Source organism: Stenotrophomonas sp. PE591, from assembly GCF_018320795.1.
In the GTDB taxonomy this organism is placed as follows: Bacteria; Pseudomonadota; Gammaproteobacteria; order Xanthomonadales; family Xanthomonadaceae; genus Stenotrophomonas; species Stenotrophomonas maltophilia.
Window position 1 is genome coordinate 1 of sequence record NZ_JAAOKO010000011.1, and the last position, 57,671, is coordinate 57,671.

Sequence of the window (57,671 nt, forward strand, 5' to 3'; positions counted from 1 at the left end):
GAGAGCGCTTTGGCCGGTCTTGATCGCACGGCCACCGGCTTTGATACCGACAGCGCACTGTCGGCCGTTGACCTGCGCAAGATGCAGGAGCGCGCCGAGGTGATGCAGCTGGGTGGGCAGCTGCTGTTCAAGGGTGTCGGCGACCTGGGCGGCTACCTGAGCCAGAAGGCGGAGACCGAAGAAGGCAAGGCGTTCTGGGCCGACGGCGGCAATGGCCGCGCGCTGCTGCACGGCATGGCCGGTGCAGCGATGGCCGCATTGGGTGGTGCGGATGCGCTGAACGGCGCGGTGAGTGCTGCCGGTGCGGAGAAGGCCAAGATCGCGATCTCGGAATTCCTCGAGAGCAACAAGGGCAACCTGAGCTGGGAGGACTACCAGTCGCTGATGGAAGTTGGCAGCGCGATGGTGGGCGGGGCTCTGGGTGGAAGCTCGGGTGCCAACATTGCCGTGACCGGGGATCGGTTCAATCGGCAGCTGCATCCGGATGAGGTGAAGTGGATCAACATGAATGCTGCCGCGTTCGCCGCCCAGGAAGGCATCAGCGAAGCAGAGGCGGTACGCAGGCTGACCACGGAAGGTGCTGCGCGTGTTGATGCAAAGGTCGCCCGATTGGTGGGCATCGAGAACGTTGATTTGGAAGCCACTGACTTCCTGAGCAAGATGGGCGGGGCATACGGGTTCGGCGCGACGGAGGCGGAATACAAAAACTTCAACCTCTATGGCAACGATCTGCTCAACGACGATGCACTGTACAGGCAGGTCATCGGATCCCTGCTGTCCTCCGGCGTATCCAAGGACGACATGCAGCTCAAATTCTATGATCTGAACAACCTGCGCGGAACGAAGATCCGGGGAGGTGACGGCTGGACGATGATGGGGACCTTCAGTGGCGACATTGGCGCCGCTGGTACCGTGATCGCCAGCGTAGCCAAGGGCGACGGCAACGGTGCTGCCATCGGCGCAGCGTCGTTCCTGATCCCGGTGCGGTTGCCTGGAGCGAAGATCGTTGGTGAAGTGGGTGCGGAGATCGCCGGGGCCGCGACCAAGCAGGGTGTGCTCAAAACTGAGGAGATCCTGAAGTCGGTGCAGAATGCAGCGGCTGAGACGACTGAGCGAGCAGTTAAGAGTAGTCCGAGCTGGAAGGGATCTGGCCCGGTAGATGGTGTTCTAGCCTTGGAGCCGGGCTCTGTATCGTCTACAGCAATCCAAAACTATTTCCCTGGCACAAGAAGTAAGGCGATCGAGTTTGTTTTCGATCCGAAAACAAACAAATTTGCAGTGGGTAAGCCTAAGGCGAATCTGGGCGGCTCCCCTCATGAGCAGCTGGGCGCTAGTATTGGTGGGAACCCCCAGGAACTAGTAGGGGGCATGTTCTCCAGGGGGAAGAATGGCGAGATAATAACCAACGAGCATAGCGGGCACTACTGGATGAACTGGAGTCCGGAGGCCGCGCTCAGTTTGAACAGGCAATGAAAAATTATGGGGTTGAGATTAAGCATGGTGCTGGAATGTAATTTATGAATATTCCGCCGGAGAGAAAATTCCTGGGTAACGGTCTCGTCATTTTTAGTGACGGGATGGGGGTGTGGCGACTTGAGGGGCCATCAGTATCATTTTCCCTTGAGGGAAAGGAGGCGCTCAGGCGTGCGATTACTCTTCTTGAGTTTCCATTTGAAAATGTAATTTCGGATTTGGGTCGGAATTTCCCATATCCTCTCTTGGTTCAAATTGGCTTGAATCATGACTCTGACTACTGGATAGGGTTGGCGCTTTCTTGGGTTCCATTCTTGGCTAAGCAAGACGTTGAACTAATTATCGATGACTTGAATTCTGTTGCCTTCGACAAAAAAGTTTCACAGAAAAATAGGGTCATGGCTAAGAGGGAAATAACAAGGGTGAGAAACATGTAGAAGCTAGGGATCCTCTGAACAATTCCGCCCCTGGTCTGGCGCGATCACTTTTGCGGCCCGCTGCGCATCTGACGGGACGGAAAATCAATGACGTACAGCGCAGCGACACCCGTCCATCAGCTTTCAATGGCCCGTCTCGGGATTTGTTCAGGGCATCCCTAGCGGCCGCGGCAGCGTCAACATCGACCAGCAGAAGGTCGAGAGCCACCTGCGCAGCGTGCAGGAACAGAGCGGCATCGTTGCCGGCAGTGGTGGCTTCAACATCACCGTAGGCGGCAATACGCACCTGGAAGGCGGTGTGATCGGCAGCACCGCCGATGCCTCGAAGAACCGCCTGGATACCGGCAGCCTGACCGTTGTCGACATCGAGAACGAATCCCGCGCCAAGACCAGTGGCGGTGGCATCGGCAAGATGGTCGGATGGTATATATTCAAGAGAGTACAGGTACCGTTGTCTTTAGAAATCCAAACGGTGGAGAAGGAATCGCGTTCCAGCCTGAGAACTGGAAAGGCTATATCTCCACTCTCCCGACTCAATCAGTTCCATACTGAGAGTTCAATGAAATTAGATAGAATTAACGATGCGGACCTTATTCTGTACCTAAACTCCCGAGAGCTTGAGCTGGTTCTATCATGCATTCGAGAGTCATTTGCAACATTGAATGGGAAGGAGTATGAACTGAGGGTTGGAGTTCCAATTGATGAGGCTGTAAAGATGGCCGTTGAGCTAAAGGATATTATGGAGCGTGAGGGGTTGGGTGGGTAATTGAGATAATTTGGTCCCTCGGGTCATGCGGTGAATGTAGCGGTGCAGGACACACCGGGGGCGACCCGCAGAGCAGACTTGCATCGCAGGACTGAGCTGGCCTGGACAGTGCGAAGAGGAATGACAGCAGCACCACCAGTACTCACATTGCCGCCGGCCGGGTGGTTGCGGAGTCCAAATGAAGGTCGAAGCAGGCCTTGATCTAACGACCGCGGTACTTGACGCTCATATCCCTGGGCACGTCGATCCAAGACTAAGCCGATCCAGAACCACCGTGATCCCCCTCTTCATCACAACGGGCTACGATGAACCCGATTCCGGATCGAAGGAGTGGCCATGAATTCCCCCTTGTCTCCCCTGTTGTCGGCAATCGGCCGTAGCTGGTGGATCCTCCTGCTGTATGGCCTGGTCGCTCTCGGCTTCGGCATCATCGCCATCGGCTGGCCCTTGTCGGCGGCCATGGCATTGGCCTGGACGCTGGGCGTGATGGCCATCATCGAGGGCGTCATCAGCCTGTTCGCATTGATCAATGGCGGCAGCGGCGCGTCCCGCGGCTGGCTGGCGCTGTACGCCCTCGCCTCGCTGGGCTTCGGTATCCTGGCGGTGATCAATCCGCTGGCCACCGCCAGCGTGCTGGTGCTGTTCCTGGCGGCGTGGCTGCTGGTGGCCGGCATCTATCGCATCGTATTCGCGATCCGCGTGCGCAAGCAGATCCAGGGCGAATGGTTGCTGATCCTCAGCGGCGTGCTGGCGGTGGTGCTGGGCCTGTTGTTTGCGGCCAACCCGTATGCCGGCGTGGCGGTCACCACGCTGTGGATCGGTATCGGCAGCCTGCTGTACGGCCTGCTGCAGGTGCTGGTGGCATTCAAGCTGCGGAAGCTGAAGTGAGAACGACGCTTCCGCTGTTGCTGGGCGTGGCCTTGACCCTGGCCGGCTGCATGCCGGGCGCCACGCCCGGTGGCTTGGCAGGGAAGGATCACGTGCCGCGCCCTGGCGTGGATGTGCGCCTGAGCGCGGTGGACGCCTCCGGCAAAGGCAAGCCGGCGCAATGGCAAGGCGAAACCCTGGCCCTGCGCGAGCCGTCGATTGCCGACAGTGCAGATATCGCCGATGTGCGCTATGTGCTGGACGCGGGCCAGGAGCCCGGCCTGCAGATCCGGTATCGGCCAGAAGCACGCCAACGCATCCACAATGGCACGGCGGCGCTGGTGGGGCAACGAGCGGCGATCAGCGTGGATGGTCGCGTGCTGATGGTGGCGACGGTGAAAGGCCCGTTCGGTGAATCCATGATGCTGAGCGGGCTGCCGAGCATTGCCGAGGCACAGGAGATTGCCAGGCACATCACCGGGAAATGATGGGAGGCGGTAGAGTCGACTGTTAGTCGACTCACGCGCGTAGCGCGGCGTTCCTGGTGTTGGAGCGAAGAGCAGTCGACCAACAGTCGACTCTACCCGATCTGCGTGCCACACCCATCGGCGTGCCGTAGCGTCATCGGCGTGCCATACCCCGTTGGCATGTCATGGGGTATGGCCGACGCCAGGTGCAGGCGCTGTCAGCCCCGCTTTCCCGCGAACCGTGCCTCGATCTCCTCCAGCGACTTGCCCTTGGTCTCCGGCAGCCAGAACGCGGCTACCAGGAAGAACACGAAGGTGCAGGCCGCCCAGAACACGAACATGCTGGCGTAGCCGTAGTGGCCCACCGTGGGCAGGAATATGGCGGCGATGGTGGTGGACACGAACTGGTTGATCAGCAGTGCGATGCTCATGCCGTTGGAGCGGATGCGGTTCGGCATCAGCTCCGACAGTGCCAGCCACACGCACACGCCGGGGCCGACCGCGAAGAACGCGACGAACACCAGGATGCAGGCGGCCACGGCCCAGCCGTGTGCCGGTGGCGGCACCGGGCCGATGCGCGCCTGTTCGATGCGCAGCGGCGCCTGCGCGGCACTGGCCGGGTCGGCGAACGGGTTCAGATGCAGCTTGCGGAAGAACGCACCAATCACACTGTCGGGCTGCACAGTGCCGGCGCGCTCGATGCGCAGCTCGCGATCGGTCAGGTTGTCGCTGCGCAGTGCGCGCACGTTGGTGAAATCACCGTAGGCATAGGAGACGGTCAGCTGCATCGGCCGCCCTTCGCGGTCGATCCCCGCGCCCAGGCGCTGCCACTGCGCGTCATCCAGAACCAGTTGCAGGCCATCGCCGCTGACCGCCGCCTGCAGCTGCGGTTGCACATCGGCGCGGCCACGCTCGGCCTGGAAGAACAGCGCGGCCGCGGCCAGCAGGGCCACGCAGATGCCACCACTGCCGAGCATCAGCAGGAACTTGCGGCCCTTGCGGTCGACCAGCAGCAACGCGACCACGGTCATCACCGCATTGAGCAGCTTGATCGCCACGTCGGCGCCGTTGGCCACTGAACCGGACAGGCCGGCCTGGTTGAGGATGTTCACCGCGTAGGCCAGCACCGAATTGATGCCGGTAGCCTGGGTGCAGGCCAGCACCACGCAGGCGAGCAGGAACGGCACCACGTAGCGGCGGCTGAGCAGTGGATCGCGCTTGCCGTCGCTGCTGCTCGATTCCGGCGCCTGGATCTGGGCCAGCGTGGGCTCGACATCTGCGGCGGGCAGGACGCGCTGGAGGCTGCGGCGGGCTTCATCGATGCGGCCGCGGCGTACCAGCCAGCGTGGCGATTCGGACAGCCAGAAGATGCCGGCGCAGAACAGCAGGCCTGGCGCCAGGCAGGTCCAGAAGATGGTGCGCCAGGCGTGGTCCTTCACTGTGAACAGTTCCTGCGCCTGCTGCGCGACCGGCAGCGAACGCACGGCTTCGGCGGCGGCATCCACGGCGTGAGCGTGGTACAGGCCGATCAGGGCTGCCAGCACCAGGCCAACGGTCAGCAGCAGCTGGAACATCGCCGCACCGCGCCCACGTCGCTCGGGGCTGAGCACTTCGGCCAGGTACAGTGGAATCACTACGCCGATCAAACCGCCACTGATGCCCTGCAGCAGGCGTCCCAGCAGCAGCGGCGTGTAGCCGGAGGCCAGTGCCATGATCGGAATCGAGGCAGTGAACAGCAGGCCGGCCAGCAGCATCGCGCCGCGGCGGCCGATCAGGTCGGCAACCATGCCGGCGAACAGCGAGGACAGCACGCTGCCCAGCAGTACCGCTGCCACCACGAAGCCGAGCTGCTGGCTGCTGAGCTGCCAGGCGTGGCTGGCCGTTGCTTCAAGATAGGGCAGGGCGCCGGCGATGATGCCGATGTCGATGCCGTACAGCAGGCCACCCAGGCCGCCGATGAAGAGCAGGTAGCGTACGGGCCAGCGCGGAGCGGTGCGTGCAGTCATCGGCATATCCCAGGAGGTGTTTCGGTGCGGATTGCTTTCTGTAGAGTCGAGCCGTGCTCGACTGACCGCGCATGGCGCGGCAGAGCAGTCGAGCATGGCTCGACTCTACAAAGGCGCGGTGCGTCAGGCTGGTGTTGCGTTCAAATCGACCACGCGCCCACCCACCACCACCTGCTGCAGGCGCAGTTCGGCGTCCAGCGCTACCAGGTCGGCGCGGGCGTCGGGCGCGATGCGGCCGCGATCGCCCAGGCCCAGGTAGTCGGCGGGGAAGGTGGAAACACGCTGCGAGGCATCGGCCAGCTCCAGGCCCACACGCACCAGGTTGCGCAGCGCCTGGTCCATGGTCAGCGCGCTGCCGGCCAGCGAACCCGTGGCCAGGCGCACGCAGCCGCCGCACTTGTGCACGCGCTGCTCGCCCAGTGCGTACTCACCATCGGGCATGCCGGTGGCGGCGGTGGCGTCGGTCACCGCGTACAGGCGTGGGATCGCGCGCGCGGCCAGGCGGATCACGCCGGGATGGATGTGCTGGAGGTCGGGAATGATCTCGGCGTACTGCGCATGCGCGAGTGCCGCCGCCGCGATGCCCGGGCGATAGTGATCGACGCCGGTCATGCCGTTGAACAGATGGGTGAAGCCGGAGGCACCGGCCTGCAGCGCAGCAACACCTTCTTCGTAGGTACCGGCGCTGTGGCCGAGCTGCACGCGGATGCCCATTGCCGAAAGCGCGGGAATCAGCGCGGTGTGCTCGCCGATTTCCGGCGCCAGCGTCATCACCCGGATCGGCGCCAGCGCGTGCAGCTGCTGTACCAGCGCCAGCGTCGCCTCGATGGTCCGGTTGGGCTGCGCACCCAGCCGCTGCGGGCTGATGAACGGCCCCTCCAGATGCACGCCGGCAATACAGGCGGCCTCGGCGTCGGGTGCCGCCATGGTGGCGGCCACGCCATGCAGCGCGTGCTCGATCTCATCCAGGCCAGCGGTCATGGTGGTCGCCAGCAGCGTGGTGGTACCGAAGCGCAGATGGGTGCGGGCGATGGTGCGCGCCACGTCGCCGCCCTGCATCAGGTCCACCCCTGCAGCGCCGTGCACATGCAGGTCGATGAAGCCGGGCAGGATCACCGGCAGCTGCAGATCGTCAGCGCCGCTGTGGTCGTCCACCTGCAGCTGGCGCACGTGGGAATCGAAGTGGACGTGGCCACGCCGCCAACCCAGCGGGGTGAGGATGCGGCCATGCAGGGAGCGGGTGTCGGTCATGTGGCGGGCTCGGCGATGATCACTTCGATGCCCAGCCGCTGCAGGCCCTCGCGGGAGACGTCGTCGATGCCGGCATCGGTGATGATGGTGTGGATCTGATCCAGCAGGGCGATGCGGTGCAGGCTGACGCGCCCGAACTTGGAGGCGTCGGTCAGCACCACGATACGGCGTGCACGCTCGACCATGCGATGGTTGAGGCGGGCTTCGGCTTCGTCATGGGTGGTCAACCCGAACTGCAGGTCCAGGCCATCCACGCCCAGGAACAGCGTGTCGAAGCTGTAGGAGTTGAGGCTGGCTTCGGCCTGGCTGCCCTGCAGCGACAGCGACTGCTGGCGCAACAGGCCGCCGGTCAGCAGCACGTTGATGCCGGCCGCGTTGGCCAGTTCCCAGGCGATGTTCAGCCCGTTGGTCATCACCGTCACGTCGCGCTGCGTGCGCAGGTGGCGGGCCAGGGTCATCGTGGTCGAGCCGGAGTCGATGATGATGTTGTCACCAGGCCGTACCAGGCGCGCGGCACACGCGCCGATCGATTCCTTCAGCGGCAGGTTCAGTGCGTCCTTTTCGTGGATGTCCTGTTCCTGCGGCGGCGTGCGCACCAGCGTGGCGCCACCGTGGGTACGGTTGGCCAGGCCCTGCGATTCGAAATGGGTCAGGTCGGCACGGATGGTCACCGCCGACACGCCGAAGCGCTCGACCAGATCGGCCACCTGCACCGAGCCGTGCTCGATCAGCAGCTGCAGGATCTGTTGCCGGCGGGAGCGGGTGTTGCGCATGGCCATTCTCGGTGTCGCGGGGAAAGGTAGAGATTAGCCGTTCGAAGCAACGGCGGCAGCCGAACCTGCGTGGTGAGTGCGGGTTCCGGCCTGGTTGGCGCTGCAGGCACGGGCGTACTCACCCAGGCACAGGCCGATACGGTGCTGCACCAGTGCGGTGGGGGTGTTGGCCAGGGTGCCTTCGCGCACGGCGCGGTACTGTTCCGGCAGGTACTGGCTGAGCAGCACCAGCGGCGGCGCGTGCTGTTCCAGGTTGGCGAACAGGGTCTGCACCGCCTGTACCAGCGCCGGCTCGCCCCAGTAGTAGCGGCAGCGGTCGCTGAAGGAGTAACTGCGCAGCAGGCGCAGCGCTGCCTCATCGCCCTGGTAGTAGGACTGCCAGTACTTCGGCTGCGCCACCATCACCTCGTCCAGCACCTGCGGCAGGCGCGAGCATTGTGCGGCCGGCAGCAGTTCTGCCTCGATCGCGGCCAGCGCGAACAGCGCTTCGCGGTAGGCGAAGGTCGCCGCCGGGCCGACCTTGAGGATGGCGAAGTGGTCGCGCACCAGCGCGTGCAGGCCGCTTTCGCGCTGGTAGTCGGTGGAGTGCGCCTCGAACACGATGCGTGGCTGCTGTTCCAGGAAGTCGGCCAGCGTGCTGGCGGCGGCCGGGTCGTATTCGTGCACGCTGCTGTGGTCGAAGTCGACGCCCGGCTGCACCACCATCGCGATCACGCGCTGCCACGCATCACGCAGCTGCGGCGTGTCGAACGCCTGCTGGTGGATGGCCAGGGTCTGCGCGGCGGCGGCCGGCGTGGTCACCTGCAGGCCCTCGGCAAGCGAGGCTTCTCCACCGGGAATCGGCACCTCGGTACCGATCACGTAGACCGGCGGCGGCAGGCCGTGTTCGGCGGCGGTGCGTTCGGCGATCTCGGCCAGCTCGGCCGAGCGTGCGGCAACGATGGCATCGGGCAGCGGCACCGGGTCATCGGCGCAGGACATGCTGCAGTCGAGATGGATCTTGTGGAAACCGGCGGCGACGTAGGCTTCGATCAGCACGCGCGCGTGGGTCATCGCTTCGGCAGCCGGGCGCTTCTGCCAGGCATTCGGGCCAAGGTGGTCACCGCCGAGGATCAGCCGCTCGCGCGGGAAGCCTTCCTCATCGGCCAGGGTACCGACGTAGTCGCGGTACTGCGGCGGGGTCATGCCGGTATAACCGCCGAACTGATCGACCTGGTTGGAGGTGGCCTCGACCAGCAGCACGGTGCCGTGTGCCAGCGCCACGTGCATGGCCGCGCGCAGCACCTGCTCGTTGCTGCAGCAGACGCTGTACAGGCCGACGTTGGCACCGGCGCGGTGGGAGGCAAGCAGGGTCTGCAACGGGGACATGGTCAGGCTCCGGACATCAAGAAAACGAGGGTTGGCAGGCGAGCAGGGCGGCACCACGTGCGCCACCGGCATCGCCGAAGCGCGGCGGCACGATCGGCGGTACCTGCACGCCGTTGAACAGATGGGCAGCGATGGCCGACGGCAGCTGCTGGTACAGCGGCGCGTACTGCGAGAGACCACCGCCGAGCACGATCACGTGCGGGTCCAGCGCCAGCACCAGCGCGGCCAGGCTGTGGCCAAGCAGATCGCGGTGGATGTCCAACGCCTTGCGCGCACGTGCATCGCCGGCTTCGGCCAGGGCGATCACGGCGCTGGCGTCGGCGGCGCTGCCACCGAGGTGGCGCTCGATCATCGCCACACCGCTGCCGGACACATAGCGCTCCACGCAGCCCTGCAGGCCGCAGCCGCAGTCCAGCAGCGGCAGGCCGTGGCGCTGCAGCAGGTGGCCGGGCACGCTCCAGTGGCCCCATTCGCCGGCCAGGCCGTTGAAGCCGGACAGCAGCCGGCCGTGCAGGCAGAAGCCGCCGCCGGCACCAGTGCCGAGGATGGCGCCGAACATGCTGGGGTAGCCGTCAGCCGCGCCGCCGTGCGCTTCAGACAGGGCAAAGCACTGCAGATCGTTGCCGAAGTGGAGCGGGCGCTGCAGGCGTGCCTGCAGATCCTGCGCCACGCATTGGCCGGTCAGTGCAGGCACGTTCGCGCTGAGCTGGCGGCCGCTGCGGCGGTCACGCACGCCGGGCAGGGCGATGCCGATGGCCGCATCGCTGCGGCCGAGGGCGGCGTCCGCCTCGGCCACCAGCGCCACCACCGCCTGCAGGAAGCCGTCGTAGTCACCCTGTGGGGTGGCCACGCGGCGGCGCCAGGTGACCTGCATCGCCGCATCGCACGCCACCAGCTCGATCTTGGTGCCGCCGATGTCGATGCCGTAGCAGGCGTGGGCGATCAGCTCAGCCATGGTGGATGGTGACGCCCTTGACGACGCGGTTGACGGTGCCATCCGGGAACGGGTTGTCCGGGGTCAGGCCAAGCGCGGCCGAGCGCTGCAGCGCGAACAGCTGCGCGAAGCCCAGCCACACCGGCGCCAGCCACGGGTCGTCCAGTGCCGGCACGGTGAGGGTGTATTCGTCATCGGCGCCGATGTCCGAATGCGGGCCGATCGCCAGCACCTGGCCGGCCACGCCGTCGCGGCGCAGTTCTTCCAGCAGGTCCTGTTCGTAGCGGCGCGCCAGCGGCTGCACGCTGCGCAGCACCACCACCAGGGTGTTGCCATCCAGCGTCGACTTCGGCCCATGACGGAAGCCCAGCGGGGTGTTGGCCAGCGCCAGCACGCGGCCAGCGGTCAGCTCCAGCACCTTCAGCGCGCACTCGCGTGCCAGTGCTTCCAGCGGGCCGCTGCCGAGGTAGATGATGCGGTTGAACGGGCGCTGCGCCAGCGCCGCCACCGGTGCGTCCCACTGCGCCTGGCCTTCGCGGGCCAGCGCGGCGATCTGCTTCAGGCGCGCCACGCGCGCATCCCACGGCGAACGATCGAACACGGTCAGCGCGGCCAGCAGCATGCAGGTCAGGCTGCTGGTCATGGCGAAGGCGCGGTCGCAGCTGGCCGACGGCATCAGCAGGGTGCAGGTATCGGCACGGCCGGCCCCACGGCGGGCCAGTTCGCCATCGGCGTTGCAGGTGATGTCGAGGAAGCGCGCGTCATCCACGTCGCTGCGCACGCGGTCAACCGCCGCCACGCTTTCCGGGCTGGAACCGCTGCGGCCGAACGAGACCAGCAGGGTCGGGCGGTCGCGCTGCAGGTACAGCGCCGGGTGGGTCAGCAGGCTGGTGGTGTGCACCACGCGCACATCGGCTGGCCACTGCGCGTTGATCGCGTCGGCCACCATTTCGGCGATGAAGCCGGAGCTGCCGGCGCCGGTGAACAGCACGCGCTGGTTGGGATCGTTGAGGCTGTCGCCGAGGAAGGCCTGCAGGCGGTCGCGGGCACGCGACAGGTCCTGTGCAAGGGCTTCCCACAGCGCAGGCTGCTGGGCGATTTCGGTAGCGGTATCGGCTCCGCCAAGGCGCTGCCAGGCGGACACATCGGAAAGCAGGGTGACGTCCATTCGGAGGTTCCAGTTGGGCCAGCGCACCATCTGTGTTTTCTTTCGAAATGTCAAATAGCGAAAGTAAAAAGAAAGAAAATGTGACGCCGACTTCGCTCTGCCCGGAGCACGTCGGAAAACGCAAGAATCCGCCGAATGCCGTATCGCACAATGCTTAACAGGCGCCTGCAAGCGATTACACAAAGTATTGCGTCGCAACAACTTTCGTTTTAATGGAATATATCTTCCTTTTTCCTTTCAATTTGTTGACATCTTTCGAATCGCTGCCCTAGAGTCGGCCCAATCGCTTTCGAAACGCCCGGTGAACGGGTTGGGAGTCCGCGTGGAAAACTGCGTTCGTCGCTCGCCGCTGATGCTGGCCCTGTTGCCGGCATTGATGCTGGCGTCCATGCCGGCCCAGGCCGAGCCGGTCGGCAACCTGCGTTCGGTTGCCGCCAGCGGCGACGGCGTGCAGGGCTGGGACCTGCAGACCGACAAGGGCGCGCGCATCCGCATCGAACTGCCGGCCACCGACATCATCCGCGTGCAGGCCGGCCGCAACGGCACGCTGACCGGTGCCGGCGACAAGGCCGCACCGATCGTGCTGCCGCAGCCCAAGGCGAACGTGAAGGCGCAGCTGGAAGAAGACGCACAGGAAATCCGCGTGCGCACCGATGCACTGGTCCTGCATGTACAGCGGCAGCCGCTGCGCATGCGCCTGGAACGCCTGGACAACGGCCAGCCCACCGCGCTGTGGCAGGAACTGCAGCCGCTGGACCTGGATGCCACGCAGAGCGTGCAGGTGCTGTCCTCGCAGGCTGATGAGGGCTACTTCGGTGGCGGCCAGCAGAACGGCCGTTACCAGTTCAAGGGCCGCGAGCTGGACGTGTCCTACTCCGGCGGCTGGGAAGAGGGCGACCGCCCCAGCCCTGCACCGATGCTGCTTAGCAGCCGTGGCTGGGGCATGCTGCGCAACACCTGGAGCGATGGCAGCTACGATCTGCGCGAGGCCGACCAGGCCACGCTGCTGCACCGCGAAGACCGCTTCGATGCCTATTACTTCGTCGGCGCCGACCTGCCTAAACTGATCGAGCGCTACACCCAGCTGACCGGCCGCCCGAACATGGTCGCGCGCTGGGCGCTGTCCTACGGCGATGCCGATTGCTACAACGACGGTGACAATGCCAAGAAGCCCGGCACCGTGCCCGAAGGCTGGAGTGACGGCCCGACCGGCACCACGCCGGATGTGATCGACTCGGTGGCCAAGCAGTACCGCGCCCACGACATGCCCGGTGGCTGGATCCTGCCCAACGATGGCTACGGCTGCGGTTACAAGAAGCTGCCGGAAACCGTGCAGGGCTTGGCCAAGTACGGCTTCCGCACCGGTCTGTGGACCGAGAACGGCGTCGACAAGATCGCCTGGGAAGTGGGCAAGGCCGGCAGCCGCGTGCAGAAGCTGGACGTGGCCTGGACCGGCAAGGGCTACCAGTTCGCGATGGACGCCAACCGCCAGGCGTTCAACGGCATCCTCGACAATTCCGATTCGCGCCCGTTCCTGTGGACGGTGATGGGCTGGGCCGGCATCCAGCGCTACGCCGTAGCGTGGACCGGCGACCAGAGCAGCAGCTGGGATTACATCCGCTGGCACGTGCCAACCCTGGTCGGTTCGGGCCTGTCCGGCATGGCCTACGCCAGTGGCGATGTGGATGCGATCTTCGGCGGCAGCGCCGAAACCTTCACCCGCGACCTGCAGTGGAAAGCCTTCACCCCGGTGCTGATGGGCATGAGCGGCTGGTCGTCGAACGCACGCAAGCACCCGTGGTGGTACGACGAGCCCTATCGCAGCATCAACCGCGATTACCTGAAGTTGAAGATGCGCCTGACCCCGTACATGTACGGGCTGGTGCACGAGGCCGCGCAGACCGGTGCACCGCCGGTGCGCGGCCTGATGTGGGACAACCCGCGCGACCCGCATGCGCAGGATGAAACCTACAAGTACCAGTTCCTGCTTGGCCGCGACCTGCTGGTGGCGCCGGTGTACCGCAGCCAGGCCGCCAGCCGTGGCTGGCGCCGCGACATCCACCTGCCGGCCGGCGGCTGGATCGACTACTGGGATGGCCGCCGCGTGCAGGCCGGCGCCGACGGCCGCCAGCTCGACCGCCAGGTGGACCTGGCCACGTTGCCGGTGTTCGTGCGTGCCGGTGCGATCCTGCCGATGTACCCGTCGATGCTGTTCGACGGCGAGAAGCCGCTGGATGAAGTGACGTTCGACCTGTACCCGCAGGGCGAGTCGCAGTACACGCTGTACGAAGACGATGGCAACACGCGCCGCTACCAGCAGGGTGAGTCGAGCACGCAGGTAATCCGCGTGCAGGCGCCGGCGCAGGGCAGTGGCCCGGTGCAGGTGCAGATCGATCCGGTGCAGGGCCAGTACAACGGCCAGCTGGCGCAGCGTCGTTATTGCCTGCGCGTGCTCAGCCGCCAGGCGCCGCGTGCGGTGCAGGCCGGTGGCCGCGCGTTGCCGGCGCTGGCCGATGCGGCGGCGTTCAACGGTGCGGCTGAAGGCTGGTACTTCGATGCCAAGGAGCGCCGTGGCACGCTGCACGTGCGTACCGCTACCCAGGACATCCGCCAGCCGCTGCAACTGCAGCTGGACTTCGCGGTGGCCGCTGCGGCCGCCGACGATGCCTATCCGGCCGCGCCGGTGCTGGGCCGCGAACTGCCGGCCGACAGCCTGCTGGTGGTCAACCGCCCGGCCGAAGAGCCTGGCCATGCGCTGGAAAATGCCTTCGACGACGATCCGGCCACCTGGTTCCGCAGTGTGCGCAACCAGGCCGTGCGCACCGGTGCGCATGAGTGGGTGATCGGCTTCGGTGAGCGCAGGATGATCGACGGCATCGACATCGCGCCGCGCAACGACAAGAACTGGAAGCACGGCCAGGTGCGCGACTACGAGGTGTACCTGGGCGACAGCAATGGCGAGTGGGGCGAGCCGATCGCACGTGGCCGCCTGCAGTTGAAGGAGGGCGTGCAGCGCATCGCGTTCCCGGCCCATGCCGGGCGCCTGCTGCGCTTCCGCGTGCTGAGCGTGCAGAACCCCGAAGGCGACGGCGCCAGCAGCACCGACCCGATGGTCACCGCCGCACAGGGCAGCGCCCGCGCATTCGATGCACTGCAGCCACGCGACGTCGGCCCGATCGCCTTGTCCACCTTCCACATCCTTGAACACCAGGAACCGGAGCGACCGGCCCGGCAGCGCTATCTCTCCGAGCTGCCGGTGCCGGCCGCGCTGGCCAGCCAGGTGCGCACCGACCAGTCCTTCCGTGGCGACGCCGGCATGCGCATGAACGGCCTGCAGTTCCGCCGTGGCCTGGGCGTCGGCGCCAACAGCCGCATCGACCTGCACCTGCAGGGCGGCTGGCACCTGCTGCGTGCCGACCTCGGCATCGACGACGCCTGCCGCACCGCCGGTGGCCTGCAGTTCCAGGTCTGGGGTGACAACCGCCTGTTGTATGACAGCGGCCTGGTGAAGGCACCCGGCGTGGTCAAGCCGGAGCTGGACATCCGAGGCCTTTCCACCCTGAGCCTGCGCACGCTGGGTGCGCAGGGCAGTCAACCCGCCCAGGTCTGCGCCAACTGGGCCAATGCCGTACTGATCGGCCAGGAGGGCGACTCCGCCAGCATCGTCGCCCCATGACCCCCTCGTAACACCGCTCCTCCCCCCGCCCATTCCGACTACGGCCCTCGTGGCCGTGGCCCGGGAGCGTTTTGCCCGCCGAACGCCCACGCGCTCACTTATTGCGCTGCACCCCTGCCAGGAGAGAACCCCGATGTTGCCCGCCCGCCACCACCGCCCCCCCTGTCGTTCGATCGCTCCGCTGTCGCTGGCCATCGCCGGCGTGCTGCTTTCGGTCGCCGTTCCTGCCTTCGCCCAGGAGAGCAAGGACAAGGCCACCGACCTGGCCCGCATCGAGGTCACCGGTTCCAACATCCGCCGCACCGACGTGGAAACCGCCTCGCCGGTGCAGGTGATCAGCAAGCAGGACATCCAGAACATGGGTGCGCGCACGCTGCTGCAGGTGCTCGACAATCTGCCGGCCGCCCGCCCGGCGCAGCAGGACGCGCGTTCGCTGTTCACCGGTTCCGATGGTGCCTCGCAGGCCAACCTGCGCGGCCTGGGTGCCCAGGGCACGCTGGTGCTGCTGAACGGTCGCCGCCTGTCGTACTACGGTGCACCGGCCGGCTTCCAGACCCAGTTCGTCAACATCGATGCGATTCCGGCCGCAGCCATCGAGCGCATGGAAGTGCTGACCGACGGCGCCTCGGCGGTGTACGGCACCGACGCGGTGGCCGGCGTGATCAACGTGATCACCAAGCGCAACTTCCAGGGGGCCGAGGTCAGCTTCACCAACGACACCTCTTCGCGCATCGACTCCTACGGCGAACGCCAGGCCAGCATCACCGCCGGCTTCGGTGACCTGGCCGAGAACCGCTTCAACATCTACGGCGCGGTGAACATGTACCGCCGCGACGCGATCCCGCTGAGCGATTTCTACGACAAGCGGCCCGACCAGTACTACGTCAACAATCCGAACTACCTCAACAACCTGCGCCTGGGCGTGGGCAGCAAGCCGGGTGAATTCAATCCGGGCACTTACTTCGCCTTCGATCCAGTCACCGGCCGCCGTGTGCAGGAAGCTGCGCCGGGTTGCAGGAACGTGCTGACCAGTGAAGCGGCCGGTCCGCGTTGCGTCTGGGAAACCTGGATGAACAACGAGATCGACGCCGGTGCCAAGTCCGAGCGCAACACCGCCTACCTCAACGGCACCTTCCTGGTCGGTGACAGCACCGAGATCTTCGCCGAGGCGACCTACACCGACATCGACCTGCGCGCCAACGGCGGCACGCCGCGCACCTACGGCACCACCACCGGCAACCCGACCAGCTGGTTCTCGCGCAATACCGGCAACACCGTCAACCAGTTCCTGTACCCGTTCCTGGGCCCGAACAACGAGTACAACCACGCCAGCCCGCAGATGAAGGCGATGATGGGCGGTGTGGTCGGCCTGAATTACCTGCTGCAGGATGCCGGCCCGAACTATTTCGGCCAGCGCAATACCGACAAGAGCTACCGCGTGCTGGCCGGTGCGCGTGGCAACCGGGGCGACTGGAACTGGGAAACCGCGTTCGCCAGCGCCGGCACCCACTCCACCACCTACCAGACGATCAACGTCAACACCAAGGGCTTCGAGAAGGCCTTCGGCCCGTACACGATCGATCCGGGCACCGGCCGCGTGATCATCTCCGACCATCCGGCGTACAAGTTCGGCGAGATCAGCGAAGCCAACGCCGCGCTGATCCGTGAAGCGTTCCCGACCTTCGACATCCAGTCGTGGACCCGCCTGCACACCCTCGACGGCAAGATCGAAGGCCCGCTGTTCCAGCTGCCGGCCGGCGAGATGCGTGCGGCATTCGGCTTCAACGCCAGCCGCGAAACCTTCTACACTCCGGGCAACGCCGACGCCGCCAACGGTCTGATCACCCAGCAGGGCGGTTCCTGGTTCGACGGCAAGCGCAACACCTACGCGCTGTTTGCCGAAACCGTGGCGCCGATCACCGACAAGCTGGAACTGGATGCGGCGGTGCGCGTGGACAAGTACCCGAACTTCAGTGCCAACGTGGCACCGAAGATCGGCTTCAAGTACCAGGCGTTCGACCAGCTGATGCTGCGCGGTACCTACTCCACCGGCTTCCGTGCACCGAGCCTGGCCGAGTCCGGCAATGGCGGCGTGTTCGCCCAGCTGGGCGGCTTCCGCGACGAGCTGCGCTGCAACGAGACCAACGCCATCGCGAACCTGTTGCTGAAGTCGCAGCGGCCGGGTGATGTCGACCTGGGCAAGAACATGCTGAACGTCGACTGCAGCCGCACCGTTGCGCGCATGACCCAGCCGAACAAGGACCTGAAGCCGGAGAAGGCGAAGATCGCCACCCTCGGCTTCGTCTACGAGCCGGCGAGCTGGCTGTCGGTGTCGGCCGACTACTGGTTCATCTACCGCAACAACGAAATCGTCGCGCCGGACTATCGCCGCATGGAAGACATCATCTCGATGTCGCGCTCGCCGATCACCGACAGCGACCGCGCCAACCTGGCGCAGCTGGCGGCCATGTGTGCCGACCCGGCCAGTGGCGTGAGCTGCCCGTCGGTGCTGCCGGGCTATTCGGCCGGCAACGTGGCCAGCGTGGTGGGCCAGTACAAGAACCGAGGCAAGACCCTGATCGACGGCTTCGACATCGATGCGCGCAGCCGCTTCTCGCTGGGCGACTGGGGCAACCTGAACATCGGCCTGGCCGCCACCATCGCCAACCGCAACCGCTTCTACATGGACGCGGAGAACGGCTGGTACTACGGCGACGTGGTCGGCTACTACAACAACCCGCGCCTGCGTGCCACGCTCAATGCCGACTGGACCTACAAGCAGGTCACCACCAGCATGTTCGTCAACTACGTGGGCGGCACCAAGTGGGCCACCGACCAGGTTGATGAGGTGAGCAACAACAAGGAAACCTGCACCGGCGGCTACCTGGCCCTGCAGAAGAGCAAGTGCGATGGTGCGCCGTCGTGGTGGACTGCCAACATGAGCGTCACCTGGCGCCCGGATGACGCGTGGAACCTGAGCTTCACCGTCAAGAACCTGTTCAACCGCCTGCCGTTCTACGATCCGAACAGCTTCCTGGGTGACTCCAGTGACTACGCCACCATCTTCGGTCGTGGTTACAGTGTGACCATCGGCTACCGTTTCAAGTAATTCCGTTTGCGTGACCCGGCGGGCCGGCTACGGCCGGCTCGCTGCCAAGAGGAGAGATGTTTGCCATGAAGCGTAGGGAATTCATCGCGGCCAGTGCCGCTGTCGCCGCCAGCAGCCTGCTGCCGCAGACCCCGGCGTGGGCACGCGGGCGCAAAGTGCGCCTGGCCATGATCGGTACCGGCATGCGTGGCCTTGTGCTGCTGAAGGAGCTGGTGCGCCGCGACGATGTCGAGGTGGTCGCGCTGTGCGACATCGAACCGATCATGCTCGGCCGTGCCATGGACATGGTGGCCAAGGCCGGCAAGCCGGCCCCGAAGACCTACGGCCAGGACCGCGATACCAACGCCTGGAAGCGCCTGCTGGAACAGAAGGGCATCGATGGCGTGATCATCGCCACGCCGTGGGAGTACCACGCACCGATGGCGATCGCCGCCATGCAGGCCGGCGTGGCCGTGGGCTGCGAAGTGGTGGCCGGCATCACCCTGCAGGACCACTGGGACGTGCTGAAGACCCAGCTGAGCACCGGTACCCCTTACATGCTGCTGGAGAACGTCTGCTACCGCCGCGACGTGATGGCCGCGCTGCAGATGGTGCGACAGGGCCTGTTCGGCGAGCTGGTGCATCTGCAGGCCGGCTACCAGCATGACCTGCGCGGGGTGAAGTTCAATTCCGGCGACCCGAACCAGCCCTACGACAGCGGCGTGGAATTCGGCCCCAAGGGCTGGAGCGAAGCACGCTGGCGCACCGAGCATTCGGTGGAGCGCAACGGCGAGTTGTATCCCAGCCACGGCATCGGCCCATGCGCGATGTACACCGGCATCAACCGTGGCAACCGCTTCACCCACATCAACGCTTTCGCGACCAAGGCGCGTGGCCTGCACGAATACACCGTTGCCAAGAGTGGCGGCACCACCCACCCCAGCACCAAGGTGAAGTTCAAGCTGGGCGACATCGTGACCACCACGCTGGCCTGCGAGAACGGTGAGACCATCCTGCTGCAGCACGACACTTCGCTGCCGCGCCCGTACTCGATGGGCTTCCGCGTGCAGGGCACCAAGGGCCTGTGGATGGACGTGAACCATTCGATCCACATCGAAGGCCGCAGCCCGCCGCACCAGTGGGAAGAGTTCAAGAAGTACCAGGACGAGTACGAGCACCCGCTGTGGAAGCAGAATGCCGACACCGCCGCGAGTGCAGGGCATGGTGGTATGGACTGGTTCGTCATCCATGCCTTTGTTGAAGCGCTGAAGGCCAAGGCGCCGATGCCGATCGACATCTACGACGCGGTGACCTGGAGTGCCATTACACCGTTGAGCGAGCAGTCGATCGCCAACAGCTTCCAGACCCTGGAGTTCCCGGACTTTACTGCCGGCGCGTGGAAGCAGCGCAAGCCGATCTTTGCGTTTGATGGGAAGTACTGAGATTTACCCCTTCCATGCGGTGACGGAAACGCCGGGCGATGCCCGGCGTTTCTGTTTCTGGGGCATTCGCCTTGTAGAGCCGAGCCCACGCTTGGCTGCATTTGCGACACGCCCCCCCCCCCGCATCAGAAAGTTCTGAAATTCGACTCATTCCACAGTTTTTTGACTTGAATGTGTAAACCACATCGGAGATAACGTCCCCATGCGGCCACGCCGCATTCCGGACCAGGGACGATCCGAAGCATGACGTCAGGAGGCTGCTGCCCCCACGTTCTCGTTCCCGCCGGCGCTGTGTCCGTCCAGGAAGGAGAACAGGGATGTTGAAGGCAAACTCTGGCACTTCGCTCATCAGTCTGGCGCTGTTCGTGTTGGCGTGCTCGACGTCCAGCGTGCAGGCGCAGGAGATCGAGAAGAAATGGGAAAGCTACTTCTCGATGGGAGAGCCCCGTTCCACGGAGGCGGCTGTCCAGAAAGACATACGGGCCTTCTTCGCCGAGTATGAGGTCGACAAGCCTTTCGTTTGGGAGGTCAAGCGCCAGAGGGCCCTTCCTAACAAGACGATCTATGACTATCGCGTCAAGCCCGAGAAGATCGTCACCACGTAAGGGCGACCTGCGCAGCGTGACCAATGCGCTGGGCCAGACGGTCGAGACTCTGGCCTACGACGCGTTCGGGCGGCCGTTGTCGGTCAAGGACGCCAACGGCGTGGTGACTGATTACACCTACCATCCCCGCGGCTGGCCGACCTCGATCACCGTGCGCGGCGCGACCACGACCGAGGATCGGGTGACCCAGATCAGCTACTGGCCGACCGGCCAGGTGCAACAGGTCACCGAGCCTGACGGCAGCAGCGTTACCTATGTCTACGACGCCGCCCAGCGGCTGACGGATATCGCCGACAACGCCGGCAACACCATTCACTACACGCTGGACAACGCCGGCAACCGCCTCAAGGAAGACACGCTGGATACTGGCGGCACGCTGCGTCGCACCCTGGCGCGGACGTTCAACACGCTTGGCCAGCTGACCGCGCTGAAGGATGCGGGCAACCACGCCACCGGCTTTGCCTACGATGCCAACGGCAACCCGCAGACGATCACCGACGCACTGCAGCGCGTGACCAGCCAGCAGTACGACCCGCTCAACCGCCTGGCGCAGACCCTGCAGGACGTCGGCGGCGTCGCGGCGGAGATCCGCAGTCAGTACAACGCGCTGGACCAGGTCACCCGGGTCACCGACCCGAAGGGCCTGCATACCACCTACGCCTACAACGGTTTCGGTGATCTGACCGGCCAGGTCAGCCCGGACAGTGGCGCCAGCAGCTTCACCGTGGACGCCGCCGGCAACCGCAAGACGGCCGCCGATGCGCGTGGCGTCACTGCCACCTATCACTACGATGTACTCAACCGCCTGATCGGCGTTGCCTATCCGGATCCCAATCTGGACGTGGGCTACAACTACGACGTGGCGCCAGCGGTCTGTGCCGCCGACGAGCGCTTTGCCAAGGGACGCCTGGGGCAGGTGTTGCATGCCAACGGCAGCACCCAGTACTGCCACGACCGCTTCGGCCAGGTCACCCGTAAAGTGCAGACGATCAATGGTGTCGCCAGCACGCTGCGCTACGCCTACAGCAAGTCGGGCCGTCTGACTGCGTTGACCTACCCCGACGGCAGCGTGGCCGACTACGTGCGTGATATCCAGGGCCCCATCAGCCAGATCGGCCTGACCCGGCCCGGCCAGGCGCGCCAGATCGTGGTGAACAACGTGACCTACGCGGCCTTCGGTCCGGCGACAGGCTGGACCTACGGCAATGGCCGCCAACTGCAGCGTCCGTTGGACCTGGACTATCGACCGCAAGCGGTGCACGACCCGGCCGCGGGCGGCCTGTCGCTGGGCTACGGCTATGACCCGGTCGGTTCGATCACCGAGCTGAAGAACGGCACAGGCTCAACGGTACTCGCCAAGTACGCCTACGACGCGCTGGGTCGCCTGACCCAGACCCAGGACGGCGCGACTGGCACGCCGATTGAAACCTATGCGTATGACGCCACCGGCAATCGCACCGCGCTGACCACTTCGGCGGGCACTGCCAGCTACACCTATCCCGCAACCAGCCACCGGCTGACCGCCGTGGACGGCGAAGCGCGCAACCATGACGCGGCGGGCAACACCACCAGCATCGGCAGCAAGACGTTCACCTACAGCGATGCCAATCGCATGAACGCGGTGAAGCAGGGTAATGCCGCACTGGAGAGCTACGGTTACAACCATCGCGGCGAGCGCGTGCTGCGCAGCCCGGCCGGTGGCGCTGCTCAGATCACCCTGTATGACGAAGCAGGGCAATGGCTGGGCAACTACTCGGCCACGGGCCAGGCGCAGCAGCAGGCCATCTGGCTGGACAACTATCCGGTAGCGCTGATCAATGTGCCGGCCACCGGCGTGCCTGAACTGGCCTACGTGCAGCCGGATCATTTGGGCACACCGCGCGTGGTGATCGATCCGGTACGGAATGTCTCGATCTGGGAGTGGAGCAACAAGAGTGAGGTGTTCGGCAACCAGATTCCGAGTGCCGATCCCGATGGCGATGGTGTGGCGTTCGAGCTGGCGTTGCGCTTCCCCGGCCAGCAGGCGACGGATTCGAGTGGGTTGTTCTACAACTACCAGCGCGAGTACGACCCGGCGGTGGGGCGGTATTCGCAGAGTGATCCAATTGGGTTGGATGGGGGAATCTCAACCTTCAGTTACGCGGATCTCACTCCACAGGCTAAAGCGGACCCGCTCGGATTGGCGACATGGACTGGAACCATGACGTTTGCGGGCACTGGCGTAGGGATTGTAGGTGGTGTGGGTGGTGCAAGACTGACCCTTACGTCCGAATGTCTCAATGGCCGTCAGGCGTCCGTCGAACTCGGCTTTGCTGGGGTTGGCGTCGGCACTGGATCTCCCATCTCCGTCACCGTCTCTAATGTCACTCTCACTGGAGGCAACCTGATGTATGTCGATCCAAGCGAATTGCTCGGAGCTTCTTCCATTCTTTCGTTGGGAGCAGCGGCCGGTGGTGGGGGGCTCTCTGTCAACCCTGAGGATTGGCGATGTATCTTCATTTGGAATTGGGGGCAGGGGGGTTGGGATGCCTCGGCGAGCTACCTGATTGGGCGAAGCAGATTCATGGGGAATGGAGTTACCTGGAGCGACTGCGAATGTCATTAGAATCAGTTTTTGAAGCCCTTTGCATGCTCGCTATCGCAACGTTGTTGATAGCTTTCGTTTCGCGAATTTTTCTGGTTTGGGAGTTAAGGAGAAATTCCCCTGAACTGTGGGACACCCTTGGCAGACCTGCGATCCTGGAGCGAGATCATTTCTTAACCAAGTATCCGATCTGCGGATGGAAGCGGGTTCATAACGGCGCATCAGGAGTGCGCAAGTTGTTCCTCTTGGTGTTCTGGTTCTCGTTCCTTGTGTATCTCATATCGCTGATTCCCCTGATCGTGATCTGGATTATGCGCTGATCCTCTTCCGTTGGTCTGAAGCCATTGCGCTATGCTCTGTCCCGCGGGCCAATTACGATTGCGACACGCTGGGCCGCCTGACCCAGACCCAGGACGGCGCGACTGGCACGCCGATCGAAACCTACGCGTATGACGCCACCGGTAATCGCGCTTCGCTGACCACTTCGGCGGGCACTGCCAGCTACACCTATCCCGCAACCAGCCATCGCCTTGCCGCCGTGGATGGCGAAGCGCGCAACCATGATGCAGCGGGCAACACCAACAGCATCGGTAGCAAGGCGTTCACCTACAACGATGCCAACCGCATGAACGCGGTGAAGCAGGGCGATGCCGTGCTGGAAAGCTACGGTTACAACCATCGCGGCGAGCGCGTGCTGCGTACTCCAGCCGGTGGCGCAGCTCAGATCACCCTGTATAACGAAGCAGGGCAGTGGCTGGGCAACTACTCGGCCACGGGGCAGGCGCAGCAGCAGGCCATCTGGCTGGATAACTACCCGGTGGCGCTGATCAACGAGCCGGGCACCGGCGTGCCGGAACTTGCCTACGTCCAACCAGATCATCTGAGTACGCCGCGTGTGGTGATTGATCCGGTGAGTGATGTCGCGATCTGGGAGTGGAACAACAAGAGCGAGGTGTTCGGCAACCAGATTCCGAGTGTCGACCCGGATGGCGACGGTGTGGCGTTCGAACTGGCGCTTCGCTTCCCGGGCCAGCAGGCGACGGATGCGAGTGGGTTGTTCTACAACTACCAGCGGGAATACGACCCGGCGGTGGGGCGGTATTCGCAGAGTGATCCGATCGGTTTGAGAGGCGGAGCTTCAATCTAAGCGTACACAGGAAATGATCCGTTAGACTTTGTCGATCCATTAGGACTTCTCCGCTATCACTCGTGGGTCAGCAAGAAGTACCCCGCGACGACGGAATTCTTGAATGGAACGAAAGATCGAATGACCAGTCGCAAATATGATGGATTCCAGCGATACGGAAACATCGGACAGGGGCATCTTGATCAGCTTCTATCGAAATGCGATGGGCCAGTCATTACGCCAAAATACATGAGGCATGACGATGGTAGTTACGCGCCTGGCTCGGGTGAGATATTTATTCATGAGACCTATTTTGACCGCTTCGAATCGGGTGACCGAAGCCCAGAACTCCTGCAGAAGCTGGAAAGAACACTGGAGCACGAGTTGGTTAACTTCTCGGGGTACTTCTGGAACAAAAATCAGTACAAGGGCGAGGAGGGTTGGAGCTATGAAGAGTATGTCTATGGGATCAGAAGGCCTACTTCACACTAACCTCTTTCGCGTTGGCTTGTGCTTGATAATTGCATTTACCCTATTTGGATGCGCAAAGTCATCCAGTGAAAGAGGTGCTCCGTGTAGTCATGATCCGGTGGCAATCATCCAGGCGGCATCCTCGGATTCAGCGCTTTCTGCATACGGAGGAGATGGATGGGGATCTTCACGGATGAACGTTCTATGGGATGGCGATGAATCGTCATCTTCATTGCCATTGTGCGAAGCCAACGGCGGGAGATTTCAGTTCGTAAAGTCGTCGTCATATGATCGCACTTCGCCATTCATTGCCATTGAGAAGTTGTACTTTGATGACGATGCTGCTTTCATGGAAATCGGATTCCCTCCGACAGGAAAGAACGCAGATGTGTTCTTGAGAAAAGAAGAAGGAGTATGGCGGGTCAAGAAGACACATCTATGGGAGAACTAGCCCCATCCACATCGGGGTCTCTACGTTTGCTCCGTCTGCCCTAGCATCCCGTGCGTCGGACCCGAGCTGATTCTTCTCGAACGCCACCTTCATGATCGCCATTGTTCGGTAGCACACGCCGCATGTGCGGCGTGTGTTCCATAACATCCGCATCGGGCCTACTTTAATCAGCAGGCCACAGCGCAGCCACCCGGTCCGCCCACCAGCTCGGTATCCGACTGGATCACGGGGGGCGTGTGGCGTGCGGCAGCTCTCACTGGACGAGAACACTGGTGGGGCCAAGGGACTCAACAGGAAGCAATCAGTACCCATACTCAACTGAACGCCGTGCTCTCCCAGGTATCCTCGCCCCCTGGTCAGACTGCGACGGCAGTCAGTGCAGTAGCATCCAAGTATCTTGTGCACGACTGAGCCGCGCTGCCTCGGGTTTCGGTGTAAGTATCGTCTTCGGCATGCAGCCACAGCCCGCTGCGATCGAAGGCATCGGCCCGCGTACTTTCAGCGTTTGGCACCAGATAAGGACGTTTGGCGTCATACTCGATGCCCGTGGAGAAGTACCGCAGCGCACTCCCGCCCAGGATCGCACCGTAGTCGGCTAGGGCCAGCGTTCCGTTGTCAGTGCCGGGTAGATCACGTGTTAGGCCGGTTACCTCGATGCTGCCCATGCGCTGCATCGCCGAGCCGGGTCGGTCGCGCGCCCCACGCGGCAACCACGCCCCATCCAAGCACCGCTTCCTCACTGGCGTGGTACTTCTCCGACAGACCATAGATGCACACGAACGGGCTGCTCAGGCTTAGGGAATTGCGTGGGCCGGTGTCGAGCCATAGGCAAAGAAGGATGCCATCAAGCTCGCCATTCAGTACCGGCGCACGGTCATCTTGTTCGAACAGCGGCACCACCGCCGATGGCGGGTGGCGGGTGGCGGGTGGCGGGTGGCGGGCAGTGGCTTGGCGGGGTGACGCTGAGCGCGCGTGCGCCATGGTCGAGGGTGGTGACTAAGCGCAGCAAGTGGCGTAATGGTGCATGGGTTGATGAAGCACGCGGCAACGTCCAGCGCGGGCTGGCGGCGTGCAGGCAACACAGGGGAAGATGGCGCGCCCGGAGGGATTCGAACCCCCGACCAATGGCTTCGGAAGCCACTACTCTATCCGGCTGAGCTACGGGCGCGTTGTAGAACCGCCGCGCCGTCGGCCAGTGCCGGGGCGGGCGTCGCAGCGCCATGAGGCGGTGCGGGACGGGCATTCTATCCAGTTTCGCCGAACAAATCTCCCCCCACCGGCAAAGCCCTGCCGGAGGGGCAGGAGTATCCTATCGCCATGGCTGATACCCCCCTCACTTCGCCGCAGTCGCCGGCGACGCCGCGTTGGCGGCATTACTGGAGTCTGATGCGCGCTGATCGCCCGATCGGCACGTTGCTGCTGCTGTGGCCCACCTGGTGGGCGTTGTGGCTGGCTGCCGGCGGCCTGCCGCCGCTGTGGACGCTGTTCGTGTTCACCGCCGGCGTGTGGCTGACCCGCTCGGCCGGTTGCGTCATCAACGACTACGCCGACCGCTGGCTCGACCCGCACGTGGAGCGGACCAAGGCGCGTCCGCTGGCCACCGGCGCAATCAGCGGCCGCGCCGCGCTCGCCCTGTTCGCGGTGCTGATGCTGGTGGCGTTCGGCCTGGTGCTGACCCTGAACGGGCTGACCATCGGCCTCAGCTTCATCGGCGTGTTCCTGGCGGCCAGCTACCCGTACCTGAAGCGCTACACCCACCTGCCGCAGGTCTACCTGGGCATGTCGTTTGGCTGGGGCATCCCGATGGCCTTCGCCGCTGTGCAGGGCGAGGTGCCGATGCTGGGTTGGCTGCTGTACGCCGGCAACATCCTGTGGTCCACCGCCTACGACACCTGGTACGCCATGGTCGACCGCGAGGACGACCTGAAGATGGGCTCGCACTCCACCGCGATCCTGTTCGGCGACCTCGACCTGGTCATCCAGGGCGTGCTGTACGCGCTGTTCCTGGCCACCATGGCGCTGGTCGGCGTGCGTGGCGGGTTGGGTGGGTACTATCTGGCCGGCGTGGCCGTGGCCACCGCGCTGGTGGTGTACGAGTTCTGGATCTGCCGCAACCGCGAGCGCGGCCCGTGCTTCAAGGCGTTCCTGCACAACAACTGGGTGGGTGCCGCGCTGTTTGCCGGCATCGCCGTGGATCTGGCACTGCGTTGAGCCCAAGGTGAGGTAGTGCCGGCCGCTGGCCGGCTGCACCCGTGCGCGATCCCGAGGTTGCCGGCCAGCGGCCGGCACTACCGCCACCCACCACCTGCGACCGTCCCCGGGTCTGGTAGAGCCGGCCGCTGGCCGGCTGCACGACCATCCCAATTGGGAAATTGCCGGCCAGCGGCCGGCGTTACCGCCTTCCACCACCTGCGATGATGCTTGGATCTGGTAGAGCCGGCCGCTGGCCGGCTGCACCCGTGTGCGATCTCGAGGTTGCCGGCCAGCGGCCGGCACTACCGCCACCCACTACCTGCGACCGTCCCCAGATCTGGTAGAGCCGGCCGCTGGCCGGCTGCACCCGTGCACGATCCCGAGGTTGCCGGCCAGCGGCCGGCACTACCCTCCTCCGCGACCTACGACCAATAGGTGGCTGACAGACCGCACCCCACCGCCCAGAATCGATCCATCGAACCTGGGAGGGTAGGCGATGGCCTCGACGGCAGCAGTACAGGACGGCTGGATGGCGCGCGCAGCGCTGCGCTCGGCCGCCTGGGCGGAAAAGTGGTTCCCCGATGCGTACGTGTTCGCGGTGCTGGGCGTGGTCATCGTCGCGCTGGCCGCGATGGGCTTCGGCTCGACCCCGCAGGCCACCGCCAGCGCCTTCGGTGACGGTTTCTGGAGCCTGATTCCCTTCACCATGCAGATGGCCTTCGTGGTCATCGGTGGCTACGCCGTGGCCACCGCGCCGGTGGTCGCACGCTTCATCGATTTCCTCGCCCGGGTGCCGCGTACCGGCCGCGGTGCGGTGGTGTACGTAGGCCTGGTCAGCATGCTCGCCTCGCTGCTCAGCTGGGGTTTCTCGCTGGTGTTCGGTGGCCTGCTGGTGCGTGCGCTGGCCCGTCGTACCGAACTGCGCATGGACTACCGCGCCGCGGGTGCTTCGGCGTACCTCGGCCTGGGTGCGGTGTGGGCCATGGGATTGAGCTCGTCGGCCGCACAGCTGCAGGCCAACCCGGCCAGCATGCCGCCGGGCCTGGTCGAGATCACCGGCGTCCTGCCGTTCACCGAAACCATCTTCCTGTGGCAGTCGATCGCACTGACCGCGGTGCTGATCCTAGTCTCGCTGCTGATCGCCTGGTTGACCGCACCGGCCGCCGGCAGTGCCCGTACCGCTGAAGACTTCCCCGGCGCCGCGCAGGCCGAGCCGGAGCCGTTGCAGCGCCGCACGCGCCCGGGCGAATGGCTGGAGTACAGCCCGCTGCTGACCGTGCTGCTCTCGCTGCTGGCGTTCGGCTGGCTGTTCAACGAGTTCGCCAACAAGCCGGTGGTCACCGCCATCGCCAACCTCAACACCTACAACTTCCTGTTCATTTCGCTGGGCCTGCTGCTGCACTGGCGGCCGCGCAGCTTCCTCAACGCGGTGGCCAAGGCGGTGCCCAGCACCACCGGCGTGCTGATCCAGTTCCCGCTGTACGGTGGCATCGCGATGATCCTCACCCACGCTGCCGGTGGCGACGGGCAGACACTGGCGCACCGGCTGTCGAGCCTGTTCGTGCACGTGGCCAGCACCGATACCTTCGCGCTGGTGATGGGCGTTTATTCGGCGGTGCTCGGCTTCTTCGTGCCCTCCGGTGGTGGCAAGTGGATCATCGAGGCGCCGTACGTGATGCAGGCCGCCAACGAACTGAAGGCACACCTGGGCTGGGCGGTGCAGGTCTACAATGCGGCCGAAGCGCTGCCGAACCTGATCAATCCGTTCTGGATGCTGCCGCTGCTGGGCGTGCTGGGCCTGAAGGCACGCGACATCGTGGGCTTCACCTTCATCCAGCTGCTGGTGCACATCCCGCTGGTGCTGGGCCTGCTGTGGCTGCTGGGCATGACCCTGGCGTATGTGCCGCCGGTGATGCCCTGAATGCTGGGCTTGCTTGCCTGCGTGAGTTGGGAAGCCAGCCTCCTTCCGCGCGTGTTTCCGGCTGAGAACGCCATGAATGCGCGCCATGCTGACCACTGCATGAGCACATGCCGAACCCGCATGAATTCTTCAGCCGCTTGTGCCACAAGGGCTTCTGCGCGTTCATTCACAGGCGTACACGCAGATGTAGCCGCGCACCCACGCGTGATTAACCATTCGCTGCAGACGATGGCCACGTCCACCGCATTCCGCGAGTGGCTTTGGAGATCGGACATGGCACAGCAGAACCAGAACCCGAACCAGAAGCAGCAGCAGGGCCAGCAGAACCAGCAGGATCAGCAGCAGGGTCGTGGCCGCGACCAGCAGCAGCAACAGCAGCAGGAACAGCAGCAGCGCAACCAGCGCAACCAGCAGCAGGGTGGGCAGGACGAGGAAGAGTGACCTCGCCACCAGCTCCGGTGATGCGAAGCCCCGCCCCGTGCGGGGCTTTGCTTATTCCAGCACGCCGACACGCTGCAGCACCGGCGCTGCCGACATGTCGTTCGGATTGGTGCCGGGCTGATCCTGCGGTACGTCCATGCCCATGCCGCGGTACAGATCCACCCAGTGCTGGGCGATCTCCCCGGTCTGCGGGTTGCGGAAGTTCATCGGCTGCAATGCGAACACGTGGTGCGCACGGAAGGCGCGTTCGATGAAGTCCGAGCAGTAGTAGCTGTCCTCGCTCAACACATACGACGTGTTGTACGGCTTGCCCAACATCGTGCGCGCGGTGGCGACCGCATCCTTGATGGCCGCCTGCTGCGGCGCATGCAGGCGATAGACCACGATCTGCCGCTGCTTGGCGCGCGCCTCCTGGCGGAACTCGACCAGCGATTGCCGGCGCGATCCTTTCTCGTCCGCATGCAATACCTCCCGGCCCTTCGGCGTGGAAGCGACCAGGGCGACGTGATCGAAGCTGGGCGCGCCCTGCTTGCCGGTGGCATCGTCGATGGCCGCACTGAGGCCGCTGCGGCCGGCGGTGACAAACAGCAGATCGCCTTCGTGGACATCGACGGCCATCGCCACCGCTGGCCACAGGACGGGCAGCAGCAGGCCGATCAGGAGCAGGAGGCGATGCATGAGGACTCCCGGACAGGCGGAATGCCGGAATTGTAGGGCGCGCGGTAGCATGGAGCGACCGGACCGGATTCAGGATGAGCCCATGTGTCGATACCGTTCTGCCGCACTGCTGATGCTCGCCTGTGGCGTGGTGCTGGTTGCCTGCACGCCTGCGCCGCAGCCGCCGCAGACAGCGGGCGAAGCCGGGCCTGCCGCAGCGGCGCCGGCGATCACTGCCGCCGAGCCCACACCTGTGGCTGCACGCAGTGAATGCCCTCACCCGGAATTCGATACATCCCTGAAGCATTTCGGCAATGAGATCGCGCTGCAGGAAAAGGCTACTGCCGATCCACTGCTGGACAGTTACATCGATGCGGAGGCCGAGCCGGAACCGCGCAAGGTGGAAAGCCGGTTGGCGCTGGCCGATGTGGAGTGGCCGGTGATGCCCGATCCTGCCGCGTTGGCCGGGCAGGGCCGCGAAATGCAGATCAGCCCCCTGGCCGATGGGCAGCGGCAGGTGCAGATCCGTATGCCGGACAGCAGCGACCAGCAGACCTACACCTTTGCGCAGACGCCGTGTTGGACACTGGTCAAGCGTGAGGACGAGTCGATCTGAAACCTGATCCGGCACAGGCGCGGCGGGCCAGTGACTGCTAGGCTCGATCCCTGGTCCAGGCAGGGAGACGCCGATGCAGGCTTTCAGGAAGCACGCCACCACCACCGCCATCGCAGCTGTGCTGGCGATAGCCTCCCTCTGCGGCGCCCAGGCACAGTCGGTGCATGCCGATGACCGCGCCTACTTCGCCAATGCCACCGCCGAACAGGCCGCGCGTGACGCACTGGGCAAGCGCGTCGAGGCTCTGCAGCAGGCGTCCACCGTTGCACCCGCGGAACGCTTCCGGCAGGCCGAGGTACTGGAGGCGCAGTGCCTGGGCCATCACAGCTACCTGCACCTGCAGGCCGCCCGCAATGCGCGTGATCAGCGTCCGGCCCAGGCGCTGGACCAGGTGATGGGGCTGTGCAGCCGCATTGCCCGCAGCGGCCGCGCCGCTCTGCGCGAGGCGCCCGCGGATGCGCCATGGGCAGCACCCTATGGCTTCCTGCGCGCACGCGCGTTGAAGGAGGCCGCCGCCCCGGCCAACGCCGCGCTGGATGAGGCCGTGGAGGCACTGGCCGATCCGGCGCTGGACAGCTTCGCGCGCCTGCGTGGGCAGATCCTGCGCAGCGCCGAGTACCCGCAGATCGAGCACGGCGGCCGGCACTGGGACACGGGGCGCGACAGGCAGGCACTGGCCCGGCAGCCCGACCGCGCCCTGCGCGAGGCGGGCTGGAAGGGCTACTGGCAAGGCCTGCAATCGCGCCGTGAGCCGATGGCGTCGGTGCTGCTGGGGCTGGTGCAGGTGAATGACGCTGCCGCACGCCTGCAGGGTGACGGCTCGGCGCCGGCACATGGCTATCAGCGCATGGGCCTGGATACTGCCGCAGTGGATGCAACGCTGGCGGCGATCGAACAGCACGCGGGAGACCGCCGCGCCTACCAGGAGATGCTGCTGCACCACGCTGCGCGATCGGGCATCGACGCGCCGCAGATCTGGGATACCACGGTGCCGGATGCCGGCTACACGCCACCGGTGCTGACGCTGGCGCAGCTGCGCGACAACGCCGCCGATGCCATGCAGCACCTGGGCCCGGCGTACGTCGCTGAACTGCGCGCGCTGCTCGATCCGGCCAGCCACCGCATGGATCTGGCCACCGAACGCGGTGACCGCAGCCAGGACGCGTTCTCCGTGAGCGCTCCCGGTGTGCCGGCAATGCTGTTCGTTGGTGTCCGCAGCGGGGACCTGGAAAGCGATGTCGAGATCGCCCATGAAGCTGGCCATGCCGTGCATGGCGAGTGGATGCAGCGGGGTCATGCGTCGCCGCTGCAGCGCAATGGCAGCCAGTGGCTGACCGAGGCGTTCGCGATCTACAACGAGCTGCGCTTCCGCGACCAGCTGTACCAGCAGGCACAGGACCCGCGTGCCAAGGCCTACTACCTGAAATCGCTGCTGGACGACATGGTGCTGCAGCTGTTCACCTCATCCGAGGAAGCGCAGCTGGAGCAGTCGATCTACCAGGGCGTTGCCGCCGGCACGCTGGGCACCGCCGACGACCTGGACGCGCTGACCGGGCGGGTGCTCGCACGCTTCGGCCAGCAACCGGAGCGCTACCCGCAGCTGCGCAACGCCTGGATCGGCAAGCGCCTGATGTATGAAGACCCGAACTATCTGGTGAACTACCTGTATGCGGGTCTGCTGGCCGTGCAGCTGTATGTGCAGGACCAGCACGATCCCGAAGGGTTCCGTGCGCGCTATCTTGCCGTGCTTGGCGAGGGCTTCGATCGCGCGCCGAACGAGCAGGTGGCGCAACTGCTGGGGCACGCGCCTGACTGGGCGGCCCTGGTGGATGCCGATCTGCAGGTGTTCAACCAGACGGCGGCACAGCTGCAGGCGCTGCATGCGCAGATCGAGGTGGAGCAGGGAACGTGAAGATGCTGCGCAGGATGACGTGCACCTGGGCCACGGTATGGCTGTTGATGCTGTTGTGCCTGTTGCCGAGGGTGGTGATGGCCGGTGCCGCAGTCCCTGCGCTGGATGATCCGGTGGTGGACGCCGCCAACGCACTTTCGGCGGATACCCGCGACAAACTGCGCACGCAGGCATTCCAGTTGCAGGCGCGCACCGGCGCGCAGCTGCAGGTGATGGTAGTCAACCATGTTGGCGACGAAGGCATCGAAGCTTACGCACAGCGGGTGTTCGACCAGTGGCAGCTGGGCCGCGAAGGCGTTGACGATGGCGTGCTGCTGCTTGTGGCCGTGCAGGACCGCCGTGTACGCATCCAGACCGGTTACGGCGTGGAGGGCGCGATACCCGATGCCTATGCCGCCCGCATCATCGACAAGGCGATCGTGCCGCGCTTCCGCGATGGCGACCTTGACCAGGGCGTGCTGGATGGAACGAAGATCGTGGTCGCGCTGATCGAGGGCGAGGACCTGCCGGCATCGGAAGCGCCATCGATGCGCAACGTGCTGCCGCCCGATTGGCGCAGCGCGGACTCGGTGGTTGCACTGACGCTGCTGGCCGGCTTCCTTGCGGGTCTGTGGCGCTCGCCGCCCTCGGCGCAGGCGCACCCGAAGCGATTGCCGGCCTGGGCCCGCCCGCTGCTGGTGACGGCCGTGGTGGCCGCGGGCCTGCTGGCGGCGGCCATGTGGGCGCCACGCCAGGCACTGGCAGCGCTCTGCATCGTATTGGCGTTGTGCGTACCGGTGGCGAGCCTGCTTGGCTGGTGCTGGCACCGCAGTCACGGTGTGCGCGTGGTGCTGCTCGGCATGCTCGGGGTCAGTTCGGGGTTCTTCGTGGTGATGGTGGTGCGTGGCCAGTTGCCACCCAGTCTGGCCCTGCACACGTTGCTGGACCTGGCGGTAGGCATCGTGGCCATGCTGGTGTTCTTTCTCGTACAGGCGTGCCGCGCGCGCTGGCACAAGGACCGCAGCAGCTTCAGGGTGAGGTGCGCAGTGCTGTTGCTGCTGACCGCTGGCTACGTGCTCTTCGCACTGCTGGCCATCGATCGCGCCGGCCCGGTTGCGCGCTTCGCCACGACGATCGGGTGGAGTGCCGGCACGCTCGTGCTGTACTTCACCTGGATCTTCACCATGCTGCCAGGTGAGAAGGCACGCGGCAGCCGCAGATCATCCGGCGGCCACCGCAGCGCGTCCAGTTCGTCATCCAGCAGTTCGTCGTCGAGCAGCTCCAGCAGTTGGTCCGGAGGCGGCGGCCGCAGCGGCGGAGGCGGCGCGTCGGGCAGCTGGTAGATCAGGTTGCCTGCACACGCCAGCCGAGTGCAGCGTCCTCCACAACGCCCGGGCCGGCCACGTCGCCGACCTGCAGCAACAGCCCCTGCGCATTGGGCAGGTCCTTCTGCTCGGGGAACCAGCGCCGGTCCGCAGCAACCACGATCAGCAGGCCTTCGTCGTCGCCCATCGGCGCGAACTGCGCCGAAGGCGGGCTGATCGGTTGCAGGCCGAATCGCATGCTGGACTGTTCGCGCACGGCATCCACATCGTGGCTGGGCAGGCCGACCTCGCTCAGGCAGGTCAGTTCGCTGCCGTGGAAGGCGCCCTGATGCGTACTGTCGGGCAAGCGGCGGCGGCCGATCAGTTCCAGGATCAAGCCATCGGGGCCAGTGAAGTACACCGACTGCGATCGCCAGCTGCTTTCCAGCGCGAAGTAATCCAGCCCTGCTGCATTGCGCTGCAGTGGCGTGCGTTCGCGCAGCCAGGTCATTGCCTCGCCGAAGCGGTTGTCCGGTACGTTGAAGGCCAGGTGCACGCCTCCGAGCGGACGTCCTTCAGCGGGCTGCAGTTCGATCGTGCTCCAGCCGATGTGCACGTGGTTGCCGATCACGCGTTGCTGCAGGACATCGTGAAAATACGCAGCGACGGCGCCGACATCGGAGACCGGCAGGGTGAGGTGCAGCAGGCGCATGATCGTTCCTCCGTGGACGCGACCACTGTAGCGCCGGGCGCAGCGCGAAGGCCACTAGCGCAGTGAATGGTCGAAGAACCGTATCGCTGCATCCACTGCCTGCGCGTGGGTCTGTGCCTTTGGCACCGACGTAGTGCACAGGTCCTGCAGCCGCTGCTGCCCGGTCTCTGTGCACGCGGCCAGGAAATCATAGTGGCCCACATCGGCCAAGCGCTGCATTTCCGCGCCCGGAATCAGGGCCCCGGCGGCCGCGCCATTGCTCTGTGGAGGTGCAACCGCGTCCGCTTCGCCCAGCACGATCGAAACCGGCTGCCGCAACGAGGACAGCTGCTCGGGCGCAAATGCCTGCACGATTGCTGGCGCCAGCAGGAATACCGCGCGCACGCCGGGGATCGCGCGCGATTCGTTGGCGCGGGAGATCCATGGCAACAGTTCCGGCGAGCTTGCAGCGGTAATACGGGCTTCCATCGTGTGCGTGGCGGCTTCCTGTTGGGGCCGGCAGACACCGTCATCCGGATGCGTGGTGCAGAAGGCCAGCAGTCGCTGCAGGCTGGGCCGTGCACCGGCTGCCAGCAGCGCGGTGTAGCCACCGGCGGAGAATCCGACGACACCCAGACGCTCGGTGTCGACGTGGGGACCGAGCACGGGATCAGCCTGCACGGCAGCCAGCGCAGCGCGCAGATCATCCGCGCGCAGCCAGCTCAGCAAGCTGCCGGCCAGCGTCATCTCGTCGGCACCGTTGTTGCCGGGATGATCGACCGCGATCACCAGATAACCGTTCCGCGCCAGCGCCGTGCCCAACCAGCCCATCATGCGTGCGCTGCCGCCGTTACCGTGCGACAGCAGCAGCGTCGGCAGGCGAGCCCCCGCGACGGGAGCCTCCATCGCGGCATGTCCGACCTCGAACAGCGGCGCGTCGGGCGGGCCGATGGTCAGGGCGGTTTCCCGGCTGCCGGCCAGCGCTGGGTACCAGACCGTGTAGCGCAGCGCGTCGTGGTGCTGCCCATCGCGTACAGCCGCGTTGGCCACCGTGGTGGCGCCGTGGCGCTCGCCGGCCGCCTGCGTCTCGCTGCCCTCGGCGATGGCAGTGGAGACCATGAGGATCATTCCCAGCACAGCGGCCATCATGCGCATCTTCAGTTCCTTGTCAGTTGGGACGTTCGTCGACCGGCAGCCAGATCTCCACGCCGCCGTTGCCGGTGTGCTCGTCGAAGCGGGTGTCGTAGCGCTCCAGATCGGGTGCATTGGCCAGGCTGAGGCCGGAGCCGGGCAGGTAATGATCCAGCAGCCAGAACCAGGTCGAGCGGATGGCCGAGATGTGCCCGCCGTGCCAGGCCACAAGATAGCGGCGCGCCGGCACGTCCACCCGTTGCCAGTGCGCCGGCACGGTCGGCAGCGCGCTGGCGGGCAGTGCGGCAATGTAATCGAAGCCGCCATCGTCGTCGCTGTTGCAGCACACACCGAAGCTGATTGGAGCGGGCGTCGGCCATTCGCGGTTGAGCTGCGCCCATTGGCCGGGAATTGCACCGCCACTGTCGCGGGTATGCCGCATGCCGATGCCCGCCACCTGAAAAGCGGGTGTGTCGAGCAGTCGCGGCGCCTCACCGCAGGGCGCCGGCGCATCGTCCACGCGGATCGCCTGTACCAGCGCCAGGCCATCGGTGCCCTGTTCGCGTACCCGTTCCGGCGTCTGCCCGAACTGTTCGTTGAAGGCGCGGGTGAACGCGGCATGGGTGGTATAGCCGGCTCCGAGCGCGACCTGCAGGATATCCCCCGCCCCGTCGGCCAACCGCTGCGCCGCAGCGGTCAGGCGCCGTCCCCGCAGGTAGCGCACCACCGAGGTGCCAGTGCGGGCCTGGAACAGGCGTGACAGATGGAACGGCGACAGCCCCGCTGCGGCGGCGATATCGGCCAGCGCCAAGGGCTGGTCCGCATGGGTTTCGATGTACCACAACGCCTTGCCTGCCGCGCTCATCCTGCCGTTCCCCGCATCCAATGCCGGCACAGTAGCGGATCGGCAGGCGCGGCGTTTAGCAGTTCTTGCGCTGCCGGGGCTTTGCGTCTGCCTGCGTACCGGCAACAATGCGTGCTTCATGGACGTGATGAGGGGCAGGGAGATGCGATCGACGACGTGGGATGCCAGGCCAGCGGAGCCCGGCCGATGTTCGAGATGATCGAAATGCTGCTTGCCCTCTGGGTACTTCCCAGTCTGTTGACCCTGGCGCTGATGCTGCTGATGTTGTTCGGCGCGCCACGGTGGCGCGGCAATCCCTGGGTGTACCGTGTCGGCTTCGCGTTGCTGGGCGGGTTTCTGACACCGACGTTGTTGGGGGCCGGTCACGGTGGGTTGCCGTGCGCGACTATCGGCGGGCTGGTGATGATACTGACGCAGCTGCAATGGATCGGCGATCTGCAGGTCGACTTCATGGGGATCGGGATTCGCAACAGGGGCATCTGGATCATGTCCACCCCCGCCTTGGTGGTGTTCGCCGCCATGATGTTCGTTCCGCTGCGAACGGCACGGCCGGCCCGTTTCGGCTTTGGCGACGACGCCAACGGCTAGCCGCAGTGTGCGGGGATGGGGCGTGGGTCTTCATTGCCACCCATGCATGGCGTGGATCTACGGATGAGCCCTGGCAGGGGCCAACCTTGGTTGGCGCATCAAGCTGTCGTACTGACGTCATGCCTCCTTCACACATCGCGCCGAGACTGCGCGCCTTGTCCAGGCCTGTTGTGTGCGCACAGGTGCTGGCCCTGTCGCGTCCTCCCGGAGCCCTGCCGTGCATCGTTCGAAGCTTTCGCGTTCCATCCTCCTCGCCCTTTCCATGGCCAGCGCAGGAGGCGCGATCGCAGCAGAAGCCGATGCGGTCGATGCCGCCGGCGGCAGCCACGCCGCACCCACCCAGCTCGACGCGATGCTGGTCACCGGTACCCGCGCCTCCAACCGCACCCAGTTCGAAACACTGGCGCCGGTGGACGTGTTCACCAAGGAAGACATCACGTCCGTCGAATCCACCGACCTGAAGGACGTGCTGGCGCAGCTGGTGCCGTCTTTCGTGGTGCAGCGCCTGCCGATGGCCGACGGCCAGGTGTTCGTGCGTCCGGCCACCCTGCGTGGCCTGTCGCCGGACCAGACCCTGGTGCTGGTCAACGGCCGCCGCTTTCACCGCAGCGCGCTGCTCGGCAACCGTGGTGCACAGGCGGCCGACCTAGCACAGATTCCGACCAGCGCGATCAAGCGCATCGAAGTGCTGCGCGACGGCGCATCGGCGCAGTACGGCTCGGACGCCATCGCCGGTGTCATCAACATCATCCTCGAGGATGGTCCGGGCACCGAGATCACCGCCGGCTATTCGCAGTACGCGCAGGGCGACGGTGCCTCCCGCGACTTCAGTGCGCGCACCGGCTGGTCGCTGGGCGACTATGGCAGCCTGGTGCTGTTCGCTGAATCCTCCAATTCCGATGCCACCTCGCGCACCCGCCAGCGCCCCGATGCCATCGCCTTCCAGTCCGCACATCCCGAGCTGGACGTTCCCAACCCGGTGCAGCGCTGGGGCCAGCCGGAGCTGGAAAGCCGCCGCGTCGGCTTCAACGTGAAGGCCGACGCCAGCGAGACACTGGAACTGTATGCGCTCGGTCTGTACAGCCACAGCGACGGTGTCAGCGATTTCAACTGGCGCAACCCGGACACCACCACCGGCGCGTATCGCACCACCGCCATCTTCCCGGGCTGGAACCTGCGTTCGTTGTACCCGGTGGGCTTCAGCCCGCAGTACGGCAACGTCCAGAACGACCTGCAGCTGGTCGGTGGCCTGCGCGGTGAGATCACGCCGAAGCTGCGCTGGGATGTAAGCGCCTCGTATGGCCGCAATGCCATCGACTACAGCCTGAAGAATTCGATCAACGCCTCGCTGGGTCCCGCCAGCCCGACCGCGTTCGATCTCGGCCGCCTGACCCAGACCGAGAAGAACGCCAACGCCGACTTCAACTACGAATGGGACGTGGCCGCGCTGTCCAAGCCGATCAACGTTGCCTTTGGTGGCGAGTTCCGCCAGGAGACCTACCAGGTGCGTGCCGGTGATCCGGCTTCGTACGCGGTGGGCCCGGGCGCCGCCGCTGGGCTGGAAGCCAACTCCAACGGTGCACCGGGCTTCTCGGCCAGCCAGGCCGGGCAGTGGAGCCAGCGCAGCAAGGCCGCCTACGTGGACATGGAGGTGCCGCTGGGTGAGCGCTGGAGCATCGGTGCGGCCAGCCGTTACGAGGACTTCTCCAGCTTCGGCAGCACACTGGATGGCAAGCTGTCGGCGCGCTTTGCGATCACCCCGGACGTGGCCCTGCGCGGCACCGTGTCCAGCGGCTTCCGCGCGCCGACGCCGGCGCAGCTCAACACCACCAGCACCACTCAGGGGTTGGATACGCGCACGCTGCAGATCTTCACCAGTGGCCGCCTGTCGCCGAACGATCCGCTGGCGCAGCTGCTCGGTGCCCGGCCGCTGAAGCCGGAAGAATCGCGTACCGCGTCGCTGGGCCTGACCTGGCGCACCGACCTGGGCCTGTCCGGCTCGGTGGATGTCTACCAGATCAAGCTCACCGACCGCTTCAGCCAGTCGGCCAGTTTCGCCATTCCGGCCGGTACGCCCAATCCGCTGGGCTATACCTCGGTGAACTACTTCACCAACGACTTCGACACCACCACCACCGGCGTGGACGTGGTTGGCAACTACCTGCGCGACCTCGGCGCCGGCCGCATGACGTTGACCCTGGCCTACAACTACAACCGCACCCGCGTGGACAACGGCAGCACCTCGGTGGCCACCAACGAAACCCAGCGCGTGCTGTTCGAAGACCGGCTGCCCGAGCACAAGGGCAGTCTGACCAGCAGCTGGGACATCGGTGCCTGGTCGCTGATGGCGCGCATGCGCTACTACGGCGCCTGGACCGATTCCAGCGGCAACGCGGTGGGCGACATCTACCAACGCTTCGGTGCGATGAGCTTCCTCGACCTGGCCGTGGGCTATCGCATCAACGAGCACCACAGCCTGCGCGTGGGCGCCGACAACGTGTTCGATCGCTACCCGGATGAGGCCACGTTCCAGGCCAGCCGTGGCCTGGTCTACTCGCGCAACGCGCCGTACGACACCGACGGTGCCAACCTGTACGCGCAGTACCGGCTGACCTTCTGATGGACGCTCGTCGTCGTTCCCTGCTGCGTGCCGGCACCCTGCTGCCGGCTGCAGCTGCGCTGTCTTCACTGCCTGCCAGCGCCGCTGCGCGCTACGCTTCGCCGATGGAGATTCCCTCGACGACCGTGGCGCCGGACGTGCTGGCCCACGATGAAGGCTATTGGGCCGCCGTGGCCAGCCACTTCGACATCACCGATGAAGTGAACCACCTGGAGAACGGCTACTGGGGCGCGATGGGTCGTGAGACGCTGGCCAGCTACCAGCGCCACACCGCTGAAGTGAATCGTGGCAACGCTTGGTATGGGCGCCGCGCGTTTCCGGCGCAATACATGGCGGTGCAGCGAGAGGTAGCCGAACTGCTGGGTGTGGGTGCTGATGAGATCGCACTGACGCGGGGGGCCACCGAGGCGATGCTGGCGCTGATCGGTGGCTACAACCGCCTGCAGCCCGGCGACCAGGTGCTGTATGCCGACATCGACTACGACAGCATGATCGGCGCGATGCGCTGGCTGGAGCAGCGTCGCGGCGTGCAGGTCGAGCGTATCGCGCTACCGGCCGTGCCCGACCACGCGCAGATCCTGCAGGCCTACGAGGCCGCGTTCGCGCGGTTGCCGCGCCTGAAACTGGTGCTGCTGACCCAGGTCAGCCATCGCCATGGGCTGGTGCTGCCGGTGGCCGAGATCGCCGAGCGTGCGCGCGCACGCGGTATCGATGTGATCGTTGATGCTGCCCATGGTTTCGGTCAGATCGACTACGCCGTGCCGGATCTGAAGGCTGACTTCGTGGGCATCAATCTGCACAAATGGATCGGCGCGCCGGTCGGCGTCGGCGCGATGTACGTGCGCAAGGGGCGCGTGGCGGACCTGGACCCGTACATGGGCGAGACCGATGATGGCCGTGTCGGCAGCCGCGTGCACACCGGTACGGTCAACTTCGCCGCCTACCTGGCACTGCCGGAGGCGATTGCCCTGCATCAGCGCATCGGCGTGGCCAACAAGCAGGCGCGGCTGCGCTACCTGCGCGAGCGCTGGACGCTGCCAGCGCGGCAGATGGCGCACATCGAGGTGCTGTCCTCGCCGAACCCGGCGCTGGCCAGTGCGCTGGCCAGCTTCCGCCTGCGCGGGCGCACCGGCGTGTCTGACAACATGGCTCTGCAGAAGCGACTGCTGGATGAGCATCGGATTTTCGCCACGTATCGCGATGGCCTGGAATCGGGTGCCTGTGTACGCGTGACGCCATCGGTGTTCACCCGGCCGGAGCAGATGGATGCGCTGGTGAAGGCCCTCTCCGCCTTGGCCTGACCCTGCTTTGCTGGGTGCCAACCTTGGTTGGCACATTCCAACCGTGCCGGGGAATCTTCCGCCGGCCAGCGGCCGGCGCTACCGATCTAGTGGGTGCCAACCTTGGTTGGCACATTCCAACCGTGCTGAGGAGTCTTCCGCCGGCCAGCGGCCGGCACTACCGGTCGGGTGGGTGCCAACTGTTGGTTGGCACATTCCAACCGTGCCGGGGAATCTTCCGCCGGCCAGCGGCCGGCGCTACCGGTCGGGTGGGTGCCAACCTTGGTTGGCACATTCCAACCGTGCCGGGGAATCTTCTGCCGGCCAGCGGCCGGCACTACCGGTCGGGTGGGTGCCAACCTTGGTTGGCACATTCCAACCGTGCCGGGGAATCTTCCGCCGGCCAGCGGCCGGCGCTACCGGTCGGGTGGGTGCCAACCTTGGTTGGCACATTCCAACCGTGCCGGGGAATCTTCTGCTGGCCAGCGGCCGGCACTACCGGTCGGGTGGGTGCCAACTGTTGGTCGGCACATCCCATTCCACGATCTACCTCCGATCTGGTGGGTGCCAACCTTGGTTGGCACATTCCAACCGTGCTGAGGAGTCTTCCGCCGGCCAGCGGCCGGCACTACCGGTCGGGTGGGTGCCAACCTTGGTTGGCACATTCCAACCGTGCCGGGGAATCTTCCGCCGGCCAGCGGCCGGCACTACCGGTCGGGTAGGTGCCAACCTTGGTTGGCACATTCCAACCGTGCCGGGGAATCTTCCGCCGGCCAGCGGCCGGCACTACCGGTCGGGTGGGTGCCAACCTTGGTTGGCACATTCCAACCGTGCCGGGGAATCTTCCGCCGGCCAGCGGCCGGCACTACCGGTCGGGTAGGTGCCAACCTTGGTTGGCACATTCCAACCGTGCCGGGGAATCTTCCGCCGGCCAGCGGCCGGCACTACCGGTCGGGTGGGTGCCGACCGTTGGTCGGCACATCCCATTCCAGGGCTACCGCTCGATCGCCGGCAACGCATCGGACAACAACAACCGATCAATCCGTCGCAGCGCACTCTCCAGCTGTCGGCGGTCCGCCGCCAGCCCCAGCGACAGCCGCACGCCATTTGGGTAAGACACGCCTTGCGGGCAGAACGCCGAAGATGGCGCAATCGCCAGCCCCTGCAGCTGTGCGGTACGCACCAGCGTGGCGTCGGTCCACGGCGCTGGTACCCGGCACCAGGCATGCAGGCCTTCCGCGCGCTGCAGCAGCGATGGCGCCAGCAGGTAGCGCGCCATGCGCATGCGCTCGCGTGCCTCGGTGCGCACCTGGGCCAGCAGTGACTGCGCCGAACCATCCAGCAGCAGCTGGCTGGCCAACGCCGAGACCAGCGGATGGCCCATCAGCCGCGTCGCCCGCAATGCAGCCGTCATCGCCTCGGCGTGCGCAGCGCTTGGGCACTGCACGAACGCAGTGCGCAGGCCGGGGCTGATCACCTTCGACAGCGTCGCCACGTAGAACACATGGCGCGGTGCCAGCGCCGCCAGCGGTGTCGGTGCATCCTCGGCGAGGTGCCAGTAAGGATCATCTTCGATCGCCAGCAGGCCTTCCCTCTCCAGAACACGCGCCAGCGCTTCGCGCCGCTGCAGCGGCAGGGTCAGCGCGGTCGGGTTCTGGCAGGTGGGATTGAGATAGACCAACCGCGCGCCGCTTTCGCGTGCCAGCCGGGCCAGCGCATCGGGGCACATGCCGTGTTCGTCGCTGTCCACCGGCAGCAGCCGCCGGCCCAGTGCGGCGGCGGCCTGCAGCAGGCCCGGATAGACCAGCGCATCGCAGAGGATCGCATCATCGTCGCGGCCCTGGCTGACCAGGATCGCGGCAAGCGCCACCTGGGCGCCTTCGGTCAGCAGCAGGCAGGCGTCGTCCACCTTTCCCAGCATCGGTTGCAGCCAGCGCGCCGCTGCGTGGCGGTCGGTCGGGTTGCCGCCGCCCAGGTGATAGGTCATCAGGTTGGGCGCGTTGCTGCGTGCAAGCACGGCGGCGGCACCGCGGCGCAGGGTCTCGGCCAGCGCATCGGCGTCGGGCACCGGCGGCACGTTCATGCTCAGGTCCACCACCTGGTCGAAGCCGGCCTTGGGCGGTGCGATGAAACTGCCTTGTGGCCCGCGTGCTTCGATCAGGCCGCGCTTGCGTGCTTCATCGAAGGCGCGGGTGACCGTGGTCAGGTCGATGCCGAGCTGCTGCGCCAACGCACGCTGCGAGGGCAGGCGCTGTCCGGGTGCGAGGCCGCCACGGCGCACCGTGCGTTCCAGCGAATTGACGATGCGCAGGTAGATCGGCCCGTTGTGCGCGAGCACGTCCTGCACCCATTCGCGCGCTGCGACATCCGGTCGCGGCATGTACGGAGCATGTCGGGGCGTATCGTTGCTTCCAACGGCGGGAGCCTGTCCATAACCATCGGTCGGTTCGGACAGGTGACCGCCGTTGTTGTTTGCGGCGGCCGCACCGGCCAGCGTCAGTGATGTCATTGCGCGTCCTCAGCGCTTGGCCTGCCAGGGGCAGTAGCAGCCCACGGCAAGCAGTCCTTTCGGGCGCACGGTTTCGCCGCGCACCAGTCTGTCCAGCAGCGGTTCGACAAAGCTGTTGGCCGAGTTGCAGACCATGCCGATGCTGTACGGCCCCGCATAGGCGAGGTGGCCCTGGCGATCCCAGATGGCTACGGCGGGGCTGGCCGGGATGTGTTCGATGCCATCAATGGTCGGCAGGTTGATCACCTTGTTGCGCAGCGGCTCGGGCAGCTCTCCCTGCGTACCCGGGCGGCGGATCGCATAGAAGTCGATGCCGGCGCGGCGGTACATGCTGATCAGGTAGCTCAGGTGCGCACCGGTCTCGCGGTTGCACACGCTGCAGGCCGGGTCCCAGAAATGCACCACGCGGATGCGGCCGGTATCACCGGCCAGATCGGCCGGCAGGCGCAGCTGCGAATCGTCGAAGACGATGGCCTGTTCGGTGAAGGTGGACTGCGCGCTGTAGCCGAAGTACTGCCACAGCGCAGCCGCGACGCCAGCCATGAACAGGCAGGCGAGGGCGATCATCGTCGGCAGCAGCCAGCGGCGACGCGGCGCGGCTGCGCCCATCAGGACGCGTCCCCGCCGAACTTGTGCACGTACTGCTTGCGCATCTCGCGGCAGGAATCGGCCTGCGCGCGGCGCTGGATCTCGCTACGCGACGGATCCTCGCTGCGCTGCACGCACTGCTCGATGGCGTGGCGTTCGGCGGCCTGCACGTCCACGGTCTGCGGCTGCAGGCAGACCCAGGCCAGCGCGGCCAGCATCAACACCACAAAGCCACCGCACCCGGCCATCACCAGGTGGAACTTCAGTTTCTCGGCGCGCATCGATGCACGTCCCTTCATCCATACATTGCATACAAAATATCATCTTGTATGGATGAAGCGCCATGTGCCCGGTTCAGACGATGGCGTTGTGCCGGGCCTCGGGGGCTTCGGACAGAATCTCGTTCAGCTTGGCCAGCGCCCCGGCCAGCGCGCCCTGGTCGACCGCGCCGCCCAGCGACAGGCGGATCGCGTTGCCCGGCGGCGGCTCTTCCACGCTGAAGGCATCCGAGCTGGCGATGCCCAGGCCCTGTTCCTGTGCGGCCTGGATCAACCGGTACTGGTCCAGCCGTGGCGGCAGCGGCAGCCACACATGCAGGCCGGCCGGATGCGCCTGGGCGCGGGGCGGCAGGAACTGCGCGGCAATCGCCTGGCGCTCGCGCAGTTCCTGCTGGAAGCGCTGCACCATGTCCCGGGCCTGGCCGCTGCGGATCCACTGCGACGCCACCGCCACCATCGACTGGGTCGGCATCAGTGCGATCGCACGCAGGGCGTCCAGCACCGGTTCCATCGGCTCGCCGGCCGGCACCACCAGGTAGGCGGTGCGCAGGCCCGGCGCCAGGCACTTGGACAGGGTGGAGATGTAATACACCGGGCAACCGGCGTCGCGGTGGGCGGCCAGCGGTGGCGCGGCGTCACCGGCCAGCAACCAGTAGGGATCGTCTTCGATCACGGTCAGATCGTGGCGCTCCGCCACCGCCAGCAGGGCCTGCCGGCGCTGCGCCGACATCGTTGCCGTGGTCGGGTTCTGGATGGTCGGCACCAGGTACAGCAGGCGCGGGCGGCGTAGCTGGCAGGCTTCTTCCAGAGCCTCGGGCAGCATGCCTTCGGCGTCCATCGCCACCGGCACCACGCCCCGCTGCAGCACGCGCGCGGCGGCCAGCAGGCCCGGGTAGGTCAGCTGTTCGGCGGCGATCAGCTCGCCCGGCTGGGTGCGGGCCAGGATCAATGCGCACAGCGCGGTCTGCGCACCGGGACAGATCACTACCTGGTCCGCGCCGACCGTACCCAGCATCGGTGCCAGCCACTGTACGGCGGCGGCGCGGTCCTCGCGGGTGCCGGCGCCGACGTGGTAGCTCATCAGTTCGCCCTGGCCCAGCTGCTGGCCCACGTGCTGGAAGCCGGCCTCCATGCCCTGTGCGAACGGCGCGCTGCCCAGCAGCGGCGGGATGTTCATGCTCAGGTCGACCGAGGTGCTGCGGTTGCCGGCCGACAGCGCGATGAAGGTGCCGCCCGCGCCCTGCGCGTCGAGCAGGCCGGCCTGGCGCAGTTCGGCAAAGGCGCGGGTGACCGTGGTCAGGTCCACGCCCACCTGCTGGGCCAGGTCGCGCTGCGGCGGCAGCCGGTCGCCCGGGCGCAGCACGCCGTCATCCACCGCCTCGCGCACCTGCTGGGCAATCTGCAGGTACAGCGGGCCTGCGCCCTCGCGGAAGGGGCGAACCCAGGTGCGATTGGGGTGTTTCAGGCGGCGGCCGGCGGCAGGTGGCGTCATCGGACAGTTTTTTCCATACGTACAGATGCACAAGTCCATACAATGATGTATCTTGTATGGGCTTGATTGGAGTGGTTCGCCTGCTTGTAGGCGACCTCGTACCCACAGTGTAGCCGCTCCACGCCCGGGCGCTGCGCGCAGGCGAGCCGGTCAAGCGCGCTTCTTCAACAGGGTTGACCTCCAATGAATATCTGCTGGAACCGCATCCGCCTGGCGCTGGTCGCCCTGGCCTGCGTCGGCCTGTCGGGCTGTGACTGGGTGCTGCTGGATTCGAAGGGCATGGTCGGGCTCGCCCAGCGCGACCTGATCCTGATCTGCATCGGCCTGATGCTGATCGTGGTGATACCGGCCATCGTGCTGACCTTCGTATTCGCCTGGCGCTACCGCGCTGGTAACACCAAAGCGAAATACACGCCGGACTGGTCGCACTCCACCAAGGTGGAGATCGTGGTCTGGGGCGTGCCGCTGATCATCATCGCGGTGCTGGCGGTGATCGTGTGGAAGTCGACCCACGAGCTGGACCCGTACAAGCCGCTGGACGTGGCCGGTGAGCCGCTGCACGTGGACGTGATCGCCACCGACTGGAAGTGGGTGTTCGTGTACCCGGACCTGGGCATCGCCACGGTCAACCAGCTCAACTTCCCCGCCAACCGCCCGCTGGCGTTCAACATCACCTCCAACTCGACGATGAATACCTTCTTCATCCCGCAGCTGGGTGGGCAGATCTACGCGATGGCTGGCATGCGCACGCAGCTGCACCTGATCGCCAACGAGCCCGGCCAGTTCCGTGGCATGTCCGGCAACTACAGCGGGCATGGCTTCTCGAACATGAAGTTCATCGCCACCGCCAGCAGCAACGAAGACTTCGAGCGCTGGGTGGCCGAGGTGCGCAGCGCGCCCGACGCGCTCAGCTTCACGCAGTTCAAAGCGCTGGCCGCACCGTCGAAGAACGCACCGGTGCAGCACTTCTCCAGTGTTGAACCGCTGCTGTTCAAGAAGGTCATCGACCAGTTCATCGGCGTCGGTGAGAACACCGCTGCTGCTACCCCGGCGGGCGCTGCCGGCGGTGCCCAGGATTCCCAGGAGTAACGAACATGTTGGGTAAATTGACGTGGGAGGCCGTGCCACTGCACGAGCCGATCGTCGTGGTCACATTGGCGGCCATGGTGCTGGGCGGCCTCGCGCTGCTCGGCGCGGTGACGTACTTCAAGCTGTGGGGTCCGCTCTGGCGCGACTGGTTCACCACCGTGGACCACAAGAAGATCGGCATCATGTACGTGGTGGTGGCGCTGGTCATGCTGGTGCGTGGCTTTGCCGATGCGCTGATGATGCGCGCGCAGCTGGCGGCGGCTGGGCCGGGCAGTGACGGCTTCCTGCCACCGGAGCACTACGACCAGATCTTCACCGCGCACGGCGTGATCATGATCTTCTTCGTGGCCACCCCGTTCGTGGTCGGCCTGATGAACATCATCGTGCCGCTGCAGATCGGTGCGCGCGACATGGCGTTCCCGTTCCTCAACGCCTTCAGCTTCTGGATCTTCGTGGTCGGCGCAGCGTTGATGATGATCTCGCTGGGCGTTGGCGAATTCGCCATGACCGGTTGGGTCGCCTATCCGCCGCTGTCGGGCATCGAGTTCAGTCCAGGCGTCGGCGTGGACTACTACATCTGGGCATTGCAGGCGTCCGGTGTCGGCACCTTGCTGACCGGCGTCAACCTGTTCATCACCATCCTGCGCATGCGTGCGCCGGGCATGACCCTGATGAAGATGCCGGTGTTCACCTGGACCGTGCTGGTCACCAGCGTGATCATCATCGCCGCCTTCCCGATCCTGACCGTGGCGCTGGGTGCGCTCACCCTGGACCGCTACCTGGACTTCAACTTCTACACCAACACGTTGGGTGGCAACCCGATGATGTACGTGAACCTGGTGTGGGCCTGGGGCCATCCGGAGGTGTACATCCTGGTGCTGCCGGCGTTCGGCATCTTCTCCGAAGTGACCGCCACCTTCGCGCGCAAGAAGCTGTTCGGCTACAAGTCGATGGTCGGTGCCACGCTGGCGATCGGCATCCTGTCGTTCATCGTCTGGCTGCACCACTTCTTCACCATGGGCTCCGGTGCCAGCGTCAATGCCTTCTTCGGCATCATGACGATGATCATCGCCATCCCCACCGGCGTGAAGATCTTCACCTGGCTGTTCACCATGTACGGTGGCCGCGTCGAATTCAGCGTGCCGATGCTGTGGACCATCGCGTTCCTGGTCACCTTCACCATCGGTGGCATGACCGGCGTGCTGCTGGCCATCCCGGGCGCCGACTTCCTGCTGCACAACAGCCTGTTCCTGGTCGCGCACTTCCACAACACCATCATCGGCGGCGCGCTGTTCGGCTACCTGGCCGGCTTCGCCTACTGGTTCCCGAAGGTGTTCGGCTTCACCCTCAACGAGCGCTTGGGCAAGTGGTCGTTCGCCTGCTGGGTGATCGGCTTCTACCTGGCCTTCATGCCGCTGTACATGTTGGGCTTCATGGGCATGACCCGCCGCATGAACCAGTACGACAACCCGGCGTGGACGCCGTACCTGATCGCCGCCTTCATCGGTGCGCTGTTCGTGTTCGCGGGCATCATCCTGATGCTGGTGCAGATCTACGTGAGCGTGCGCGACCGCAAGCGCAACCTGGACCTGACCGGCGACCCGTGGAACGCACGCACGCTGGAATGGGCCACGCCGTCGCCGCCGCCGTTCTACAACTTCGCCGTGGTGCCCAAGGCCGATGAGCTGGACGCCTTCCACGAAGCGAAGAAGCGTGGCCTGCCGCCGCCGCCGAAGAAGTACGCACCGATCCACATGCCGAAGAACACCGGCGTGCCGCTGATCCTCAACATCTGGATCCTGATGCTGTGCTTCGCCCTGGTCTGGCACATCTGGTGGATGGCCGCGGCCAGCTTCATCGCGATGATCGTGACCCTGATCGTGCGGTCCTACGACCAGGATGTGGACTACTACGTCAGTTCCGAAGAGGTGGCGCGCACCGAAGCGGCCAACCTTGCCAAGCTGAAGGAGGTACGCGCATGAACCTGTTGACCCGCCCCGAGCTGGCCAGCGACACGCAGGCACACGAGGACCACCACGAACACGACCATGGCCACGAACAGGGCGGCATGAAGGTGTTCGGCATGTGGGTCTACCTCATGTCCGACCTGGTGCTGTTCGGTTCGCTGTTCGCCTCGTACGCGGTGCTCAGCACCGCCTACGCCGGCGGCCCCACCGGCAAGGACCTGTTCTCGCTGCCGTTCGTGATGGCCGAGACCTTCCTGCTGCTGGTCTCCAGCATCACCTACGGACAGGCCGTACTGGCGATGCATCGCCACGACACCTCGGCAGTACTGCGCTGGCTGGGCGTGACCTTCGTGCTCGGTGCCTCGTTCATCGGCATGGAGATCTACGAGTTCTCGCACCTGATCCACGAAGGCGCAGGCCCCAGCACCAGTGCCTACCTGTCGGCGTTCTTCGCGCTGGTCGCCACCCACGGCCTGCACGTGGCCAGCGGCCTGATCTGGATGGCGGTGGTCATGCACCAGGTCTACCGCCGTGGCCTGACCCCGACCAACATCACCCGTGTGTCGTGCCTGAGCCTGTTCTGGCACTTCCTGGACCTGGTGTGGATCTGCGTCTTCACCTTCGTCTATCTGATTGGAGCCTTCTGACATGGCCCACGTCGAAACTTCGCGCGCAGGCAATGCGCACGGCTCCACCAAGTCCTACCTGATCGGCTTCGTGCTGTGCGCGCTGCTGACCGTGGTGCCGTTCGCACTGGTGATGAACCCGGTGCTGTCGCGCCCGCTCACGCTGTTTCTGCTGGTCGGCTTCGCGGTGGCGCAGATCCTGGTGCAGCTGGTCTATTTCCTGCACATGGACCGCAAGTCCGAAGGTGGCTGGAACCTGGCCAGCTTCGTGTTCACCCTGGTGATCCTGTTCATCATCGTCGCGTTGTCGGTGTGGATCATCTGGAGCATGCACTACCACATGATGATCAACTGAGCCTGCGAACCGTGAAAGGCATCGCGTTCCCCCAACGTGGCCTGCGGCTGGCCGCAGGCCTGCTGCTCGGCCTGCTGGCCGGCTGCAGTGCGCAGTCGCGCATGGACTTCTACTCCAAGGACATCGCCTGCGAAGAGCTCGGCCAGCAGTGGTCGATGCCCGACAGCCACGGCACCGTGCGCGGTCCGAAGGACCTGCAGGGGCCGGTGACCTATCTGTTCTTCGGTTTCACCAGCTGCCCGGACGTGTGCCCGACCACGATGGTCGAGCTGAGCCAGGTCAAGCACCTGATGGGCAAGGATGCCGACCAGCTGCAGGTGGTCTTCGTCAGTGTCGATCCCGCACGCGACACGCCCGAAGTCGCCCGCACCTATGTGGAAGCCTTCGACCCCAAGGCGATCGCGCTGGTCGGCAACGAAGCACAACTGGCCGCGATGGCCAGCGACTTCAAGGCGTTCTACGAAAAGGAACCCGGCCAGGTACCGGATACCTACACCATGAGCCACATCGCCGGCGGTTACGTGTTCGACCGCCAGGGTCGACTGCGCCTGTTCGCGCCCTATGGCATGCCGGTGGACAAGCTGTTTTCCGACGTGCAGCGCCTGCTGCTCGAGCCCGGCCACCCGGCCGCCGGCAACGACGCACTGGCCAGCTGCAGCCGCAAGCACAGCGACACACTCGCCGCCCGGTAATCCCAGGCCATGCGCGGCTGATGCCGCCTGTTCGTCGCGCCCGCTGCCCCGGTAGGTGTCGACCTTGGTCGACACGTGGGTGCCGACCGTTGGTCGGCACACCCCCACACCAATCCCCCGGCCGGCCAGGAGAGCCAACCGGCCGGGGGCACCACTCAACGCCTTACTTGGTTTCTTCCCACTGCACCACGTCCGGCTCGGTGGCGCGGATACCGGCGGTGGACAGCAGCCTGGTGGTCGCATCCAGTGCCGCGTTCACCGACGGATACTCCACGATGGCCTGGCCCGAAGCCTTCGACACCTTCACCACGGTGCCGCCGGTGGCGGTGGCCGCACGCTGGGCCGAGGCCGCATCGGTGAAGAACACCTTGACCCGCGAGGTCGCCACCACCGGCGCTCCGTCACGGGAGACCGCCGCCGCGAACTTGCCGGCACCGGCATCAGCAGGCGCCGCCGCTGAGCCATCCAGCGAACGCTTGGTACGCGAACTGGTGGTCGCCGCCGCCTGCGGGGTGATCGTGAACTGACCGCCGCTGGCCTGCTTCACGGTGGTCGAGGGGGACAGCTGGAAGCGCGTGCCGCCCACATCGAACGAACGGCCGGTAGCGGAGGCCTTCAGTTCCTGCGCGTCCACGGTCGACAGGGTCCTGGCTGGAGGGGTCTGCCCCGAGCTCTGTGCCCAGGCAGGGGAGGTCATCGCCGCGAAGGCGAGCGTGCTCAACAGAATGGTGGTCTTCATCATCAGTGCCCCAGAACGCGGATCTTGAAGAATTCGAGGTTGCCACGCGATGCAGCGGTCGCGGCCTGCCCCATGTCGGTCACTTCCAGCGTCCAGGTGCCGCTGGCGTTCTCATCCAGGAAGGCATTGCTGGACAGCAGGTCCCAGCTGGTGAAGTTGCTCTGCGCGCCACCCGTGCCCGAACCGATCGCGGTGAACGCCGGTTGCACCACGCTGCGGGTACCGCTGGGCGACACCAGCACGAACTGCAGCTGGCGCGTGTTGCGGTGGTTGACCCGGAAGCCCAGCTGCACGCTTTCGATGTTGCGCGCGCCGTTGGCCAACTGGAAGGTCAGGCGTGCGGCGGCAGCCGAGGTGTTGCCGATGGCCACGGTACGCGTGGTGTTGCGCCAGCCGCTGTCGACCAGCGCACCGAGCGGCTGGAAGTTCTCGGCGACCTGCACCGCGCGTGCAGCGTTGACTACGCCGAAGCCATACCAGTTGCTGTAGGCACGGCCGGCAGCATTCACCGTCCAGCCCGGCACCAGCGTGCGCCCGTCGGCCAGTGTCACCGCCGGCTGGTTCGGGTGGTTGCGGGTGGCGGTGGTGGCCAGGATGTACTTCACATCGCGATAGGACAGGTTCGGATTGGCTTCCAGCACCAGTGCGGCCACGCCCGACACCATCGGTGCCGACGCGGACGTGCCGTTCATCTTGGCGGTGTAGTTGCAGGTGCTGTCGATGGCCGACAGGTTGCTGTCCAGCGTGTTCTGGCGGTTGGTGTTCTTGTTGCTGCCCTGCGCGCACCCGGTCACGTCGGTGGTGACGATGGCCGGGTCGTAGGCGCGTGCCACCAGGCCCGGGGCGTACTGCGCCTGCAGGCCGTACTCGCCGCCAAAGGCCGACACCCACAGCGCCGAGCCGGTGGAGGAATACGACGAGCGCACGCCATCGGCGCGCACCGCGCCTACGGTGATGACGTTGAACAGGTTGTTGCGCGGGTCGCGGCCAGCCGGCACGCAGCCGGTGTTGCGGTTCTTGGTGTCGGTGGTGCAGACATCCTGGGTCTGGCTGATCGAGGCATTGTTGAAGTTGTTGCCGGCCGACTTCACGTAGATGCCGCCACGGCCACCGCGCGTCCCCGACAGGGCCTGCTCATACGAACGAATCGTGTTTTCGCTGTACGCCAACGGCAGGTTCGGATTGCCCGGGCCGGCGCCCCAGCTGTTGTTGAACACCTGCACGTCGGCCGACTCCGCGCCGTCCCACCAGGCGTACTCGATGTTGCTCTGCTGGTTGCCCAGGGCTGAGCGCGAAATCGGGTTGAAGCCCTTCAGCGTCGCCGCCGGGGCCACACCGCGCACGCCCAGGTTGTTGGCGCCCACCGCACCGGCGATGCCACCGACCATGGTGCCGTGGTTGTCGACATCCGGGTTGGTCGGGGTGGGGTTGTTCGAGCCATTGGTGAAGTTCTTGCCGGCCACCGCGGCCACGTTGGCCGCCAGGTCCGGATGCGCGATCTGCAGGCCATCGTCGACGATGGCGATGGTGACGCCCTGGCCGCGGATGCCATTGCGGAACAGGCCATCCACGTTCAGATCGTTGCCGGCTACCGGCAGTGTGTCGGCCGGGACCGTCTGACCGGTGTTGAGCAGGTGCCACTGGATACCCGCCAACGGATCGGCCTGTTGGGCCTGAGCGGTGGCGGCCAGGCTGCCCAGCACCAGGGCAGTGGCGAGGGCCAGGCGCGCAGAGCGCGGTGGCGCGGAGCGTTGCGTGTGTCGCTTCATACACGAATCCTTCTGTTGTGAATCGGCATGGCAGGACGGCGGGGCGGAACTGCCCCATCGCAACGAGCCAAACGCGACACAACGAACAACCCCCTACCTCTTCACACAAACAATCTGCGAATGTGCCAATTGCGTCACAAACGCTTAGTACGTCAGGTTATGACAGGGCATTCGAATGCCTTCACGCCATCTTCGCGCGTCTGCTTCGAGGGCCGGAAACGTGGTAATCACATGCAGATGAAGACACGCATGAAGAATGGACGCCAGCGTGCACGTGCGCGCGCAGACCAGACCCCGCTCTCGGTTGCCGCCATCCGCAAGGTGGTGCTGTCCGTGCATACGCGCAGCCACGACTATGGCGACGATGCCGATATCGCCGAGTTGCTGCCCGAGCTGGCCGCATTCGGCATCACCACGGTGAAACCGCTGCGGCTGTTGATGAAGAGGCACCGACGCGCGCTGCTGCAGGAGGAACGGATCGTCATGCGCCGCGCAGAGACGCTGCACCTGCGCACCGAGTGGCGGCTCGGTGGCATAGACGTGCATGCCAACACCAGCCGCTACGCCATCGGCGGCCTGGTCCGCACCAGCATGGAACACGAATTCGGCTTCGAGACGATGCTGCCCTTCCACGAGGTGCGCGAGGACGAATCCGCGTAGCGGGGTGCCTGCGCGGTGGGTGTGGCAGCCCCGCCGGGTATCATCGCGCGCCCTCACATCGCGCTGTGTTACTACAGCCCGTGCACCCTTCCGCATCGGAGCACGATGATGGTCAACCCTCTGGCCCAGGCCCATCGCGGCCTCGGCACCACGCTGTTCAGCCTGTTGAACCCGATACCCTTCGGCTTCTTCGTCGGTGCACTGATCTTCGACGCGATCTACCTCAACAGCGCCGAGGTGATGTGGGGCAAGGCCGCCGCCTGGCTGATCACCTTCGGCCTGCTGATCGCCATCCTTCCGCGCCTGATCAACCTGTTCGCGGTCTGGCGCCGCAACGGCACGGCTACCCGTATCGACCGCATCGACTTCTTCCTCAACCTGGTCGCGGTGGTGCTGGCCATCTGGAACGCCTTCGTGCACAGCCGCGATGCGTATGCCGTTGCAGTGCCAGGCACGATCCTGTCGGCGCTGACCGTGGCCCTGATCGCCCTGGGCCTGATCCTGCTGTCACTGCAGCCGCCGGTGCTGCAGGGAGGTCGTCATGGCTAAGCACATCCTGCCCACCGTCGCCGCCTTGGCATTGGCCGCCGCCCTGTCGGCCTGCGCCGGCAAGGCCGAGTACCATCCGGCCGACCAGTCGGGCCCGCAGCCGCCGCTGCCCAAGCCGGCCAACTTCCTGATGCCGCCGATGCAGGTACCCAAGGGCGTTGGCTGGGCTGATGGACAGACCCCCACGGTGGCCGAAGGCCTGAAGATCGAGCGCATCGCCGCCAACCTGCAGCATCCGCGGCGGCTGCTGACCCTGCCCAACGGCGATGTACTGGTGGTGGAAGGCAACGGCCCCGGCGAAGAACCGGTCACCACGCCCAAGCAGTGGATCGCCGGCAAGGTGAAGGCGCGCTCGGGCAAGGCCGGCAAGGGCGGCAACCGGGTCACCCTGCTGCGCCGCACGCCGGGAACGAACACCTGGACCCAGCATGTCTACATCGAAGGCCTGCATTCGCCGTTCGGCATCCAGCTGATCGGCGACACGCTGTACGTGGCCAACACCGGCAACATCGTGCAGTACCACTACGTGCCTGGTGAAACCCGCATGTCCGACAAGGGCCGCGAGTTCACCGACCTGCCCAGCACCATCAACCACCACTGGACCAAGGAACTGCTGGCCAGCCGCGATGGCCGCAAGCTGTACGTTGGCGTGGGCTCCAACAGCAACATCACCGAAAATGGTCTGGCCGTCGAGTACCGCCGCGCAGTGGTGCTGGAAGTGGACGTAGCCACCCGTGGCAGCCGTATCTTTGCGTCGGGCATCCGCAACCCGACCGGCCTGGACTGGGAGCCGAGCACTGGCACGTTGTGGGCGGTGGCGAACGAACGCGACGAGATCGGTGCCGACCTGGTGCCGGATTACCTCACCTCGGTGAAGGAGGATGGCTTCTACGGCTGGCCCTACAGCTACTACGGCCAGCACGTGGACGAGCGCGTGCAGCCGCAGCGGCCGGACCTGGTGGCCAAGGCGATCACACCGGACTACGCCATCGGCTCGCACGTGGCACCGCTGGGCCTGTTGTTCTACACCGGCCAGGCATTGCCGGCGCAGTACCACGGCGGCGCCTTCATCGGCGAACACGGCAGCTGGGACCGCTCGCCGCTGAGTGGTTACGAAGTGGTCTACGTACCGTTCAAGGACGGCAAGCCGATCGGGCGGCCGCAGACCGTAGTCAGCGGCTTCGCCTCGAAGGACGAGAAGACCCTGATGGGTGCACCGGTGGGCATGGCGATGGACGCCGAAGGCGCGCTGCTGGTGGCTGATGACGTGGGCGACGTGGTGTGGCGGGTGTCAGTCAAGTAGCTGTGTAGCGTCGAGCCATGGCCGGAGAACATCCGGTAGAGTCGACTGTCAGTCGACTCGAGCGCGCAGCGCGTGCTTCCCCGGTAAGCAGCGAAGGGCAGTCGACACTACACTGTCGACTCCGCCCTGCCGGTTCTGCCACCGGGTTCAGCGTGCCCGGAACCCGCTGAACACCGACTCGGCAGCAAACCCCACGCCACCCAGCAGCACGCCGAAATACACCACCGTGGCCACCACGAAACCATAACCGGCGGCCACCGCCGCACCATCGCGCTGGATGAAGCCAATCGCAAACGACATCAGCGCCAGTGCCGGCAGCGTGTTGCTGAAGGGAATCGGTCCGGCCGGCGCCATCAGCAGCAGGGTCGCGAACACCAGCATCAGGTTGTTCAGGCGCATCATCTTCTTCGAGCGCACCATCACCGCCAGCCGCATCGGCCGCGACAGCCGCTCCATGCGGTGCACCCACTTCAGCGCACGGCCGAGGTTGGCCTTCAGCTTGTCGGTGGCGATCTCGCGGCGCGCCAGCTTCTGCGGTACCCACAGCGGGCGGTTGCGCACCCGGCTCAGGCCGATCAGCAGGATCGAGGCACCAAACACTGTACTCAGCCCGGGAATCGACACCGGGATGATGAAGATGGCCGAGAGCAGGATCACGATCAGCAACAGGCCTTCATCGCCCAGCGCACTGAGCAGGGTGCCGACACGCACCTGGTCGCCGGGCAGCTCGTCGATCATCTGCTCGATCTGCTGGGCCAGGGGGGCGCTGTCGTCGGTTTCGGGGGCACGGTAGGTCATGCGTCGCAAGCTTCTCCAGGGAAGGGCGGTCAGCGGGCCGTCCTGCGGTGGGGAACGCACAGGCTCCTGCAGTATCCCGGCCAACGTGGGCAAAGAGGTGAACCGGGCATGAGGGGGTAAACTGGCGTGCCCCGCACGAGTTGAACGCAATGGACATGGGCCGCAGGCAATCGACCATCGAACTGGTCGCCATCGACATGGATGGCACCCTGCTGGACCCGTCGCACCAGCTCACCCCACGCGCCAGGAAGGCCATCGCGCAGGCGCGGGCGCTGGGCGTGCACATCGTGCTGACCAGTGGCCGCCCGGTTCCGGGCCTGGCGCCGTACCTGCACGAGCTCGGCATCACCGGCAACGACGACTACTGCATCGCCTGCAATGGCGGGCTGGTGCAGCGCGTCGGCACGCGCGAAACCGTGGTCGAGTATCCGCTCAGCTTCGACGATTTCCTGTTCTGCGAGCAGGTAGCCCGCGAAGTGGGCGTGCACTTCCAGGCGCTGGACAGCCAGCGCATGTACACGCCCAACCAGGACATCAGCTACTACACCGTGGCCGACTCGCATCTTTCGCGGATGCCGCTGTCCTATCGCCGCGTGGAAGACATGGACCCGTCGATGTCCTTCATCAAGCTGATGATGATCGACGAGCCCGAGGTACTGGATGCCGCCATCGCGCGCCTGCCCAGCGAACTGACCGAGCGCTTCGCGGTATTGAAGAGCGCGCCGTACTTCCTGGAAGTGTTCGACCACCGCGCAGGCAAGGGCCCGAGCCTGCAGAAGCTGGCCGAGCACCTGGGCATCGACCGCGCCAACGTGATGGCCATCGGCGACCAGGAAAACGACCTGACCATGCTGCAGTACGCCGGTACCAGCGTGGCGATGGGCAATGCCATTGATGCAGTGAAGGCGGTTGCCCGGTTTGAAACCACCAGCAATGCCGATGAGGGCGTGGCGCGCGCCATTGAGCGTTTCGTCCTGCGGTAACCGAGCGTCCCTATGCCCTGGTAGGTGCCAACCTCGGTTGGCACACTCCGCCCGGTAGGTGCCAACCTTGGTTGGCACACTTTGCCCGGTAGGTGCCAACCTTGGTTGGCACACAAAAACGGC

At 65.5% G+C, this 57,671-nt stretch carries 46 protein-coding genes, 1 tRNA gene and 3 pseudogenes; 31 read left to right on the forward strand and 19 right to left on the reverse strand.

Going from position 1 to position 57,671, the window contains the following annotated elements; all coding sequences use genetic code 11:
- The 5 genes from JLDANKMP_RS19605 to JLDANKMP_RS19625 all read left to right on the forward strand — a co-directional run.
- The coding region (locus JLDANKMP_RS19605; protein WP_249337012.1) for a polymorphic toxin type 43 domain-containing protein at positions 1-1,473 on the forward strand (1,473 nt) is incomplete at its 5' end.
- A 44-nt stretch (positions 1,474-1,517) separates the two neighbouring features.
- Positions 1,518-1,910 (forward strand): hypothetical protein, encoded by a 393-nt coding sequence (locus JLDANKMP_RS19610; RefSeq protein WP_141098050.1) that lies wholly within the window; start codon positions 1,518-1,520, stop codon positions 1,908-1,910.
- 217 nt (positions 1,911-2,127) lie between these two features.
- Positions 2,128-2,676, forward strand: a complete 549-nt coding sequence (locus JLDANKMP_RS19615; protein ID WP_099485108.1) for a hypothetical protein — start codon at positions 2,128-2,130, stop codon at positions 2,674-2,676.
- Between the two features lie 336 nt (positions 2,677-3,012).
- On the forward strand, positions 3,013-3,564 hold the full coding sequence (locus JLDANKMP_RS19620) for an HdeD family acid-resistance protein (RefSeq protein WP_005414787.1): 552 nt from the start codon (positions 3,013-3,015) through the stop codon (positions 3,562-3,564).
- Positions 3,561-4,031 (forward strand): hypothetical protein, encoded by a 471-nt coding sequence (locus JLDANKMP_RS19625; RefSeq protein ID WP_212561900.1) that lies wholly within the window; start codon positions 3,561-3,563, stop codon positions 4,029-4,031. Before JLDANKMP_RS19620 ends, JLDANKMP_RS19625 begins: the two co-directional genes overlap by 4 nt.
- 197 nt (positions 4,032-4,228) lie before the next feature.
- On the opposite strand, the gene JLDANKMP_RS19630 is transcribed toward JLDANKMP_RS19625, so the two are convergent.
- From JLDANKMP_RS19630 to JLDANKMP_RS19655, 6 genes are all read right to left on the reverse strand, one after another.
- Positions 4,229-6,016, reverse strand: coding sequence for an MFS transporter (locus JLDANKMP_RS19630; protein WP_212561901.1), 1,788 nt, complete (start codon positions 6,014-6,016; stop codon positions 4,229-4,231).
- A 123-nt stretch (positions 6,017-6,139) separates the two neighbouring features.
- Complete coding sequence (locus tag JLDANKMP_RS19635) at positions 6,140-7,267, reverse strand: amidohydrolase family protein (protein ID WP_212561902.1); 1,128 nt, start codon at positions 7,265-7,267, stop codon at positions 6,140-6,142.
- Positions 7,264-8,040: a DeoR family transcriptional regulator gene (locus tag JLDANKMP_RS19640; protein ID WP_005411502.1), complete on the reverse strand. Its 777-nt coding sequence runs from the start codon at positions 8,038-8,040 to the stop codon at positions 7,264-7,266. Before JLDANKMP_RS19640 ends, JLDANKMP_RS19635 begins: the two co-directional genes overlap by 4 nt.
- Positions 8,041-8,073: 33 nt before the next feature.
- Positions 8,074-9,408: a D-tagatose-bisphosphate aldolase, class II, non-catalytic subunit gene (locus tag JLDANKMP_RS19645; RefSeq protein WP_212561903.1), complete on the reverse strand. Its 1,335-nt coding sequence runs from the start codon at positions 9,406-9,408 to the stop codon at positions 8,074-8,076.
- Positions 9,409-9,424: 16 nt separating this feature from the next.
- A complete protein-coding gene (locus tag JLDANKMP_RS19650; protein WP_024958683.1) occupies positions 9,425-10,363 on the reverse strand; it encodes an ROK family protein in 939 nt (312 codons plus the stop codon).
- Positions 10,356-11,510, reverse strand: a complete 1,155-nt coding sequence (locus JLDANKMP_RS19655) for an SIS domain-containing protein (protein ID WP_005411499.1) — start codon at positions 11,508-11,510, stop codon at positions 10,356-10,358. The genes JLDANKMP_RS19650 and JLDANKMP_RS19655 overlap by 8 nt, the downstream gene beginning before the upstream one ends.
- A gap of 322 nt (positions 11,511-11,832) precedes the next feature.
- Between JLDANKMP_RS19655 and JLDANKMP_RS19660 the strand changes: the two genes are divergently transcribed.
- The 8 genes and pseudogenes from JLDANKMP_RS19660 to JLDANKMP_RS19695 all read left to right on the forward strand — a co-directional run.
- The gene (locus JLDANKMP_RS19660; RefSeq protein ID WP_212561904.1) at positions 11,833-15,186 is read left to right on the forward strand and encodes a TIM-barrel domain-containing protein; all 3,354 of its coding nucleotides are present in this window, start codon (positions 11,833-11,835) and stop codon (positions 15,184-15,186) included.
- Between the two features lie 133 nt (positions 15,187-15,319).
- Complete coding sequence (locus tag JLDANKMP_RS19665; RefSeq protein ID WP_005414779.1) at positions 15,320-18,295, forward strand: TonB-dependent receptor; 2,976 nt, start codon at positions 15,320-15,322, stop codon at positions 18,293-18,295.
- 65 nt (positions 18,296-18,360) lie between these two features.
- Entirely contained in the window at positions 18,361-19,716 is a 1,356-nt protein-coding gene (locus tag JLDANKMP_RS19670) for a Gfo/Idh/MocA family oxidoreductase (RefSeq protein WP_005411496.1), read from the forward strand.
- 317 nt (positions 19,717-20,033) lie between these two features.
- Positions 20,034-20,321, forward strand: coding sequence for a hypothetical protein (locus JLDANKMP_RS19675; protein ID WP_212561905.1), 288 nt, complete (start codon positions 20,034-20,036; stop codon positions 20,319-20,321).
- Positions 20,317-22,926: pseudogene (locus JLDANKMP_RS19680) on the forward strand (RHS repeat-associated core domain-containing protein); the annotation flags it as partial. The gene JLDANKMP_RS19675 and the pseudogene JLDANKMP_RS19680, both read left to right, overlap by 5 nt.
- 23 nt (positions 22,927-22,949) lie before the next feature.
- Positions 22,950-23,225, forward strand: a complete 276-nt coding sequence (locus tag JLDANKMP_RS19685; protein ID WP_049418016.1) for a hypothetical protein — start codon at positions 22,950-22,952, stop codon at positions 23,223-23,225.
- A gap of 68 nt (positions 23,226-23,293) precedes the next feature.
- Positions 23,294-24,049 (forward strand): annotated as a pseudogene (locus JLDANKMP_RS19690) (RHS repeat-associated core domain-containing protein); the annotation flags it as partial.
- 84 nt (positions 24,050-24,133) lie between these two features.
- Positions 24,134-24,523: pseudogene (locus tag JLDANKMP_RS19695) on the forward strand (hypothetical protein); the annotation flags it as partial.
- Positions 24,524-25,309: 786 nt separating this feature from the next.
- On the opposite strand, the gene JLDANKMP_RS19700 reads toward JLDANKMP_RS19695, so the two are convergent.
- A complete protein-coding gene (locus JLDANKMP_RS19700; protein ID WP_212561907.1) occupies positions 25,310-25,618 on the reverse strand; it encodes a hypothetical protein in 309 nt (102 codons plus the stop codon).
- Between the two features lie 426 nt (positions 25,619-26,044).
- Positions 26,045-26,121 (reverse strand) — tRNA-Arg (locus JLDANKMP_RS19705).
- A 149-nt stretch (positions 26,122-26,270) separates the two neighbouring features.
- On the opposite strand from JLDANKMP_RS19705, the gene ubiA reads away from it, so the two are divergent.
- The 3 genes from ubiA to JLDANKMP_RS22365 all read left to right on the forward strand — a co-directional run bounded on the left by ubiA (position 26,271) and on the right by JLDANKMP_RS22365 (position 29,508).
- Positions 26,271-27,164, forward strand: a complete 894-nt coding sequence (gene ubiA / locus JLDANKMP_RS19710; RefSeq protein WP_005411493.1) for a 4-hydroxybenzoate octaprenyltransferase — start codon at positions 26,271-26,273, stop codon at positions 27,162-27,164.
- Between the two features lie 478 nt (positions 27,165-27,642).
- Positions 27,643-29,067, forward strand: a complete 1,425-nt coding sequence (locus JLDANKMP_RS19715) for a TIGR00366 family protein (protein WP_005411492.1) — start codon at positions 27,643-27,645, stop codon at positions 29,065-29,067.
- A 273-nt stretch (positions 29,068-29,340) separates the two neighbouring features.
- Positions 29,341-29,508, forward strand: coding sequence for a hypothetical protein (locus JLDANKMP_RS22365; RefSeq protein ID WP_249337014.1), 168 nt, complete (start codon positions 29,341-29,343; stop codon positions 29,506-29,508).
- Between the two features lie 51 nt (positions 29,509-29,559).
- Here JLDANKMP_RS22365 and JLDANKMP_RS19725 read toward each other — a convergent pair whose 3' ends face one another.
- On the reverse strand, positions 29,560-30,186 hold the full coding sequence (locus JLDANKMP_RS19725; RefSeq protein ID WP_212561909.1) for a YiiX/YebB-like N1pC/P60 family cysteine hydrolase: 627 nt from the start codon (positions 30,184-30,186) through the stop codon (positions 29,560-29,562).
- An 82-nt stretch (positions 30,187-30,268) separates the two neighbouring features.
- Here JLDANKMP_RS19725 and JLDANKMP_RS19730 point away from each other — a divergent pair, with 82 nt between their 5' ends.
- The 3 genes from JLDANKMP_RS19730 (at position 30,269) to JLDANKMP_RS19740 (ending at position 34,015) form a co-directional block, all read left to right on the forward strand.
- Entirely contained in the window at positions 30,269-30,781 is a 513-nt protein-coding gene (locus JLDANKMP_RS19730; protein ID WP_212561910.1) for a hypothetical protein, read from the forward strand.
- A 73-nt stretch (positions 30,782-30,854) separates the two neighbouring features.
- On the forward strand, positions 30,855-32,693 hold the full coding sequence (locus JLDANKMP_RS19735; RefSeq protein WP_212561911.1) for a M3 family metallopeptidase: 1,839 nt from the start codon (positions 30,855-30,857) through the stop codon (positions 32,691-32,693).
- Positions 32,694-32,695: 2 nt separating this feature from the next.
- Positions 32,696-34,015: a TPM domain-containing protein gene (locus JLDANKMP_RS19740; protein WP_212561964.1), complete on the forward strand. Its 1,320-nt coding sequence runs from the start codon at positions 32,696-32,698 to the stop codon at positions 34,013-34,015.
- A 1-nt stretch (position 34,016) separates the two neighbouring features.
- On the opposite strand, the gene JLDANKMP_RS19745 is transcribed toward JLDANKMP_RS19740, so the two are convergent.
- Genes JLDANKMP_RS19745 through JLDANKMP_RS19755 form a run of 3 tightly spaced genes read right to left on the reverse strand, consistent with a single transcriptional unit; the run spans position 34,017 to position 36,663 of the window.
- Positions 34,017-34,688 (reverse strand): VOC family protein, encoded by a 672-nt coding sequence (locus tag JLDANKMP_RS19745; RefSeq protein ID WP_212561912.1) that lies wholly within the window; start codon positions 34,686-34,688, stop codon positions 34,017-34,019.
- A gap of 54 nt (positions 34,689-34,742) precedes the next feature.
- The gene (locus JLDANKMP_RS19750; RefSeq protein ID WP_212561913.1) at positions 34,743-35,822 is read right to left on the reverse strand and encodes an alpha/beta fold hydrolase; all 1,080 of its coding nucleotides are present in this window, start codon (positions 35,820-35,822) and stop codon (positions 34,743-34,745) included.
- A gap of 13 nt (positions 35,823-35,835) precedes the next feature.
- A complete protein-coding gene (locus tag JLDANKMP_RS19755) occupies positions 35,836-36,663 on the reverse strand; it encodes an AraC family transcriptional regulator (RefSeq protein ID WP_049417720.1) in 828 nt (275 codons plus the stop codon).
- 186 nt (positions 36,664-36,849) lie between these two features.
- Between JLDANKMP_RS19755 and JLDANKMP_RS19760 the strand changes: the two genes are divergently transcribed.
- The 3 genes from JLDANKMP_RS19760 (at position 36,850) to JLDANKMP_RS19770 (ending at position 41,172) form a co-directional block, all read left to right on the forward strand.
- Positions 36,850-37,251 carry a hypothetical protein gene (locus tag JLDANKMP_RS19760; protein ID WP_212561914.1) on the forward strand — a complete coding sequence of 134 codons (402 nt, stop codon included), beginning with the start codon at positions 36,850-36,852 and terminating at the stop codon, positions 37,249-37,251.
- Positions 37,252-37,468: 217 nt separating this feature from the next.
- Positions 37,469-39,871 (forward strand): TonB-dependent receptor, encoded by a 2,403-nt coding sequence (locus tag JLDANKMP_RS19765; protein WP_212561915.1) that lies wholly within the window; start codon positions 37,469-37,471, stop codon positions 39,869-39,871.
- Complete coding sequence (locus JLDANKMP_RS19770; RefSeq protein WP_212561916.1) at positions 39,871-41,172, forward strand: aminotransferase class V-fold PLP-dependent enzyme; 1,302 nt, start codon at positions 39,871-39,873, stop codon at positions 41,170-41,172. The genes JLDANKMP_RS19765 and JLDANKMP_RS19770 overlap by 1 nt, the downstream gene beginning before the upstream one ends.
- 973 nt (positions 41,173-42,145) lie before the next feature.
- On the opposite strand, the gene JLDANKMP_RS19775 is transcribed toward JLDANKMP_RS19770, so the two are convergent.
- From JLDANKMP_RS19775 to JLDANKMP_RS19790, 4 genes are read right to left on the reverse strand one after another with little or no spacing between them, the layout of a single operon-like run.
- Positions 42,146-43,660, reverse strand: coding sequence for a PLP-dependent aminotransferase family protein (locus JLDANKMP_RS19775; protein WP_059035718.1), 1,515 nt, complete (start codon positions 43,658-43,660; stop codon positions 42,146-42,148).
- Positions 43,661-43,669: 9 nt separating this feature from the next.
- Positions 43,670-44,269 carry a DUF6436 domain-containing protein gene (locus JLDANKMP_RS19780; protein ID WP_049395335.1) on the reverse strand — a complete coding sequence of 200 codons (600 nt, stop codon included), beginning with the start codon at positions 44,267-44,269 and terminating at the stop codon, positions 43,670-43,672.
- A complete protein-coding gene (locus JLDANKMP_RS19785) occupies positions 44,269-44,547 on the reverse strand; it encodes a hypothetical protein (RefSeq protein ID WP_005420041.1) in 279 nt (92 codons plus the stop codon). Before JLDANKMP_RS19785 ends, JLDANKMP_RS19780 begins: the two co-directional genes overlap by 1 nt.
- 55 nt (positions 44,548-44,602) lie before the next feature.
- A complete protein-coding gene (locus tag JLDANKMP_RS19790; protein WP_212561917.1) occupies positions 44,603-46,018 on the reverse strand; it encodes a PLP-dependent aminotransferase family protein in 1,416 nt (471 codons plus the stop codon).
- A gap of 183 nt (positions 46,019-46,201) precedes the next feature.
- On the opposite strand from JLDANKMP_RS19790, the gene cyoA reads away from it, so the two are divergent.
- The 5 genes from cyoA to JLDANKMP_RS19815 are packed head-to-tail and all read left to right on the forward strand — an operon-like array spanning position 46,202 to position 50,747.
- The gene (gene cyoA / locus JLDANKMP_RS19795) at positions 46,202-47,107 is read left to right on the forward strand and encodes a ubiquinol oxidase subunit II (protein WP_212561918.1); all 906 of its coding nucleotides are present in this window, start codon (positions 46,202-46,204) and stop codon (positions 47,105-47,107) included.
- Between the two features lie 5 nt (positions 47,108-47,112).
- Positions 47,113-49,089, forward strand: a complete 1,977-nt coding sequence (gene cyoB / locus JLDANKMP_RS19800) for a cytochrome o ubiquinol oxidase subunit I (RefSeq protein ID WP_212561919.1) — start codon at positions 47,113-47,115, stop codon at positions 49,087-49,089.
- Positions 49,086-49,721: a cytochrome o ubiquinol oxidase subunit III gene (gene cyoC, locus JLDANKMP_RS19805; RefSeq protein ID WP_080281857.1), complete on the forward strand. Its 636-nt coding sequence runs from the start codon at positions 49,086-49,088 to the stop codon at positions 49,719-49,721. Before cyoB ends, cyoC begins: the two co-directional genes overlap by 4 nt.
- A 1-nt stretch (position 49,722) precedes the next feature.
- Entirely contained in the window at positions 49,723-50,055 is a 333-nt protein-coding gene (gene cyoD, locus JLDANKMP_RS19810) for a cytochrome o ubiquinol oxidase subunit IV (RefSeq protein ID WP_005411473.1), read from the forward strand.
- An 11-nt stretch (positions 50,056-50,066) separates the two neighbouring features.
- Positions 50,067-50,747 (forward strand): SCO family protein, encoded by a 681-nt coding sequence (locus JLDANKMP_RS19815; protein ID WP_212561920.1) that lies wholly within the window; start codon positions 50,067-50,069, stop codon positions 50,745-50,747.
- Positions 50,748-50,910: 163 nt separating this feature from the next.
- Here the strand turns inward: JLDANKMP_RS19815 and JLDANKMP_RS19820 are convergent, their stop codons facing one another.
- A complete protein-coding gene (locus tag JLDANKMP_RS19820) occupies positions 50,911-51,489 on the reverse strand; it encodes a DNA breaking-rejoining protein (protein WP_212561921.1) in 579 nt (192 codons plus the stop codon).
- Entirely contained in the window at positions 51,489-53,255 is a 1,767-nt protein-coding gene (locus tag JLDANKMP_RS19825; RefSeq protein WP_088470670.1) for a S8 family serine peptidase, read from the reverse strand. Before JLDANKMP_RS19825 ends, JLDANKMP_RS19820 begins: the two co-directional genes overlap by 1 nt.
- A 249-nt stretch (positions 53,256-53,504) precedes the next feature.
- Between JLDANKMP_RS19825 and JLDANKMP_RS19830 the strand changes: the two genes are divergently transcribed.
- From JLDANKMP_RS19830 to JLDANKMP_RS19840, 3 genes are all read left to right on the forward strand, one after another.
- A complete protein-coding gene (locus JLDANKMP_RS19830; protein WP_224481904.1) occupies positions 53,505-53,915 on the forward strand; it encodes a hypothetical protein in 411 nt (136 codons plus the stop codon).
- 108 nt (positions 53,916-54,023) lie between these two features.
- The gene (locus JLDANKMP_RS19835; protein ID WP_005411469.1) at positions 54,024-54,464 is read left to right on the forward strand and encodes a DUF2231 domain-containing protein; all 441 of its coding nucleotides are present in this window, start codon (positions 54,024-54,026) and stop codon (positions 54,462-54,464) included.
- Entirely contained in the window at positions 54,457-55,767 is a 1,311-nt protein-coding gene (locus JLDANKMP_RS19840) for a sorbosone dehydrogenase family protein (RefSeq protein ID WP_212561922.1), read from the forward strand. Before JLDANKMP_RS19835 ends, JLDANKMP_RS19840 begins: the two co-directional genes overlap by 8 nt.
- A 147-nt stretch (positions 55,768-55,914) precedes the next feature.
- Here the strand turns inward: JLDANKMP_RS19840 and JLDANKMP_RS19845 are convergent, their stop codons facing one another.
- Positions 55,915-56,565 carry an exopolysaccharide biosynthesis protein gene (locus JLDANKMP_RS19845; protein WP_005411467.1) on the reverse strand — a complete coding sequence of 217 codons (651 nt, stop codon included), beginning with the start codon at positions 56,563-56,565 and terminating at the stop codon, positions 55,915-55,917.
- 149 nt (positions 56,566-56,714) lie between these two features.
- Here JLDANKMP_RS19845 and yidA point away from each other — a divergent pair, with 149 nt between their 5' ends.
- Positions 56,715-57,548, forward strand: coding sequence for a sugar-phosphatase (gene yidA, locus JLDANKMP_RS19850; RefSeq protein ID WP_212561923.1), 834 nt, complete (start codon positions 56,715-56,717; stop codon positions 57,546-57,548).
- Positions 57,549-57,671: the final 123 nt, after the last annotated feature.

Coding starts and splice junctions, on each gene's coding strand:
- ubiA (WP_005411493.1), top strand. CDS start 26,271: ATGGCTGATACCCCCCTCACTTCGCCGCAGTCGCCGGCGACGCCGCGT.
- cyoA (WP_212561918.1), top strand. CDS start 46,202: ATGAATATCTGCTGGAACCGCATCCGCCTGGCGCTGGTCGCCCTGGCC.
- JLDANKMP_RS19610 (WP_141098050.1), top strand. CDS start 1,518: ATGAATATTCCGCCGGAGAGAAAATTCCTGGGTAACGGTCTCGTCATT.
- JLDANKMP_RS19830 (WP_224481904.1), top strand. CDS start 53,505: ATGAAGAATGGACGCCAGCGTGCACGTGCGCGCGCAGACCAGACCCCG.
- JLDANKMP_RS19645 (WP_212561903.1), bottom strand. CDS start 9,408: ATGTCCCCGTTGCAGACCCTGCTTGCCTCCCACCGCGCCGGTGCCAAC.
- cyoC (WP_080281857.1), top strand. CDS start 49,086: ATGAACCTGTTGACCCGCCCCGAGCTGGCCAGCGACACGCAGGCACAC.
- JLDANKMP_RS19790 (WP_212561917.1), bottom strand. CDS start 46,018: ATGACGCCACCTGCCGCCGGCCGCCGCCTGAAACACCCCAATCGCACC.
- JLDANKMP_RS19640 (WP_005411502.1), bottom strand. CDS start 8,040: ATGCGCAACACCCGCTCCCGCCGGCAACAGATCCTGCAGCTGCTGATC.
- JLDANKMP_RS19715 (WP_005411492.1), top strand. CDS start 27,643: ATGGCCTCGACGGCAGCAGTACAGGACGGCTGGATGGCGCGCGCAGCG.
- JLDANKMP_RS19685 (WP_049418016.1), top strand. CDS start 22,950: ATGCTCGCTATCGCAACGTTGTTGATAGCTTTCGTTTCGCGAATTTTT.
- yidA (WP_212561923.1), top strand. CDS start 56,715: ATGGACATGGGCCGCAGGCAATCGACCATCGAACTGGTCGCCATCGAC.
- JLDANKMP_RS19635 (WP_212561902.1), bottom strand. CDS start 7,267: ATGACCGACACCCGCTCCCTGCATGGCCGCATCCTCACCCCGCTGGGT.
- JLDANKMP_RS19675 (WP_212561905.1), top strand. CDS start 20,034: ATGTTGAAGGCAAACTCTGGCACTTCGCTCATCAGTCTGGCGCTGTTC.
- JLDANKMP_RS19620 (WP_005414787.1), top strand. CDS start 3,013: ATGAATTCCCCCTTGTCTCCCCTGTTGTCGGCAATCGGCCGTAGCTGG.
- JLDANKMP_RS19740 (WP_212561964.1), top strand. CDS start 32,696: ATGCTGCGCAGGATGACGTGCACCTGGGCCACGGTATGGCTGTTGATG.
- JLDANKMP_RS19770 (WP_212561916.1), top strand. CDS start 39,871: ATGGACGCTCGTCGTCGTTCCCTGCTGCGTGCCGGCACCCTGCTGCCG.
- JLDANKMP_RS19825 (WP_088470670.1), bottom strand. CDS start 53,255: ATGAAGCGACACACGCAACGCTCCGCGCCACCGCGCTCTGCGCGCCTG.
- JLDANKMP_RS19700 (WP_212561907.1), bottom strand. CDS start 25,618: ATGGGCAGCATCGAGGTAACCGGCCTAACACGTGATCTACCCGGCACT.
- JLDANKMP_RS19630 (WP_212561901.1), bottom strand. CDS start 6,016: ATGACTGCACGCACCGCTCCGCGCTGGCCCGTACGCTACCTGCTCTTC.
- JLDANKMP_RS19775 (WP_059035718.1), bottom strand. CDS start 43,660: ATGACATCACTGACGCTGGCCGGTGCGGCCGCCGCAAACAACAACGGC.
- JLDANKMP_RS19655 (WP_005411499.1), bottom strand. CDS start 11,510: ATGGACGTCACCCTGCTTTCCGATGTGTCCGCCTGGCAGCGCCTTGGC.
- JLDANKMP_RS22365 (WP_249337014.1), top strand. CDS start 29,341: ATGGCACAGCAGAACCAGAACCCGAACCAGAAGCAGCAGCAGGGCCAG.
- cyoB (WP_212561919.1), top strand. CDS start 47,113: ATGTTGGGTAAATTGACGTGGGAGGCCGTGCCACTGCACGAGCCGATC.
- JLDANKMP_RS19835 (WP_005411469.1), top strand. CDS start 54,024: ATGGTCAACCCTCTGGCCCAGGCCCATCGCGGCCTCGGCACCACGCTG.
- JLDANKMP_RS19780 (WP_049395335.1), bottom strand. CDS start 44,269: ATGGGCGCAGCCGCGCCGCGTCGCCGCTGGCTGCTGCCGACGATGATC.
- JLDANKMP_RS19725 (WP_212561909.1), bottom strand. CDS start 30,186: ATGCATCGCCTCCTGCTCCTGATCGGCCTGCTGCTGCCCGTCCTGTGG.
- JLDANKMP_RS19745 (WP_212561912.1), bottom strand. CDS start 34,688: ATGCGCCTGCTGCACCTCACCCTGCCGGTCTCCGATGTCGGCGCCGTC.
- JLDANKMP_RS19730 (WP_212561910.1), top strand. CDS start 30,269: ATGTGTCGATACCGTTCTGCCGCACTGCTGATGCTCGCCTGTGGCGTG.
- JLDANKMP_RS19665 (WP_005414779.1), top strand. CDS start 15,320: ATGTTGCCCGCCCGCCACCACCGCCCCCCCTGTCGTTCGATCGCTCCG.
- JLDANKMP_RS19845 (WP_005411467.1), bottom strand. CDS start 56,565: ATGACCTACCGTGCCCCCGAAACCGACGACAGCGCCCCCCTGGCCCAG.
- JLDANKMP_RS19760 (WP_212561914.1), top strand. CDS start 36,850: ATGTTCGAGATGATCGAAATGCTGCTTGCCCTCTGGGTACTTCCCAGT.
- JLDANKMP_RS19670 (WP_005411496.1), top strand. CDS start 18,361: ATGAAGCGTAGGGAATTCATCGCGGCCAGTGCCGCTGTCGCCGCCAGC.
- JLDANKMP_RS19750 (WP_212561913.1), bottom strand. CDS start 35,822: ATGCGCATGATGGCCGCTGTGCTGGGAATGATCCTCATGGTCTCCACT.
- JLDANKMP_RS19840 (WP_212561922.1), top strand. CDS start 54,457: ATGGCTAAGCACATCCTGCCCACCGTCGCCGCCTTGGCATTGGCCGCC.
- cyoD (WP_005411473.1), top strand. CDS start 49,723: ATGGCCCACGTCGAAACTTCGCGCGCAGGCAATGCGCACGGCTCCACC.
- JLDANKMP_RS19650 (WP_024958683.1), bottom strand. CDS start 10,363: ATGGCTGAGCTGATCGCCCACGCCTGCTACGGCATCGACATCGGCGGC.
- JLDANKMP_RS19755 (WP_049417720.1), bottom strand. CDS start 36,663: ATGAGCGCGGCAGGCAAGGCGTTGTGGTACATCGAAACCCATGCGGAC.
- JLDANKMP_RS19735 (WP_212561911.1), top strand. CDS start 30,855: ATGCAGGCTTTCAGGAAGCACGCCACCACCACCGCCATCGCAGCTGTG.
- JLDANKMP_RS19820 (WP_212561921.1), bottom strand. CDS start 51,489: ATGATGAAGACCACCATTCTGTTGAGCACGCTCGCCTTCGCGGCGATG.
- JLDANKMP_RS19785 (WP_005420041.1), bottom strand. CDS start 44,547: ATGAAGGGACGTGCATCGATGCGCGCCGAGAAACTGAAGTTCCACCTG.